This window comes from Microbacterium yannicii PS01 (assembly GCF_000304335.1).
GTDB classification, from domain to species: Bacteria; Actinomycetota; Actinomycetes; order Actinomycetales; family Microbacteriaceae; genus Microbacterium; species Microbacterium yannicii_A.
This window is the reverse complement of sequence record NZ_CAJF01000006.1, coordinates 114,807-155,529: the sequence shown is the minus strand read 5'-3', so window position 1 is coordinate 155,529 and position 40,723 is coordinate 114,807. Positions and strand designations below refer to the sequence as shown.

Annotated in this window: 38 protein-coding genes (1 of these 38 running past the window's edge); 21 read left to right on the top strand and 17 right to left on the bottom strand. The window is 70.6% G+C overall.

Annotated features, from left to right (window positions below; all coding sequences use genetic code 11):
* The 10 genes from WYM_RS05250 to WYM_RS05205 form a co-directional block, all read left to right on the top strand.
* Positions 1–709 (top strand): Lhr family helicase (locus WYM_RS05250; RefSeq protein WP_019179785.1); only part of this gene is annotated, 709 nt, incomplete at its 5' end.
* The gene (locus tag WYM_RS05245) at positions 702–1,490 is read left to right on the top strand and encodes a DNA-formamidopyrimidine glycosylase family protein (RefSeq protein ID WP_019179784.1); all 789 of its coding nucleotides are present in this window, start codon (positions 702–704) and stop codon (positions 1,488–1,490) included. The genes WYM_RS05250 and WYM_RS05245, both read left to right, overlap by 8 nt.
* A 279-nt stretch (positions 1,491–1,769) precedes the next feature.
* Complete coding sequence (locus WYM_RS05240; RefSeq protein WP_019179783.1) at positions 1,770–3,074, top strand: ABC transporter ATP-binding protein; 1,305 nt, start codon at positions 1,770–1,772, stop codon at positions 3,072–3,074.
* Positions 3,075–3,156: 82 nt separating this feature from the next.
* The gene (locus WYM_RS05235; RefSeq protein WP_019179782.1) at positions 3,157–4,341 is read left to right on the top strand and encodes an ABC transporter substrate-binding protein; all 1,185 of its coding nucleotides are present in this window, start codon (positions 3,157–3,159) and stop codon (positions 4,339–4,341) included.
* A complete protein-coding gene (locus tag WYM_RS05230) occupies positions 4,334–5,275 on the top strand; it encodes an ABC transporter permease (RefSeq protein WP_019179781.1) in 942 nt (313 codons plus the stop codon). Before WYM_RS05235 ends, WYM_RS05230 begins: the two co-directional genes overlap by 8 nt.
* Positions 5,272–6,225 (top strand): ABC transporter permease, encoded by a 954-nt coding sequence (locus tag WYM_RS05225; RefSeq protein WP_019179780.1) that lies wholly within the window; start codon positions 5,272–5,274, stop codon positions 6,223–6,225. The genes WYM_RS05230 and WYM_RS05225 overlap by 4 nt, the downstream gene beginning before the upstream one ends.
* 19 nt (positions 6,226–6,244) lie before the next feature.
* The gene (locus WYM_RS05220) at positions 6,245–7,921 is read left to right on the top strand and encodes an amidohydrolase (protein ID WP_019179779.1); all 1,677 of its coding nucleotides are present in this window, start codon (positions 6,245–6,247) and stop codon (positions 7,919–7,921) included.
* 42 nt (positions 7,922–7,963) lie between these two features.
* Positions 7,964–8,518, top strand: a complete 555-nt coding sequence (locus WYM_RS05215) for a cysteine hydrolase family protein (RefSeq protein ID WP_019179778.1) — start codon at positions 7,964–7,966, stop codon at positions 8,516–8,518.
* 267 nt (positions 8,519–8,785) lie between these two features.
* Positions 8,786–10,216, top strand: a complete 1,431-nt coding sequence (locus tag WYM_RS05210; protein WP_019179777.1) for an NAD(P)/FAD-dependent oxidoreductase — start codon at positions 8,786–8,788, stop codon at positions 10,214–10,216.
* On the top strand, positions 10,213–10,548 hold the full coding sequence (locus WYM_RS05205; RefSeq protein ID WP_026059567.1) for a cupin domain-containing protein: 336 nt from the start codon (positions 10,213–10,215) through the stop codon (positions 10,546–10,548). The genes WYM_RS05210 and WYM_RS05205 overlap by 4 nt, the downstream gene beginning before the upstream one ends.
* A gap of 24 nt (positions 10,549–10,572) precedes the next feature.
* Here the strand turns inward: WYM_RS05205 and WYM_RS05200 are convergent, their stop codons facing one another.
* Together WYM_RS05200 and WYM_RS05195 are read right to left on the bottom strand one after the other, a co-directional pair.
* Complete coding sequence (locus WYM_RS05200; RefSeq protein WP_019179775.1) at positions 10,573–11,352, bottom strand: alpha/beta fold hydrolase; 780 nt, start codon at positions 11,350–11,352, stop codon at positions 10,573–10,575.
* A gap of 108 nt (positions 11,353–11,460) precedes the next feature.
* Positions 11,461–13,041, bottom strand: coding sequence for a PucR family transcriptional regulator (locus tag WYM_RS05195; RefSeq protein WP_019179774.1), 1,581 nt, complete (start codon positions 13,039–13,041; stop codon positions 11,461–11,463).
* Positions 13,042–13,206: 165 nt separating this feature from the next.
* Between WYM_RS05195 and WYM_RS05190 the strand changes: the two genes are divergently transcribed.
* The 4 genes from WYM_RS05190 to WYM_RS19325 all read left to right on the top strand — a co-directional run bounded on the left by WYM_RS05190 (position 13,207) and on the right by WYM_RS19325 (position 17,532).
* Complete coding sequence (locus WYM_RS05190; RefSeq protein WP_019179773.1) at positions 13,207–14,769, top strand: CoA-acylating methylmalonate-semialdehyde dehydrogenase; 1,563 nt, start codon at positions 13,207–13,209, stop codon at positions 14,767–14,769.
* A 24-nt stretch (positions 14,770–14,793) separates the two neighbouring features.
* Positions 14,794–16,200, top strand: coding sequence for an aspartate aminotransferase family protein (locus WYM_RS05185; RefSeq protein WP_019179772.1), 1,407 nt, complete (start codon positions 14,794–14,796; stop codon positions 16,198–16,200).
* 162 nt (positions 16,201–16,362) lie between these two features.
* Positions 16,363–16,770: a UDP-3-O-(3-hydroxymyristoyl)glucosamine N-acyltransferase gene (locus WYM_RS05180; protein WP_019179771.1), complete on the top strand. Its 408-nt coding sequence runs from the start codon at positions 16,363–16,365 to the stop codon at positions 16,768–16,770.
* 75 nt (positions 16,771–16,845) lie between these two features.
* Complete coding sequence (locus tag WYM_RS19325; protein WP_019179770.1) at positions 16,846–17,532, top strand: thermonuclease family protein; 687 nt, start codon at positions 16,846–16,848, stop codon at positions 17,530–17,532.
* An 18-nt stretch (positions 17,533–17,550) separates the two neighbouring features.
* Here WYM_RS19325 and WYM_RS05170 read toward each other — a convergent pair whose 3' ends face one another.
* Positions 17,551–17,949, bottom strand: a complete 399-nt coding sequence (locus tag WYM_RS05170; protein ID WP_019179769.1) for a DUF1304 domain-containing protein — start codon at positions 17,947–17,949, stop codon at positions 17,551–17,553.
* 33 nt (positions 17,950–17,982) lie between these two features.
* Here WYM_RS05170 and WYM_RS05165 point away from each other — a divergent pair, with 33 nt between their 5' ends.
* The gene (locus tag WYM_RS05165; protein WP_083866144.1) at positions 17,983–18,768 is read left to right on the top strand and encodes a LysR family substrate-binding domain-containing protein; all 786 of its coding nucleotides are present in this window, start codon (positions 17,983–17,985) and stop codon (positions 18,766–18,768) included.
* Between the two features lie 203 nt (positions 18,769–18,971).
* Here the strand turns inward: WYM_RS05165 and WYM_RS05160 are convergent, their stop codons facing one another.
* From WYM_RS05160 to WYM_RS05145, 4 genes are all read right to left on the bottom strand, one after another.
* Positions 18,972–21,440, bottom strand: a complete 2,469-nt coding sequence (locus tag WYM_RS05160) for a CHAT domain-containing protein (protein ID WP_019179767.1) — start codon at positions 21,438–21,440, stop codon at positions 18,972–18,974.
* Between the two features lie 90 nt (positions 21,441–21,530).
* Positions 21,531–23,159, bottom strand: a complete 1,629-nt coding sequence (locus WYM_RS19320) for a S8 family peptidase (protein ID WP_019179766.1) — start codon at positions 23,157–23,159, stop codon at positions 21,531–21,533.
* A 54-nt stretch (positions 23,160–23,213) separates the two neighbouring features.
* Positions 23,214–23,690, bottom strand: coding sequence for a hypothetical protein (locus tag WYM_RS05150; RefSeq protein WP_019179765.1), 477 nt, complete (start codon positions 23,688–23,690; stop codon positions 23,214–23,216).
* Positions 23,680–24,297 (bottom strand): RNA polymerase sigma factor, encoded by a 618-nt coding sequence (locus tag WYM_RS05145; protein ID WP_040569090.1) that lies wholly within the window; start codon positions 24,295–24,297, stop codon positions 23,680–23,682. The genes WYM_RS05150 and WYM_RS05145 overlap by 11 nt, the downstream gene beginning before the upstream one ends.
* 124 nt (positions 24,298–24,421) lie before the next feature.
* Between WYM_RS05145 and WYM_RS05140 the strand changes: the two genes are divergently transcribed.
* Entirely contained in the window at positions 24,422–25,171 is a 750-nt protein-coding gene (locus WYM_RS05140) for a glutamine amidotransferase-related protein (RefSeq protein WP_019179763.1), read from the top strand.
* A gap of 1 nt (position 25,172) precedes the next feature.
* On the opposite strand, the gene WYM_RS05135 is transcribed toward WYM_RS05140, so the two are convergent.
* From WYM_RS05135 to WYM_RS19315, 5 genes are all read right to left on the bottom strand, one after another.
* Positions 25,173–25,976: a tryptophan-rich sensory protein gene (locus WYM_RS05135; protein WP_019179762.1), complete on the bottom strand. Its 804-nt coding sequence runs from the start codon at positions 25,974–25,976 to the stop codon at positions 25,173–25,175.
* 106 nt (positions 25,977–26,082) lie between these two features.
* Positions 26,083–26,577 (bottom strand): hypothetical protein, encoded by a 495-nt coding sequence (locus WYM_RS05130; protein ID WP_019179761.1) that lies wholly within the window; start codon positions 26,575–26,577, stop codon positions 26,083–26,085.
* Complete coding sequence (locus tag WYM_RS05125) at positions 26,574–27,770, bottom strand: cation:proton antiporter (protein ID WP_019179760.1); 1,197 nt, start codon at positions 27,768–27,770, stop codon at positions 26,574–26,576. The genes WYM_RS05130 and WYM_RS05125 overlap by 4 nt, the downstream gene beginning before the upstream one ends.
* Before the next feature lie 23 nt (positions 27,771–27,793).
* Positions 27,794–28,999, bottom strand: a complete 1,206-nt coding sequence (locus WYM_RS05120; protein ID WP_157524896.1) for a lipase family protein — start codon at positions 28,997–28,999, stop codon at positions 27,794–27,796.
* 109 nt (positions 29,000–29,108) lie between these two features.
* Entirely contained in the window at positions 29,109–30,245 is a 1,137-nt protein-coding gene (locus tag WYM_RS19315) for a hypothetical protein (protein ID WP_019179758.1), read from the bottom strand.
* A 66-nt stretch (positions 30,246–30,311) separates the two neighbouring features.
* Between WYM_RS19315 and WYM_RS05110 the strand changes: the two genes are divergently transcribed.
* The gene (locus tag WYM_RS05110) at positions 30,312–30,920 is read left to right on the top strand and encodes a TetR/AcrR family transcriptional regulator (RefSeq protein ID WP_019179757.1); all 609 of its coding nucleotides are present in this window, start codon (positions 30,312–30,314) and stop codon (positions 30,918–30,920) included.
* 7 nt (positions 30,921–30,927) lie between these two features.
* Here WYM_RS05110 and WYM_RS19310 read toward each other — a convergent pair whose 3' ends face one another.
* From WYM_RS19310 to xylA, 4 genes are all read right to left on the bottom strand, one after another.
* Positions 30,928–31,650, bottom strand: coding sequence for a GTP pyrophosphokinase (locus WYM_RS19310; RefSeq protein ID WP_051008066.1), 723 nt, complete (start codon positions 31,648–31,650; stop codon positions 30,928–30,930).
* Between the two features lie 72 nt (positions 31,651–31,722).
* On the bottom strand, positions 31,723–32,568 hold the full coding sequence (locus tag WYM_RS05100) for a hypothetical protein (RefSeq protein ID WP_019179755.1): 846 nt from the start codon (positions 32,566–32,568) through the stop codon (positions 31,723–31,725).
* 177 nt (positions 32,569–32,745) lie between these two features.
* A complete protein-coding gene (xylB, locus tag WYM_RS05095) occupies positions 32,746–34,071 on the bottom strand; it encodes a xylulokinase (protein ID WP_019179754.1) in 1,326 nt (441 codons plus the stop codon).
* Positions 34,072–34,167: 96 nt separating this feature from the next.
* Positions 34,168–35,355, bottom strand: coding sequence for a xylose isomerase (xylA, locus tag WYM_RS05090; protein WP_019179753.1), 1,188 nt, complete (start codon positions 35,353–35,355; stop codon positions 34,168–34,170).
* Between the two features lie 96 nt (positions 35,356–35,451).
* Between xylA and WYM_RS05085 the strand changes: the two genes are divergently transcribed.
* Positions 35,452–36,630 (top strand): ROK family transcriptional regulator, encoded by a 1,179-nt coding sequence (locus WYM_RS05085; protein ID WP_019179752.1) that lies wholly within the window; start codon positions 35,452–35,454, stop codon positions 36,628–36,630.
* Positions 36,631–36,669: 39 nt separating this feature from the next.
* On the opposite strand, the gene WYM_RS05080 is transcribed toward WYM_RS05085, so the two are convergent.
* Positions 36,670–37,671: a LacI family DNA-binding transcriptional regulator gene (locus tag WYM_RS05080; RefSeq protein ID WP_019179751.1), complete on the bottom strand. Its 1,002-nt coding sequence runs from the start codon at positions 37,669–37,671 to the stop codon at positions 36,670–36,672.
* 158 nt (positions 37,672–37,829) lie between these two features.
* Here WYM_RS05080 and WYM_RS05075 point away from each other — a divergent pair, with 158 nt between their 5' ends.
* The 3 genes in view from WYM_RS05075 to WYM_RS05065 are tightly spaced (at most 8 nt apart) and all read left to right on the top strand, a layout consistent with a single transcriptional unit that may run on beyond the window.
* Complete coding sequence (locus WYM_RS05075) at positions 37,830–39,116, top strand: ABC transporter substrate-binding protein (RefSeq protein WP_026059564.1); 1,287 nt, start codon at positions 37,830–37,832, stop codon at positions 39,114–39,116.
* Positions 39,117–39,124: 8 nt separating this feature from the next.
* On the top strand, positions 39,125–40,165 hold the full coding sequence (locus tag WYM_RS05070) for a carbohydrate ABC transporter permease (RefSeq protein ID WP_019179749.1): 1,041 nt from the start codon (positions 39,125–39,127) through the stop codon (positions 40,163–40,165).
* Positions 40,162–40,723, top strand: partial view of a carbohydrate ABC transporter permease gene (locus tag WYM_RS05065; protein ID WP_019179748.1) — the 5' portion only. The gene runs 350 nt beyond the window's last position; the window shows 562 of its 912 coding nt (coding positions 1–562); it begins with the start codon at positions 40,162–40,164; its stop codon lies off the right edge, out of view. The genes WYM_RS05070 and WYM_RS05065 overlap by 4 nt, the downstream gene beginning before the upstream one ends.

Genomic DNA, 40,723 nt, shown 5'->3' with positions numbered 1-40,723 from the left:
GGTGGTCACGCGCGGCGCCGTGCAGGCCGAAGGCGTGCCTGGCGGCTTCGCACAGACGTACCGCGTGCTCGCCGGCTTCGAAGAGGCTGGGCACTGCCGCCGCGGCTACGTCATCGAGAAGCTCGGCGCCGCCCAGTTCGCGGCATCCGCCACCGTCGACCGCCTGCGCGAGTTCGCCGCCCTCCCCGACCCGGCGCCGCTGCGCGCCGTGACGCTCGCCGCGACCGATCCCGCCAATGCATATGGCGCCGCCCTCGCGTGGCCCGCTCTCGAAGGCGTCGGGCATCGCCCGGGCCGCAAGGCGGGCGCGCTCGTTGTGCTCGTCGACGGCATGCTGGCGCTGTACCTCGAGCGCGGTGGCAAGTCGGCGCTCGCGTTCACCGAGTCGGAGGACGTGCTCACCGCCGCGACGCGCGACCTCGTCGCGACGGCGCGCGCACGACGGCTCGACACCCTCACGATCGAACAGGTCAACGGCGCTTTCGTGTACGGCACGGCCGCAGGACGCGCCCTGCGCGAGGCGGGCTTCGTCGAGTCCCCCCGAGGCCTCACGCTCCGCCGCCTCACCGCGGGCGACGCCCTTCGACAGGCTCAGGGACCGGGGTCGGCTCAGGGACCGGGGTCGGGACAGGGACCGGGGTCGGGACAGGGACCGGGGTCGGGCAAGGGACCGGGGCAGGCGTCGGGCCGCGAGGGCGCGCGTGCCTGAGGGCGATACCGTCTACCGCACCGCGCGCCGGCTCGACACCGCCCTTCACGGCGCCACCGTGACGCGGTTCGAGCTGCGCGTGCCGCAGCTCGCGACCGCCGACCTGACGGGGCAGACGATCCACGAGGTGGTGCCCCGCGGCAAGCACCTGCTCCATCGCATCGGCGAGCACACCCTGCACTCGCATCTGAAGATGGAGGGCGAGTGGCACGTCTACCGGCGCGCTGATCGCTGGCGGGCAGCGGCGTTCAAAGCCCGCGCGGTCATCGCAGCGACCGCTCCCGATGGCACCGAGTGGGAGACGGTGGGCTTCGACCTCGCCGACCTCGCCCTGGTCCTCACACGTGACGAGGATTCGCTCGTGGGCTATCTCGGTCCCGACCCGTTGTCGGACTCCTGGGATCCCGGCGAGGCCGCGCGGCGGCTCGGCGACGACACCCGAGCGGTCCACGTCGCCCTGCAGGACCAGCGCAACGTCGCCGGGTTCGGCAACGAGTACGTCAACGAGATCCTGTTCGTCCGGGGCATCCTGCCCACTACACCGGCGCACGAGACGGATGCCGCGGCCATCGTCGATCTCGGATCCCGCATGATCCGCGCCAACCGCGACCGCAGCGGGCGCACGTTCACCGGCGACGCGCGCCCGGGTCGCAGCACGTGGGTCTACCGCCGTGAAGGCCGCCCCTGCCGCCGGTGCGGTACGGCGATCCGCGGGGGCAGCCTCGGAGCCGACCCCACCCGCGAGCGCATCGTCTTCTGGTGCCCGGTCTGCCAGACCTGACCTACCGCCGCGCCTCGAGCATCGCCGGAACGGACGATCTGTCGGCGTGAGTCGAGGCATCTGCCGGCCAGCCTGGGCGCCTCCGCGAAACGCCGCGGTTTCCTGACCGTTACACAACTCCGGACGAAGTGTCGTCGCGGGCCTTCGGGCGCCGCGGATCGTCCGGTTCAACCGAGCGTCCGTTGCGGGGAACCGACGCGGACCTATTGAATACGACTCACATTCGACAAGGCCTCGCACCGTCGCGCGGCCCGTCTCGGGAGGACCTCACGAGTGACCATGTCCACAGGCACGGCGACGCACCCGGAGTCCGCTCCGTCCACCCCCACCTCTCCCGACGGCGAGGCCGAACGCGGGGCCGTCGTGCTGTCGGGGGTCTCGAAGTTCTACGGTGAGCAGCCGGCCGTCGACGACCTCTCACTGACCGTCCAGCCGGGCGAGTTCATCTCGCTGCTCGGCCCGTCGGGCTGCGGCAAGACGACGACGCTGCGCATGATCGCCGGTTTCGAGCAGCCGGATGCCGGAGACATCCGCATCTCGGGGCGCTCGGTGCGCGGCGTGCCACCGTACCGGCGTGACGTCAACACCGTGTTCCAGGCGTATGCGCTCTTCCCCCATCTGTCGGTCGCCGAGAACGTGGCGTACGGGCTGCAGCAGCGCCGGACGCCGAAGTCCGAGGTGCGCGCGCGGGTGACCGAAGCGCTCGATCTGGTGCAGATGCGTCGGTTCGGCGATCGCCGCCCCGCACAGCTCTCGGGCGGGCAGCAGCAGCGCATCGCCCTGGCCCGCGCCCTCGTCAACCGGCCCGCCGTGCTGCTCCTCGACGAACCGCTCGGCGCGCTGGACCGGCAGCTGCGCGAAGAGATGCAGCTCGAGCTGAAGCTGCTGCAGTCACGCCTGGGCATCACGTTCATCTTCGTCACGCACGACCAGGGCGAGGCGCTGTCGATGAGCGACCGCATCGCGATCATGCGCGCGGGACGCATCGAGCAGCTCGCCGACGCCGACACCGTCTACGCACGGCCGGCCACCGCCTACGTCGCCGCGTTCGTCGGCCAGCAGAACTTCTTCGGCGGCACCGTGACCGAGGCCGGGGCGGCGATCGCCTCGCCGCATGCACTCGTGCGTGCCGCTGCGCCGGTGCTCGCCTCGACGCACCTCGGCGAGGCAGCCGTGCGGCCGGAGTACATCCGGATCGAGGAGGACCCTTCGACAAGCTCAGGGACCGGGAGCGGCTCAGGGACCGGGAGCGGCTCAGGGACCGGGAGCGGCTCAGGGACCGGGAGCGGCTCAGGGACCGGGAGCGGCTCAGGGGCCGGGAGCGGCTCTGGGACCGTGACCGGAAACGACGCGAACGCCGCTCGCGGGAAGCTGATCGGGGTCTCGCACCTCGGCGACACGATGCAGTACCTCGTCCGCCTCGGCGAAGACCAGAGCCTCATCGTGCGCCGGCCCACGCCCGATGCTCCCGCTCTGGAGGTCGGCGACGCCGTGCTGTGCACGTGGGCAGCCCACCACGTGCTCCTCTTTCCCGCCGACGATGCCGCCCAGGAGGGCGGCTACGTCCCGCCGCCGACCGTGTGAGCGCCTCCAGCCGACCGTTTCCCTCTGCCCCTCGCCGAAGCACCCGCTTCACCGGCTCCCCGACCCGAACCTGGAGACACCAGTGAACGAATCCAGCAACCCGCTCCGCATCCTCGCGCCCGAGGCCTCCGCACCGGTCATCCTGCGCGAGCTCTCACGCCGCCGCTTCCTGAGTCTTGCGGCCCTCGCCGGCGGTGCCACCGTGCTCGCCGCCTGCGCTCCCGGGGGCAGCGGATCGCCCGCACCGCAGGCGACCGGCGGCGACCTCGAGGGCAGCCTCTCGGTCTACACATGGGGCGACTACGACTCGCCCGACGTCGTGTCGGCGTTCACCGCCGACCTCGGTCCGAAGGTCACACTCGACTCGTACTCGTCGAACGAGGAGCTCATCGCCAAGCTCGTCGCCGCGAAGGGCACGTCCGGCTACGACATCGTCGTGCCCACCGGCGTCTTCATCCCGCAGATGATCGAGAACGGCCTGCTGACGAAGTTCAACAAGGAGCTGCTCCCCAACCTGTCGAACATGGACCCGGCCTACCTCGGGCGCGCATGGGATCCCGAGAACGACTACTCCGTCTGCAAGGCGTGGGGAACGACCGGCTTCGTGTACGACAAGAACGTCATCACGCGCGAGCTCGCCACCTGGGGCGACTTCTTCGACGCCGCTCAGAACGAGGCCAGCGGCAAGACGTCGATGTCGGACGATCCGGCCGGCATCATCGGCGCGTACTTCTGGGCGAACGATCTCGACTGGAACACCGAGGACCCCGAGGAGCTCGAGGCCTGCCGGCAGTTCCTCGTCGAGACGATCGCGCCGCACGTGTCGGCCTTCGACTCGTACCCCGGCACCAACGCCATCCCTCAGGGCACGCAGGTGCTCATGCAGGCGTGGAACGGCGACGCCCGCCTCGGCCTGCTCGAGAGCAGCGAGCCCGACCGCTGGCAGTGGGTGCTGCCAGGACCGCAGACGGAGCTCTGGATGGACAACTGGGCCATCGCCGAGGGCGCACCGCACCCCGAGGCCGCGCACGCGTTCATCAACTTCTCGATGACCCCCGAGAACCTGTTCCTCAACCTCGACTACATCGGGTATCACGTCGGCGGCAAGGACATGGAGACCGAGTCGGTCGACGCCGGGCTCGAGTACACCGATCTGATCTTCTTCACGCCCGAGCAGCTCGAGAGCATGCACGAGCAGACCCTCAACGACTCGCAGACCGTGCGCGTGGAGATCTGGAACGAGATGAAGGCCGCCGCTGGTGCGTAGCCGAGCGACGGGAGCCGCGCTCGCCGTCCCGGCGTGGGCGTGGCTCACGCTGTTCTTCGTCGCCCCGGTGGCGATGGTGGTGTGGTTCAGCTTCGGCTACAAGCCGGGGGTCTTCGGCACCCACGCCAACGACATCCTGTCGTTCGACCGGTACGTCGAGGCGTTCTCGCCGACGTTCTTCACGACCTTCCAGAACACCCTGTGGGTCGGGATCATCGGCACGGTGCTGTGCTTCGCGATCGGCGCGCCGGTGGCGTACTGGATGGCCTTCAAGGTCAAGCCGCAGCGCCGGGGGCTGCTCATCGCCCTGGTGCTCGTGCCCTTCTGGACGAACTTCCTCGTGCGCACGATCGGATGGCAGGTCATCATGGCGCCCGAGGGCTGGCTGTCCTCGCTGCTGCAGGGCATCGGCGTGCTCGACGGCCCGCTCGACCTGCTCTACACCCGCACCGCGGTCATCGTCGGCGTCGTCTACAACTACCTGCCGCTGATGATCCTGCCGCTCTTCGTCGCCTTCGACCGGGTCGGTCCGGCACTGCGCGAAGCATCGAAGGACCTCGGCGCAGGCAAGGTCGCGACCTTCCTCCGCGTGACGCTCCCGCTCTCACGGCCGGGGATCATCGCCGGCGTGCTGCTGGTGTTCATCCCGCTGATGGGGGACTACATCACCGCCACCGTCCTGGGCGGGGCGAAGGGCAACATGGTCGGCCAGCTCGTGGCGAGCCAGTTCCAGACCGCGCAGAACTGGGCGCTCGGCTCGGCGATGGCGGTGCTGCTGATGCTCGTGATCATGGTGACCATCGGCGTCGCCGCTGCCGTGATCTGGCTCGTCGCTCTGCCGTTCCGGTCCCGGAACACGCTCGTGCTCGGGCCGCCGCAGCCGACGACGAAGACGGATGCCGCGGCCTCGGCTCCCGTGGAGGTGACGACATGACGCTCCCGAAGGCGCGGCCCGACACGGTGACGCAGACCGAGACGATCCTGCGGGCGCGGGAAGGTGACGCCCGCCCCGCCGGAGCCTCCACCGCCGCGCCACGTCGTCGTCCGCACCGCTCGTGGTCCGACATCGCGTTCGGGGTGTGGGGGGTGCTGGTGATGCTCTTCCTGTTCCTGCCGATCATCGTGATCGTCATCTACTCGTTCAACACCGGGCGCCTGCTGGTGTCGTGGGACGGCTTCGGCTTCGATGCGTTCCGCACGATCATCGACAAGCCGGCGATCCAGAACGCGGTCCGCGTCTCGCTGATCACGGCGCTCATCTCGGCGATCATCGCGACGGCGCTCGGCACGCTGGCCGGCATCGCGATGGCCCGCCACCCGGGCAAGTGGGTCTGGTGGTTCCTCGGGCTCCTTCTCCTGGTCTCGGTCACGCCCGAGATCGTCGACGCCGTCGCGCTTCTGCCGTTCCTGGTGTTCCTCGGGCAGGACCTCGGCATCACGATGTTCAACGACGGCATCGTGCGCCTGTCCGTGGGCTCTTCCCTCTTCGCGACGGCGGTGGTGTCGTACATCGTGCGCGCACGATTGGTGGGGCAGGACGCCAACCTCGAAGAGGCGTCCGCCGATCTCTACGCCAAGCCGATCACGACGTTCCGCCGGATCACGCTGGCCCTCGCGATGCCCGCGGTCCTCGCCGGCTTCCTGCTGGCGTTCACGCTCAGCCTCGACAACACCGTCGTCGCCGCGTTCGTGCAGGTCTCGGGCACGACGCCGTGGCCGGTCTACGTCCTCTCGGCCGTGCGGTCGGGGCTGCGGCCCGAGATCGCCGCGGTGTCGACGATCATGCTGCTGCTCACGCTCGTCGCGCTGGCACTCGTGGCCCTCGTGCTCAAGCGCGCGGGCGACTCGGCGACCCAGATCGCTCGCACGATGACCGGCGGCTGACCCGACTCGAAGGAAGCTCATGCCCCACGCCGACCTCGTCTTCACCGGAGGACCCGTCTTCACCGCCGACACCGTGCGCTCGCGCGCGAGGTCGGTCGCTGTGACAGCGGGACGGATCGTGGCGGTCGGCGGTGACGAGATCGGCGAACTCGTCGGCTCGTCGACCGAGCTGGTCGACCTGCGAGGGCGGATGCTGATGCCGGGCTTCCAGGACGCCCACGTGCATCCGGTGTGGGGCGGACTCGACATGCTGCGCTGCGACCTCTCGCAGTATGCGACCGCGGCGGAGTACCTCGATGCCATCGGACGGTTCGTCTCGGCACACCCGGATGACGAGTGGATCCTCGGCGGTGGCTGGCAGATGTCGGCGTTCCCCGGCGGCACGCCCACCGCCGCCGCATTGGATGCCGTCACCGGCGACCGCCCCGCCTTCTTCCCCAACCGCGATGGTCACGGCGCGTGGGTGAACTCCGCCGCGCTGCGGCTCGCGGGCATCGAGCGCGACACCGTCGACCCGGCGGACGGCCGCATCGAACGCGACGTCGACGGCCATCCGTCGGGCACGCTGCACGAGGGCGCCATGGGGCTGGTCAATCGCCTGCTCCCGGAGGAGCCGCTCGAACGGCTCACGGAGGCCCTGCTCGTCGGCCAGCGCTACCTGCACTCGTTCGGCGTCACGGCCTGGCAGGACGCGATCGTCGGCCCGTACGGAGATGCCGGGGACCCGGCCCCGGCCTACCTCGCCGCTGCGGCGGCCGGAACCCTCACCGGCCGCGTCGTCGGGGCGATCTGGTGGGACCGCACGCAGGGCCTCGAGCAGATCCCGTCGATCCTCGAGCGTCGGGTGGTTCGACAGGCTGACCGACCAGGGGACAGACGTGGGCGGTTCGCCGCGACATCCGTCAAGATCATGCAGGACGGCGTTGCCGAGAATTTCACCGCGTCGATGCTCGAGCCCTACTGCGACGGCCACGGGCATTTCACCGACAACTCGGGGATCTCGTTCATGCCTCCCGAGGTCCTGAACGAGGCGGTTCCTCTCCTCGACGCCGAGGGCTTCCAGGTGCATTTCCACGCGATCGGCGACCGCGCCGTGCGCGAATGCCTCGATGCCGTTCAGCATGCGATCGCCCGCAACGGCCGCGGCGACAACCGGCACCACATCGCGCACATCCAGGTGGTGCATCCCGAAGACATCCCGCGCTTCCGCGAGCTCGGCGTCGCCGCGAACATGCAGTCGCTGTGGGCGACGTTCGAGCCGCAGATGGTCGACCTCACCCTTCCCTTCCTCGGCTCGCCGCGCGACGCGTGGCAGTACCCGTTCGGCGATCTGCTGCGTTCGGGCGCCGTTCTCGCCGCCGGAAGCGACTGGTCGGTCTCGACGCCCGATCCGCTGGCCGCGATCCACACAGCCGTGAATCGCAAGGCCGCGCCCGGCCACGAAGAGGGCGACTACGACGCGTTCCTGCCCGAGCAGGCGATCGATCTCGCCACCTCGCTGACCGCCTATACGGCGGGCTCGGCATGGGTGAACCACCTCGACGAGACCACCGGCACGATCGAGGTCGGCAAGCTCGCCGACCTGACGGTGCTCGACCGCGACCCGTTCGCGGGACCCGCCGACGAGATCGGCGCAACCCGCGTGCTGCAGACCTTCGTCGAAGGCGAGCGTGTCTACGCCGCCGCGAACGCCTGAGCCCGCGCCGCCGACAGCGCAGCGCGCGCCTAGGCTGACGGGATGACCCGCGTCCTTCTCCTCATCGACATCCAGCGCGACTACTTCCCGGGCGGGCGGCAGCCGCTGGTGGGGACGGATGCCGCGGCCGACGCCGCTGCGGGCCTGCTGGCCGGGTTCCGCTCAGCGGAGGAGCCGGTCCTGCACGTTCAGCACGTGTGGGACGCACCGGACGCCGCCTTCTTCGCCCCCGGCACGCCCGGTGTCGAGATCGATGCCCGGGTCGCGCCCGAGGCCGACGAGCCCGTCATCGTCAAGGACCGGCCCAACGCCTTCCTCGGCACGGATCTGGAGAGGCGACTGCGCGAGATCGCGCCCGACGAGCTCGTCGTGGCCGGGATGATGTCGAGCATGTGCGTCGATGCGACGGTGCGCGCGGCATCCGATCTGGGCTTCTCGGTCGTGGTCGCGCACGACGCGTGCGCGGCGCCAGATCTGAAGTTCTCGGGTACGACCGTGCCGGGCGCCCAGGTGCACACGGCCTTCATGGCCGCCCTCGGCAGCTACGCCCGCGTGACCGACGCCGCAGCGCTGGTCGCCGAGGTCACTGCCCGCTGATCGCTCCGCGACAGCGTCTGCCGCGGCAGGCCGTCCGCAGCCCCGTACCGTTCTCAGGACCGCGGCCCCCGTCCGTCGCCTCATCCCTTGCGTCCCCCGGGATGACGTGCCTGGACGCGCGGCCGATCCTGAGAACGGTACGCAGTCCGGTGCCGCCCCGCCCCGACAGGGTGTCCGGACGCGCCGGAAGTCGCGACACCGACCCGATGCCGCGCCCGCGCCCCAGGCGCGAGGATGGAAGAAACCTTTGCATCGGAGTTGATACCCGTGGGCACGACCGTCTTCGAACGACAGCGGCCGGCATCATCCGTCGTCCAGCACTCCCTCGCCGCGACGCGGCACTCGGTGTTCTGGCGTGACGACCTTCCCGAGAGCCTCACGCCCGACCGGCCCGCGCTGGCCGGAACCGTGCGCGCCGACCTCGTCGTCGTCGGTGGCGGCTACACCGGACTGTGGTCCGCGCTGCTGGCGACCGAGCGCGACCCGGCCGCCAAGGTCGTGATCGTCGAGGCGCAGCGTGTCGGCTGGGCCGCGTCGGGGCGCAACGGCGGCTTCTGCGAGGCGAGCCTCACGCACGGCAGCGAGAACGGCCAGACCCGCTGGCCCGACGAGATGCCGACGCTCGAGCGCCTGGGTCTCGAGAACCTCGACGCGATCGAGGCGGCCGAGGCCCGCTACGGCATGGACTTCCAGTTCGAGCGGACCGGCATGCTGGCCCCGGCGGTCGAGCCCCACCAGGTGGAATGGCTCAAGGACTGGGCCGCCGAGGGCGAGGAGGGCGTGGTCTACCTCGACAGGGACGAGGTGCAGGCGGCCGTCGCGTCCCCCACGTACCTCGCCGGCGTGTGGGAGCAGCGCACGTGCGGCATGCTGCACCCGGGTCGCATGGCGGCCGAGCTCGCGCGCGTGTGCGAAGAGCGCGGCGTCGAGATCTTCGAGCGCTCCCACGTGACCGGGCTCGACTCGGCGGGCACGGGCGTCATCGTCTCGACCGCGGGAGGCCGGGTCGAGGCCTCGCGCGCCGTGCTGGCCACCAATGCCTTCCCGTCGCTGCTCAAGCGCAACCGGCTGATGACCGTGCCGGTGTACGACTACGTGCTCATGACCGAGCCGCTCACCGCCGACCAGCTGGCGAGCGTCGGCTGGAGCGGGCGCCAGGGCATCGGCGACCTCGCCAACCAGTTCCACTACTACCGGCTCACCGCCGACAACCGCATCCTCTTCGGCGGCTACGACGCGATCTACCACTACGGGCGCAGCGTGCGTCCGGAGTACGAGAACCGTCCCGAGACGTGGGAGAAGCTGGCGAGCCACTTCTTCACGACCTTCCCGCAGCTGGACGGGCTGAGCTTCACCCACAAATGGGCGGGCGCGATCGACACCTCGACGCAGTTCACGGCCTTCTTCGGCACCGCCCGCGAGCGCCGCGTCGCGTACGCGGCGGGGTTCACGGGCCTCGGCGTCGCCTCGACGCGGTTCGCCGGCGAGGTCATGCTCGATCTCCTGGACGGCGTGCAGAACGAGCGCACCGAGCTCGAGATGGTGCGCAAGCGCCCCCTGCCGTTCCCACCCGAGCCCGCCGCCGCGATCGGGATCAACGCCACCCGGTGGTCGCTCGACCGTGCCGACCACAACCGGGGCAAGCGCAATCTGCTGCTCAAGACGCTCGACGCCCTCGGGCTGGGATTCGACTCGTGACTCTGTCAGCCGGAGCGGTGACGGATGCCTCGGCTCTCCCGGTGACGCACGTCCCGGTGCCGGGCGCCCAGGTGCTCGCCGGCGCTCCGACGACCGGCCTTGTCGAGCTCACGGAGTCGATCGGCGTCTGGGAGCACACGCCCGGGACCTCGACGGATGTCGAGGCGGATGAGGTGTTCGTCGTCCTCTCGGGAGCGGCGACGGTGAGATTCGTCGAGCCCTCGCTTCCGGCGATCGAACTGCGGCCGGGCTCGATCGTGCGTCTCGACGCGGGCATGCGGACGCAGTGGTCGGTCCACGCGACCCTCCGCAAGGTCTATATCGCCGGCTGACGATCTCGGGTCGCCTCGACGACCTCACTTCTCTGCGCGAGGGCCGTCCACGTGGGCGATGATCGCGGCGGCCACGGCACGCGGTGCGGACTGCTGTGCGACATGGTTCTGGCCCGGGATGAGAACGAGCGTCCCCCGGGGAGCCCTGCTGCACAGCAGTCGACACCATTCGAGACCTGCGATCGGGTCGCGCGAGCCCCGGATCACGAGAAGGGGAGACCGAAGCGACGGCACGCGGTCCTCGATCCGGTACGCCAGCATGTGTCGCAGCTGCGTGAGGTACCAGGGGACCCCGCATCGGAGATAGTCCGAGAAGACGACGGCGTTGACCGCCGGCGTCTCACCGAGCGTGTCTGTCGCGAGGGCGAGGGTCTGCGCCGCGATCGATCGATGACGCGTATCGGTCACCGGCCCCATCGCAACGACATCGGTGACGAGCTCGGGCTTGTGAACGCCGAGCTCCACGACCCACTGAGATCCCATGGAATGACCGACCAGCACGACGGGCCCCACACCGAGTGATTCGATGACCGTCGCCAGTGCCGCCGCCATCTCCGGCACGTCGACGTCTCGCCCGGGCTTCGGGAGGCCGCCGAACCCGGGCAGGTCGATCGAGTAGACGGAACGGGTCTGCGCGAGCTCATCGTGCAGACGCGACAGGTATCGGTGGGACACCCCGATCCCGTGCACGAGCACGACCGGTCGTCGGTCCGGGTACGGCTCGCGGACGGAGGCCAGAATCCGGAACGCGAGATCCCCGACGTCGATCCGTCCGTCGGCGCGCGCCACTCGAGCGTTCGCCATGAGTTCCCTCCCCGCACGGCTCACCACGCCACCGTAGCCCGAGGTGCGGTCCGGCGGCCGGGGTTGCGCCGCGTCACTCGGCGTGCCAGACGCGACGCCGGGCGCGCATCATCGTCCGGCGGACCGCCGGACGAGCAGGGCGAGGTGCAGCGCCGTCTGGGTCTCACCGTCGTCGAGGTCGGTGCCGAGCAGCTCCTCGATGAGCGCGATGCGCTGGTAGAAGACCGAGCGGGACAGGTGGGATGCCGAGGCCGCCGCCGTGCGGTTGCCGGGGTGGCCCAGCATGGCCTCGAGCACGTCCAGCAGGTCGCCGGAACGGGTCAGGTCGTGCGCGATGAGCGGCGCGAGCATGCGCTCCCCGTGCTCGAGCACCCGGTGGTCGTCGCGCAGCGCCGTGACGAGCTGCACGAGCGGCCGGTTCTCGGCGCGCCGCAGCTGGGACCCCCGCCCCGGCCGCCGGCGGGCGCGCGCCAGATCCACCGCCTCGTGCAGCGACGCCAGCGCTGCGTCCAGTCCGCTGGCGCCGCGCCCGGCCGACACGGTGATCCGGTCGGCGTCCGCCGGATCGACCAGTCCGCGCGCGAAACGCAGCACCGCATCGTCGTCGAACGCGCGCTCGGCCGGGAGCGACAGCAGGATCGCCGCCGCGGGTGCCACGACGCCTTCCGGCGCCGAGCCGGCCAGCGCGCGCCCGCGCAGGCCGCGGGCCGCGGCATCCGCTCGCTCCATCGCCACGGGCGCACCCGACACGACCAATCCGTACAGACGCGCTCCCTGGATGGGCAGGCCCGCCGCTTCGAGGCGGGCTCCGGCTCCCCCGGCGCCCGCGAAGCGCCCGGCGAGCAGTCCGTCGACGAGCCGGCGGCGACCGATGCGCGCCCACTCGTCGGTCTCGCCGTCGGCCAGCCGTCCCACCGCCAGCGCGATGGCGCCCTGCTCGAGCACGGCGGTGCGTCCAGCGGCGTGCTCGGGTCCGGGCAGCGCGATGAGATTGCCCCAGCGGATGCCACGCGCCTCGACGGGAACGATGAGCCAGTCCTCGGGGCCGGGTCCGGCGCCCCGTTCGCGCCGCTGCTCGAGGCGACGGTGCGCCGATCGAGAGCGCAGCTCCCACTCGGTGAACAGCTCCTCTTCGATCGCCAGGGGAACCTCGGCCGAGACGACCTCGTGCGCGAGATTCTCGAGCACGACCGGCGCACCCAGCGTCTGGGCGAGCTGGTGGACGATGAAGTCGGCGGGCGACCCGCGCAGCACGAGCGCCGTGAACCGCTCGCGCACCTCGTCGCGGGCGCGGAGAGCGTCGGTCTGACCCCGGATGATGCGGTTGTGGACGGCCTCGGTCAGCGTCACGAACTTCACCTCGCGGTGCAGCACCACCAGCGCCAGCCGACGGCTCGTCGCGGCCTCGACCACGACCGCCGGCACGTAGCGGTAGTGGGTGCCCAGCTCGAGCACGAGCCCCGAGAGCCCCGCGTCGGCCAGCTCATCGATGAACCGGCGGAGATCGGCGGGCTCGACGGGCCACGACGATCCCGTGGACAGCAGCAGCTCACCACCGTCGAGAAGCCTCGCGACGCCCGCGCTGTCGGAAACGTGCAGCCATCGCACGCGGGCTTCCAGCGCCTCGTCACCCACGAGCACCTCGGGGACGCCGTTCGCGACCGCCTCGAGCGCGATCACCTCGCGCACAGTGGGCAGGGTCTCATCGGCTGATCGATCTACCGGACGATCCGTTTGGATCGTCCGATCTTCGCGACGGTCGGGCACCGTAGCCGCCTTTGCTGCTCTGACAAACTGGGACGCACTCAGCCTAGATCATCCCCGTACGATCTGTCCGGGGCGAAGGGAAAACGAATGAGCATCGCCGACACCGCTGCCGTTTCCGACGAGACGGACGCCGCCGCGGCACGGGAGGTCCGCACGATCTCCCACTGGATCGATGGCGCGGAGCGCACGTCCGGGAGCGGTCGCACCGCACCGGTGTTCAATCCCGCGACGGGTGCCGAGACGGCACGCGTCGCTCTGGCCGATGAGGCCGAGGTCGCTGCGGCGATCGCGTCGGCCAAGTCAGGTTTCGCGGTGTGGAGCGGGTTCTCGATCGCGAAGCGGCAGGCGGTGCTGTTCACGTTCCGTGAGCTGCTCAACGCCCGCAAGGGAGAGCTGGCCGAGATCATCACGGCCGAGCACGGCAAGGTCGTCTCGGACGCGATGGGCGAGATCCTGCGCGGTCAGGAGGTCGTCGAGCTGGCCACCGGGTTCCCGCACCTGATCAAGGGCGCGTTCAGCGAGAACGTCTCGACCGGGGTCGACGTGTACTCGATCAAGCAGCCCCTCGGTGTGGTGGGGATCATCAGCCCGTTCAACTTCCCCGCGATGGTGCCGATGTGGTTCTTCCCCATCGCCATCGCCGCCGGGAACGCGGTGGTCCTCAAGCCCAGCGAGAAGGATCCGTCGGCAGCGCTGTGGCTCGCGCAGCTGTGGAAGGAAGCCGGACTCCCGGACGGCGTGTTCACCGTGCTGCAAGGCGACAAGCTCGCCGTCGACGGGCTGCTGACATCGCCCGACGTGCAGTCGATCTCGTTCGTCGGCTCCACGCCGATCGCCCAGTACATCTACGAGACCGCGTCGCGCCACGGAAAGCGGGTGCAGGCCCTCGGCGGCGCGAAGAACCACATGCTCGTCCTTCCCGACGCCGACCTCGACCTCGTCGCCGACCAGGCGGTCAACGCCGGCTACGGCGCCGCCGGAGAACGGTGCATGGCGATCTCGGTCGTCCTCGCCGTGGAGCCGGTCGCCGACGACCTGATCGGCAAGATCCAGGACCGCATCGCGAAGCTGCGGATCGGCAACGGTGCGGCTGTGGACGGCGTGGAGCCGGACATGGGGCCGCTCATCACGGACGTGCACCGCGACAAGGTCGCCTCGTACGTCGACATCGCCGAGCAGGACGGCGCGCGCATCGTCGTGGACGGCCGCGGCTACTCCGTCGACGGGCACGAGGACGGCTTCTTCTTCGGCCCCACCCTCATCGACGCGCTGCCCACCACCTCCCGCGCCTACCAGGAGGAGATCTTCGGTCCCGTCCTCTCCGTCGTGCGCGTCGCCTCGTACGACGACGGACTGCAGCTGATCAACTCCGGTCAGTTCGGCAACGGCACCGCCATCTTCACCAACGACGGCGGCGCGGCCCGCCGATTCCAGAACGAGGTGCAGGTCGGCATGATCGGCATCAACGTGCCCATCCCGGTTCCCGTCGCCTACCACTCCTTCGGCGGCTGGAAGGCCTCCCTGTTCGGCGACGCGAAGGCCTACGGCGTGCACGGCTTCGACTTCTTCACCCGCGAGAAGGCCGTCACCAGCCGCTGGCTCGATCCCAGCCACGGCGGACTCAACCTCGGCTTCCCGCAGAACCACTGACCGGCACCGAGTCAGGAGACACCCATGACCGACACGCTCGCAGCCACCGCCGTCTACACCGACCCGACCGGCGCCGCCCGCGCTCTTCCCGATCCCGAGGCCGACGCGCGCGTGCGCGCCGATGACCGCGGCCACGTCTTCCACTCGTGGAGCGCGCAGGCCCTCATCGACCCGCTGCCGGTCGCCGCGGGCGAGGGCGCGACGTTCTGGGATTACGCCGGCAACGCGTACCTCGACTTCAGCTCTCAGCTGGTCAACCTGAACCTGGGGCACCAGCATCCGGATCTGGTGACGGCGATCCAGCGTCAGGCCGGTCGCATGGCGACGATCCAGCCCGCGATGGCCAACGATGTGCGAGGCGAGCTCGCCCGCCGCATCGCCGAGGTCGCGGGCGACGGCTTCGAGAAGGTGTTCTTCACCAACGGCGGTGCCGATGCGAACGAGAACGCGGTCCGCATGGCTCGCCTGGTCACCGGGCGCCGCAAGGTGCTGTCGATGTACCGCAGCTACCACGGCAACACCTCGACGGCGATCGCGCTGACAGGCGACCCCCGCCGTTGGCCGAACGAGCCCGCCGACGGCTCGGTCGCGAAGTTCTTCGGCCCTTACGCCTATCGTTCGCCGTTCCACTCCACGAGCCCCGAAGAGGAGTCGCGGCGCGCGCTGGCACACCTCGAGCAGACCATCGTGCTCGAGGGCGCGTCGACGATCGCGGCGATCGTGATCGAGACGATCGTCGGAACGAACGGCGTGCTCGTCCCGCCGCCCGGCTATCTCGCCGGCGTCCGCGAGCTGTGCGACCGGTTCGGCATCGTGTACATCGCCGACGAGGTCATGGTCGGGTTCGGCCGGGTGGGCGAGTGGTTCGCCTTCCAGGCCTTCGACGTCGCGCCCGACCTCATCACCTTCGCCAAGGGCGTCAACTCGGGATACGTGCCGCTCGGCGGCGTCGTCATCTCGGAGCGCATCGCCGGCCACTTCGACACGGTCTCGTTCCCCGGTGGGCTGACGTACAGCGGGCACCCGCTGGCGTGCGCGGCCGGTGTCGCGACCTTCGAGGTGTTCGAGCGCGACGGCATCCTCGAGCGGGTGCGCGACCTCGGCTCGCGCGTCGTCGAGCCCCGCCTCCGCGAGATCGCGTCGCGGCATCCCTCCGTCGGCGATGTGCGAGGGATGGGCCTGTTCTGGGCGATCGAGCTCGTCGAGGACCGCGAGACACGCACGCCGCTCGTGCCGTTCAACGCGAGCGGGGCGGATGCCGCTCCCGTCGCCGCTGTCGCCGCAGCGTGCAAGCGGGACGGTGTGTGGCCCTTCACCCACTTCAATCGCGTGCACGTCGCGCCGCCGCTGGTCATCGGCGAAGACGACCTGCTGCGCGGTCTCGACGTCATCGATCGCGCCCTGTCCGCGGCCGACGAGCACACCCGCTGAGCGTGCGCTGAACTTCGCCCGACAAGCCCCAATCCGCGGAATACACCGTCTCCGAATAAGAAGCAACCCCGTAGCTCGAATCGTTCCGATGCACGGGAATGAATCGACCAGCACGGTGGTTGTTTCTTTACTCGGCACAATCCGGTGCTGCAGGAGGGGACAGTGGGCAAGAACTACGTCGACATCGAGAACGACCGCGGCGAGACGCTGCGCTACCGCAAGCACGTCAACGGTCGGGGCATGATCGCGCACGGCGCGAAGGTGCACCCGAGCGCCATCGTCGAGGTAGGCGCATACGTCGAACCCGGCGTGCAGATCGCCGCGGGAGCACACGTCGGGCGCGGCGTGTGGGTCGAGTCCGATGCCGTCATCGGCCCGGACGTCCAGATCGCTCCGCACGCCCACATCGGCCCGCGCGCCGCCATCGGGCCGCGTGCCAAGATCGGCGTCCGCACCCAGGTCGGCACCGACGCCCGCGTCGCGGGCGGATCGCTCATCGGCGACGACGAGACGATCGGCAACGGCGAGCGCGTCGCGACCGACCGCAGGGGTCTTCGACTGGCAGCCTGACGCGTCCTTCCGACCGTGCCGGCGCCCTGTGGACAGCCGGCGGGGCGCGGCGGCCGATCTGGCTAGCCTGGCGCCGTGAAGGACGACGCCGGAACGCCGCGCAGGCCTGAGCGTCGGCGGCGCGATCTGCAGACGCTCCTCGCGGTGGTCGCCGGTGCGGCCGTCATCGTGGTCGCTGCCACCTGGCACGGGACCGCCGGCCTCGAGGACGGCCGCTGGGACTTCGAACGCACTCGACGAGGGGTCGGCGTCGAGCTCGAGCGGCCGATCCACGAGATGCTGCCGACACCTGCACCGACGGCGTCATCGGCCACCGGCATCCGTCGCCCGCGCGACGCGTTCGCACTCACCGTGACGCACGTCTTCGACGGCGACACGATCGAGGCGCGTGTCCAGATCCCGAATGACGTCGTCACGGCGACGGGCCTTCTGCGCATTCGCCTCATCGGCATCGACACGCCAGAGGGAACGCCGTCGCCCCAGTGCTGGGCGGACGAGGCCCGTGCGCACCTGGAGCAGCTGGCGCCCGAGGGCGCGACGGTGTGGGCGGCTCCCGACGCCGACAGCTGGGACGATTACGACCGCCGGCTCTTCTACCTGTGGACGGACGACGGCCGATTCGTCAATCACGAGCTCGTCACCGCGGGAGACGCCCAGGCGATGCGGGTGTGGCCGAACGTGGCGCACGCGGAGGTGCTGGCCGAAGCGCAGGCGCGGGCCGAGGCATCCGGAGCCGGTCAGTGGAGCGCATGCGGCCGCTGACGGCTCACTCGGGCGGGTTCACGCGAAGAGGAACAGGACGAAGCCGATGAGCGGCAGGGTGCCCTGGATGAGGGCGGCGCGCAGGTACTTCATGCCGGTCGTCAGCAGCACCAGCGCGGCGGCCACCATGGAGCCCAGGCTGAACAGCACGAGGGCCAGGCCGGCAGCGCGCAGCGGGGTGTCCTCGCCGCCCACCAGGAACAGCACGAGCCCGAGCCCGGCGCCGATCGCGAGGAACAGGTTGTAGAAGCCCTGGTTGTACGCCATCGGCTTCGTCGTCTCGGCCGCCTGCTGGTCGCGCACGCCGAAGCGGCGCCAGACTCTGGGCTGCGTCCACTGCACGCTCTCCATCACGAAGATGTACACGTGCAGCAGCGCCGCCAGCGCCGCGAAGACCGTCGCGAGGATCGTGACCATGAGCGAACCATAGCGCCCGGCTACGCTGATCCAATGGCGAAAGGCAGGGCGGGCGGCGGGCGTGGCGGACGGCCACGACGGGATGCCGCACCCCAGCGCGGCGGCGGCGGCGGTCCTCGCAAGCCCGGAGCGAAGTCTTCGGGCGGCACACGCGCGGCCGGTCGGCCGCAGCGCACCCCGCGCCCCTCGCCAGGTCCATCGCCGGCGCCGGCGCCCGAGGTCACCGGCCCGCTCCGCCTCGGGGTCATCCCGGGAGCCACACCGGGGAAGTGGATCGACACCTGGAACGAGCGGATGCCGCATGCCGACCTCGAGCTCGTTCCCCTCGCCTTCGCCGACCAGCGGCGCCCGCTCGTGGAGGGCGTGGTCGACGCCGCACTGGTGCGCCAGCCGCTCGACGGCGACAGCCTCAGCGTCATCCCCCTCTACGAGGAGCGGTCCGTCGTCGTCTGCGCGAAGGACTCGCACCTCACCGCCGGCGACGAACTCGAGATCGTCGACCTCGAGGGCGAGGTGCTGATCGTGCCGCATGACGACGTGCTCGGCATCCGCTCGCTTCCTGGCACGGTGCCCCCGACCTTCGCTCCCCCGGCCGACACCGCCGAGGCGATCGCGACGGTCGCTGCAGGAGTCGGCATCGTCATCGTGCCCATGTCGCTCGCTCGCCTGCACCAGCGCAAGGACGCCGACTACCGTCCGCTGCGCGACGGCCCGGTGTCGCCGGTGTCGCTGGCATGGCTGACAGACCGCACGACTCCCGCGGTCGAGGCGTTCGTCGGGATCGTGCGCGGACGCACGCCCAACTCGTCCCGCGGCTGAGTTCGGGGACGGCTGCGGGGGATGCCGGGCCTTGGGTTCCGACGGCATCCCCCGAGGAGCAGGCTCACGAGACGACGATCTCCATGTCCCCCGTCGTGTCTCTGCCCCACAGTCCGGCGCCCCCCGGTGCCGGGCCGCTGTGAGCCTCTCCGTACATGTGGAGTCAGCTGCTGCCGCCCTGATACATCGCGTCCCGAAGCGATTCAGAACCCCGCCCCGTGCACCTGGAACGGCGCCACGATGCCGGTGCGCTCGGATGCCGCAGCCAGCGCCTCTGACGGGGAGACACCGGCCGCGAGACCCTCGTGCATCGCCCCGAGCAGTTCGCACGCGTCGTCGTCGGCGACCACCACCGGTGCTGCCACGACGCTCCGAGTGCCGGCATGGAGCCACACACGGGTCATGCCGACCGCCTCCTCACCCCACCGTACGGACGAGCGTCCCACCTCGCAGGCCGACAGGACCACGGTGTCGGGCACCTTCTCGATGAGGTCGATGTCGTAGCCGAACAGCGTTCCGTCTGCCAGCTCGAGTCCCGAGAACATCGGGTTCTCTGCCGAGTGACGGCCGTGTGCGGCGACATGCAGGACGTCGGCACCGGCCGCCGCGTGAGCGACATCGGCGATCGACGCCGGATCGATGACGATCGGCTCACGCCAGGCTGCGGCGGCGGTCCGCACCTCCTCCGAGGCCCGGGGAACGCGCGGGCCGACGGCGAACGCGGGCGCGCGCGGGACGAAACCGGCCCGGGGGCGACTGTGCACCCAGTGCGAGACGGACGCCGCGAGGGTGATGACCCGGCCGCGAAGCGCGGGCAGCATCGCCCATGGGATCCCGTTGAGCACGCCTGGCGCGGTCAGCACCAGTCGTCGATCGCCGACGAGCTCGAGCGCGGGAGCGAGCAGCGCCTCCGACAGCGCACCCAGCCGCTGCGCGAGCGAGCGACGCACGGTGGACGCGAGGGGTCCGTGCTGCATCGCGGCCGCCATGTCGAGGTCAGCGCGCAATCCGCGCAGGTGGTCCTGCATCCGGCTGAACGCGCCGAGCTCGATGCGCCGCGCCGCGGCCGACGTGATGCCGAGCAGTTCGACGGTGCGGCCGGTGTAGACGTACGCGAGGATCGCGGTCGCGTCGTCGAGCGCGCCCTGTGCCTCGCTCAGCGTGACACGCGGGCGAATCGCGGCCGACGGAGTTCCGGACCACTGCCGCTGACGCACGCGGTTCTGCACTTCGACCGCCCGCGGATCCGACCCCCCTGCGCCGTCCTCCGCCCTCAGCAGGCGAAGCTCCGAGAGATCGGCGGCCAGCCCGGCGTCGGGAGGCGGCCGCAACGGCACGACCTGCAGATTCAGATGACGAGCCCGCTCGGACCATTCGAACACCACCTCCGGGCGTCCCGAGCGAACCGCTGACCGGATTCCGGCACCGATCAACCCGTTGCCATGCCACACGACGGATGTCTGCAGGTCGAGGCTCCCGAACTGGCGCTGCCATTCGAAGAGTTCGTCGAGCCCGGCGCGCGCATGACGCCGGGCCTCGGAGTGCCGGTCTCGGCTCTGCGCCCGGATCGCGCGCACCTCGTGTGCAAGCAGGCGCACGTCCAGCGATGCCGCTGCAGTCACGCGGACCGCCGCGGAGCGCGCCGGCGCGTGGCCGTGCCGTGCGAGCCAGATCTCGTACGACAGCCGCAGGGCGGACGCGTCGTCGCGCAGGCCGCGCGCCTCGAGTGCGGCCACGGTCGCCTCGACCTCTGCCGCACGAGGCGGGCGTGGCAGGTTCGATACCCGCCCCTGGCGGGACACGGGCCCAGAGGCCGAACGCGCCCGAAGGTTGACGGCATCGGCTCTCAGCGCCCATGACGTGTTGTCGAGCGCGCGGAACCGGCGGGCAGCAGTCGCCGCGATCGCCGCCGCACGCGGAGGGTCATGACTGAGCAGCGAGCGAGCGAGGGCGAACTCGGACTGTCCCCGTTCGAGCTTCATCCGCACGGATCCGAAGATTCCGGCCGCCTCGGTGAGAAGCCCCTCCGCCTCGCGGATCAGCCCCGCTTCGCGAAGGACCTCGGCTCGATCCGCGTCGGCGACAGCTGCCGAGGCGCGGGAAGCCTCGGCCAGAGTGGCGCGAGCGCTGGTCATCCGGCTGAGCGCGCCCACGAGGTCCCCGCGGAGAAGATCGACGTATCCCAGGTTGTGGCGTGCCTCCGCGGCGTCCACCCGCCGGCCGCTGGCGAGGTAGATGTCGGCCGCCAGTGCGGCATCGGCGGCCGACCGGTCGAGGTCGCGCCTCTCCATGCCGAGCACGCTGCGATTCATCAGCAGATTGGCTTTGGCTTCGGGTGCCGAGATCCGGGCGATCGCCCGGCTCAGCCAGTGATCCGAATCGTCGAGGCGCCCCGCGATCCCCGCGATCACCCCCATCTGCCCCTCGAGAACGGCGACCGTCTCGGGGGTCAGGCCAGGCGTTCGGAGAGCCTCGGCACAGAGGGATTCGGCGGGTCCCACCGATCCCATCCGGGCCTGGACGACGGCCATGGTGCCGGTGATGCGGGCTTTCAGGTCGTCATCGGCTGCCAGCGAGCCGGCACGGCGCAGCATCCGCTGCGCCGCGATCAGCTCGCCACGATTGGTCTCCTCGATCGCGTCGCGGTGCAGCGACTGCGCGGTGGGCCCCATTTCGTCAATGATGCCGGGGCGCGGGCGCGTGCGCACCTGCTCGGGTGAGCACGTCTCCGGTGTGCCCGCGATCTCGGCGATCCGGACGCCTCAGCTGCGGTACACGCGCTGCTCCTCCAGCCACGCCATCACCCGTTTGCCTGCCTTGCGAAGCGCGGCCACGCGCTCGGACGGCGTGGTCAGCTTCCCTGACATCAGGGCTCCGCCGATCTCTCGTGCAAGCATCGCAGACACGTAGGGGGCGGCGAACGACGTGCCGCTCCACAGCGCGAAGCCGCCCGTGAAGTCATCGACGTCGATCGTCTCGCGGCACAGCGCGCCGCGGTTGTCCCGAACCGCCGGCAGCTGACCTCCGTCGAACGGAGGCATGGTGCTCAGCACGCCGGCGCCCGGCGCGAAGGTGGTGACCCACCGACCGATGTTGCTGAACAGGGCGACCGTCCGATTCGGGTTCAATGCGCCCACGGCCACGTGCGGCGCGGCACCTCTCGGGTCGGGAAACCTGTAGTCGGCACCGGGCCACGCCCACAGTGCCGCCGGAAAGCTGGGTCGGTCGGTGGCGTCGTTGCCGGCCGAGCACACGATCGCGCACCCCCGTCGACGCGCGGCCAGCAGCAGCTCCGCGAGCGTCCGATCGAAGAGGTCGTCATCGGGCGTCTCGTGGTAGTAGCCGAGCGACAGATTGATGACGTCGATCTGCCGGCCGCCCTCCTTCGAGGGCCGGGCCATCCACTTGACGAGCGATCTCAGCGCGAGCATGAAGTCGCCCTCCAGCACGTTGCCTTCGCTGTCGGCCACCCGGATCGAGATGAGGTCGGCATCCGGGCACACCTGCCGGACGATGCCCGCGATGAACGTGCCATGGCCGGCACTCGTGTCGAGCATGCCGTCGAAGGGTCCCGCGAGGTCGCCGGTGACCTCGGGATCACCGTTCGGATCAGCGCCGATCACGCGATCGTCCAGCTCGGGATATCGGGTGACGATGTCGTCCGGCAGCCAGGGATGCCGGCCGCAGCCGGTATCGAGCACCGCGACGACAGGGCGACGTCCCGCCTTGGCCGGCACGCCGTTGCGCACCGGGGGCGGACCGGCGTATGCGACGACCTGACGCCCGCCACTGCCCGGATCACCGTAGCTGTCCACGGGATTCGTCTTGTGCCCGAACGGGTTCGTCTTGTGCCCGAACGGATTGGTCTTGTGCCCGAAGGGGTTCGTCTTGTGCCCGAACGGATCGAGGGACATCACGTGGTCGAGCGACACGCCCTGAAGGCCCTTCCCGCTCCGGGCGCGCGCCCGCTGCAGCAGGCGCCATGCGTCGATCGGCGGGACGGGCTGGTCGTCCTTTTCCGGACTGGGCTGAGGGAAGATCTGGATGCGGTAGATCGTCGGCAGGTCCAGGTCACGACGGCCGCGGCGAGCGCGATCCGTGGCAGTGTCGATATCGAGCGGCGTCCTGTCGAGGTTCTCCAGACGGATCCCCCAGCCGAAGTCGGCGGCCGCGGGGCGCAGGGCCTCGAGAACCGAGACGACATCCTCCGTGCTCGTCACCAGGAGGTGGTCCGGTGCGTACGCCGTGGGGTAGGCGTTGACCCCTTCCACCGGTTCGCTCGTCGGGTCGAGGGGGACTCCCGCGCCGCGAGCCGCGTCGTACCGCTCGCGCCAGCCGCGGCGATCACCAGCGGAGCCCTGCGCGGGATCTCCAGGGGGCAGCGTACTCATGTGCTCTCCTCACACAGCGGACGCCCCGGCCCCCAGGCCTCGGCATCCGGATTCCTACACTTCGAATTGCGGGGTCTGGAAGTCGTGCAGCTCGCCGTCGGCACCGCGGATCACCAGGCGCAGCCGGGCAACGCCCCGCGGCACCTCGTCGAAGGCGAACCGGCCATGCTCGCCCGGGTCAGCCGACCATTCGCGGCCCCCCTGCACCAGCCGGATGGCGAGGACCGCGGCATCCACCCATCCGTCCACGCGCCGGCCGGCGTCCTCGGTGGCGCTGACGTGCAGCAGCACGGTGGTCGTGCCGTCGCTGAACTGCAGCGTCGCGGTGTCGCTCTCGCCGCGCACGGCGGCGAACGAGCCCTCGACGAGTGTCAGCAGCGCGTACTCGCGCGAGAGGTCTTCGACGGCGACAGCGGCGACCATCCTGTCGACCAGATCAGCGGGCACGGGATCGACGTCCTCCCATAGCCGTCGCATGCGCGCGAACAGCGCCGCATCCGCGGCGAAGTCCGCGGTGTGGTCATTCTCCATCTTCCCTGCCCCTCATTCCGTCGCCCTCGAGAAGGGCGCGGAGCTTTGCGAGACAGCGCTGGCGGGTCGGTCCGATCGATCCGACGGGCATCGCGAGATCCTGGGCGATGCGGGCGTAGTCGGGGCGATCGTCGAACGCGACGATCCGCAGCAGGCGCTGGCACCGTTCGTTGAGCACTCCGACCGCGTTCCACAGGCGACGGGATTCGTCGTCCTGCGCGGCGGTCTGCTCTGCAGACTCGTGGACAGGGAGATGAGGCTCGAGCGACTCGGTCTCGGTCGGATCGGCCTTGCGATGCTGCTTGCCGACCCGCCACGCCTCGCGCCGCGCGCACATCGTGAGCCATCCCGACACCGCCTGGGCATCGTGGATGCTCTCGTGCCGGCGCACCAGCGTCAGCCACGTCGTCTGCACGACGTCCTGCGCGAGTGCGTGATCGAGCCCGTACGCGCGCGCGACATGCCACAGCGTGGGAGTCATCAGGCGCACGAGATCGTCCATGGCCCGTCTGTCGCCCTCGCGCCAGCGGACGAACAGCGCCGCGGCGCGCTCCCAGCGCGTCGGCTCGGCCGAGCCGACGTGGCGTTCGGCGTCGGCATGCGTCATGACGCCCATTGTGTCCACACCAGGAGGGAGAGCGATAGAGCGCGCCTGATACATGTCCCCGCGACGAATACCTCTCGTGTCGCGGGCTTTCGCAGGTGACCGAGCGGCGACCTAGACTTCGAGGATGACGACCGCGCCGCTGCTCTATGTGTGCGTGCGGCCGCAGCTGGGGGCCGCGGCGGCTGAATACGAGTCGTTCCGCTCGGCGATGCGCCTCGGTGAAGCTGAGCTGGCCCGCCACGATCTGGTGCGCGAAGCGCTCCCGGCCGACGTGTTCGAGCGGTACGGCGGGTTCCTCATCGGCGGCAGCCCGTTCAACGTCACCGACCCGGAATCGACGAAGACCGACGCGCAGCGGCGTCTCGAGGCCGATCTCGAGCGGATCGCCTCGCGGTGCGCGACCGGCGACGGGCCGGCGGCCCTCTTCACCTGCTACGGCATCGGCGTCGTCACGCGCCTCCTCGGCGGCCGTGTGAGCCGGGCCTTCCCGGAAGACACCGGCCCCGTCCAGATCGAGCTCACCACCGGTGCCGCGGCCGACCCCCTCTTCAGCGGGCTCGCCGACCGGTTCACCGCGCTGACAGCCCACAAGGAGGGGACCGAGTCCGTCCCGCCCGGGGCGACGCAGCTCGCCACCAACGAGGCCTGCCCCGTTCAGGCCTATCTCGTGGGAGACCGCCTCTACGCGACGCAGTTCCACCCGGAGCCGACGACGAAGGCGTTCACCGAGCGCATGGCGGTGTACCGCGACGACGGATACTTCGAGGCGAGCGCGTATGACGAGATCGCGGCGCGCGTGCTCGCGGCATCCGTCACCGAACCGGCACGCCTGCTGCGGGCCTTCGCCCGGCGTTTCGGTCCCGTCGCAGCCTGATTCACCCGCCCGCGTTGCGGACCTCGTCGGCTCCCCGCAGCACCTTCCCGACCAGCGGGGTGCCCACCACCACGACCGCGGCGACGATGGCCGCGATGCCGATGGTCGCCTGAGGCGGCTCGAACGCGAGGCGGCCCACCGCGATCCAGGACAGCCCCCACCCCATCGCGAGGCCGGGAGCGATTCGCCAGCCGCTCGCCCATGCGATCCCGACGCCGATGAGCGTCACCACCGTCAGGACGGCGATGCCCCACGCCGACGCGGCATCCGCCCATTCGCTCGGCACGACGCGCGTGAGCCATGCGGTCGTGTTCGCGACGGTGGCCAGCGCCACCCAGCCCAGGTGCAGTCCCGTGACGCCGTCGATGAGGAGTGCATCCACCACTCCCCGGCCCGGCACGACCACCGCGCGGTGGAAGGTGAAGCCGAGGAGCGCCAGCAGCAGCGCGATCGCGAGGACCGTCAGCGGAAGCGTCAGGAACTGCGCGGTCACCAGCCACAGCCCGTTGAGAAGCATGGTGCCGGCGATCAGCCAGCCGACCGCGCGCTGGCGCTCATTCCCGCGCTGACGGGGCAGCGCCTGCCACACCGTGTACGCGAAGAGACCGACGTAGATGACCGTCCAGATCGAGAACGCCGATCGCGCGGGGGCGAGATACGAGCCGTCGGCGTCGAGCGCCCCGTCCTGGAGATCCTGCACGGGCGTGCCGCCGAACAGGCCGGTGCCCACCATCGCGGCGACGATCATGAAGCAGAAGGCGCTGATCACGACGATCTGCCGGGCGAGGTCTCTCGAGGCTGGCATCTGCCCACCGTAGGCCCGTCCCGGTCGTGGCGCACCCGGTTGACAGCCGCCGATGGGGCCCGTAGCGGCGGGCGGCCCGATGTCAGGCGCTGCGGGCGTCCCGATGTCAGGCGCCGCTGGGCGGGTCGAGCAGCAGCGCGACGCGCTCGTCGAGGTACGCCGCCAGCGGCATCAGGCCCGCGGCCGCGCTCCATCGGACACTCGCGACGCCGTCGACGAGAGCCAGCGGGCCGGTCTGGCTGCCGGCCCGGCCGCGGTCGAGGGCCTCGGGCTCCAGCATCCGCCACCCGATGTGAACGACCTCGCCCTCCGCGAACCCGCCGCGGCTGGCGGCCGCGGCCAGCTCGGCGCGATGGCGCTGCGACTCGGCGGTGTACCCGCGGGGAGCGTCGTGACGAGCACGGACCACCTCGCCGGTCGCGAGGACCGCGTCGTCGGTGAGCAGCAGCACGCCGAGGTGCCACGCCGAGCCGCGGCGCTCGATGCGGGGTGCCCGCACGATGCCGAGCAGCCGGCGCGGCGTGATGAGTTCGCCCAGCGGCTCGCGCGCTGCGCCGGCGACGCGGGCGCGTGCGGCGTCGAGGAGGTCGGTCGTGCTCACGCCATGTCGTCCTGAAGAGTTCCGGAACGCACCCGCTCGCCCCGCAGCGCCATGCCGATGAGCGGGAAGAGCAGCACCGACAGCATGCCGGCGGCGACGAGCACCGCATGCTGCCACGTCGTGAGGATCCCCTCCTCGACGCCGATGGCGGTGACGGCGACGATGATCGGCAGCCCGGTCGCCCCCATGAGCGCCATCGAGAGGCGGTCGCGCCCGCTCGATCCCTCAGGCGCGGCCAGCATCGATGGGAGGCCGCGGATCACGAAGAGCGCGAGCAGGGCGACCGGAAGGAGCGCGAAGAGGATCGGGTCGTCGAGAAGAGCCTGCAGATCGAACGTGACGCCGGTGTAGATGAAGAACACCGGCACCAGGAAGCCGAAGGCGACGCCCTCGATCTTGCTCTCGACCGCCTCACGATCGGGCTCCGACGCGTCGCGCATGAGAAGGCGCCAGATGATGCCGGCGGTGAAGGCGCCCAGCAGCAGGTCGAGGTCCAGCACGATGCTCAGGGCGACGAGAGCCGCAAGGATGAGGAACACGACACGGATCGCGAACTGACCCGATGTGTGCAGCGTCGAGCTGACGAACGCGTGCATCGCCCCGCGCGGGACGCGGAAGGCGAGCCAGATCGCCAGGGCCGCGACGACGGCGAAGAGTCCGAGGATGACCGTCGACAGTCCCGGCTCGCGACCGCCGAGGAAGATCGAGATCGCCACGAGCGGCCCGAACTCGCCGACCGCGCCGACCGCCGCGACGGCCTGACCGAAGGGCGAGCGCATCTCTCCGGCATCGCGCAGCATCGGCAGCAGCGTGCCGAGCGCCGTCGAGCACAGCGCGATGCCGATCACGATCGCAGCCTCGCCGGGTGCAAGCAGGAATCCGGCCGCCACGCCTGCTGCGAGGCTGATCAGCCAGCCGATCCCCGCCCGGCGGCCGAGCCGCCCGCGGAACGAGCCGAACTCGATCTCCGTGCCCGCGACGAAGAACAGCATCGCGAGGCCGAACTCCGACAGGGTGTCGACGAAGGCGCTCGGCACCGCCCAGCCGAGAACGGCAGGACCGACCAGGATGCCGAGCACGAGCTCGAACACCACCACCGGCACGCGCACCCATCGCCCCAGCCCCCGCGCCATCAGGGGCGCGAGCACCGCGAGGATCGGAATCACCAGCAGCGTCGGCTCGAGGTCGTCCACGCGATCAGACTAGCGGCGGAGTTTCATCCCGCCACGGTGCGGTCGAGCCACCGCAGCATGGCCGGAAGCGCCAGGTACGCGATCGTCCCGTGTGTCGCGAAACTCACCTCGTGATAGGTCACGTCCATGCCCAGCGACGCCTCATGTCGTGCGAACTGCTCGGTGTCGCGGGGCACGACCAATTCGTCGTCGAGGCCCTGGGCGAGGAACAGCGGCGCATCGAAGGCGACGGATCCCGCGGAGTTGTCGGCGAACAGCGTCGCCCACGGCTCGGTCGTCGTCGGGTCCGACGTCGTGAAGTCGCCGACGAGCGGCTCGCCGATCGCATGCAGCTCGGAAATGTGCGACAGCAGGCACAGGTCGTTCATGCGCGGGACGAGCGCGAGCGCCTCCGGTGTCAGGATCCCCTCGAGCGGGGCGTCCGGATACACCTCGGCGTACGCCGTGAAGGCGTAGGACCCGATCGTGACGCCCGAGATGTCGTCGAGGTGGGCGCTCATGAGTCCGGTGAGATCGGCTGCGGGCGCCGCGGCGGCAACGGCGCGGATGTCGAGCTCCGGCGCATAGTCGGGGGCGCGCTCGGCGGCGAAGAGCACGGCCTGCCCGCCCTGCGAGTGGCCCCACAGAGCGACCCGATCGCTCGCGCGCGCCTCGGGTACGGCCCGGGCCGCGCGCGCGGCGTCCAGCACCGCGTTTCCGCCGGTGGCGCCGACGAGGTACGAGTCGGCTCCCTCCGTGCCCATCCCGACGTAGTCGGTCGCGACGACCGCGAAACCGCGGTCGAGCAGGAATCGCAGTCCCTCGATGCCCAGGAACGGGTCGAATCCGTAGGAGGGCGCGCAGGAGCGCGCTGCGCCGGTGGTCGGGTGTCCCCAGCTCAGCACGGTCCGCCCCGCCGGCGGAGCCGGAGTCAGCGGCACGACCAGCACACCGGTCGCCACCGCCGGGTCGCCGTCGAGATCGGTCGTGCGGTACATGATGCGCCAGGCGCGGCTGGCGAGCGGAGCCCCGAGAAGCTCGTCGCGCTTCACGATGGTTCCCGGGTCGCCGTCCGCGGCGCCGTCGGGCTGAGCGTAGAACGCGTCGATGCCGGGCCGCTCGAGCGCGTCGCCGACGAGGCGGATCTGCTCCGCCGCGACGATCCCGCCGAGCACCGCGAGCGCTGCGGCGACGAATGCGGCCGCGAACCGCACGTGTCGGGAGCGACGAGCGCTCGGAGGTTTCGGCATCATCGCCGACGTTAGCGCGTGACGCGCTGCCACGAGCGGAGGAGATGTGAGCGGGGGGAGGACGAGATCCGGATGTCGCGTCGTCCCTCCGTCGCATCTCCTCCGTACGTCACACCATCGCGGGCTCGGAGCGCTCGAGCTGCTCCTCGGGCGGCGTCAGCTCGGCGCGCGTGCGGTGGTGCCCGACGAGAGCCAGCACCACACCCCCCAGAAGCCACGCACTGAGCGTGATCCAGGGGACGGCGGTGGCGGCATCCGGGAAGTACGTCACCGACCGGAGCAGCGTCGCCGAGGCTCCCGGCACGAAGAACTGACCGATCGCGCCCCACGGCTCGGGCAGGAACTGGGGAGGTGCTGCGGCACCGGCGATCGGGTTGGCGATGAACATCGTGATGAGCACGCCGACGCCGATGCCGGCGGGGCCCATCAGCGCGGCGAGGCCGATGATGACGGCCGACGTCGCCGAGACGCCGAGCCCGATCACGGCGGCGTTGAGCAGCCAGTCGCCCGGCAGCAGGCCGAACCAGGTCTGCATCACGAGCGTGATGAGGGCGCCTGCGGCCACGCCGAAGACGAGCAGCCCGACCAGGCGCCGAACGACGCCCTGCACGCGCAGCGTGAGCAGGATCCCGCCGAGCATGCCCGCCAGAACCAGCGGGAAGACGGATGCCGCGAGCCCCGCCCCCGTCGGATCCCCCTCGGTGAGCGGCACGACGTCGGTGACGGTCACCTTCGGGATCTCTGGTGCGGCTCCGGGGGCCACGCCCTCGGGCAGCGGGGGGCGCTGCCCGGACTGGAGCGCTTGCATGATGGACGACAGCTGCTCGCTCAGCGCCGTCTTCGCCCGCTCGTCGATCTGCGACTGCAGCTGCGTCGCGACGCCGCGCAGCGCTTGAGCCGCCACCGGGCTGGCCGCGGTCGCGATCAGGACCTCGGGCTCGTCGCCGAGGAGGATCGCACCATAGAGCTCACGGGATTCGATACGGGAGACGGCGTCGTCGCGGTCGTCGGCGGTCTGGAGCACGAACGGCGCCGGATCCTGCTCGGCGAGGACGTCTTCGACGGCGGTGACGGCATCCGACGGTCCGGAGATCCCGACGGGAAGGTTCTGCGCCTGCGAAGTGGCGGCGGGCCAGACGAACGCCATCACGATGATGGCGACCACCACGGACCCGATCAGCCCGTAGAGCGCCGCGAATCCCCAGCGAGTCGGAAGATCGGCGGCAGAGCCGGCGTGTGCGGACATGGCGTCCCCCTAAAGAGAATGAAAGTTCTGTTTAAGTCACGATAACAGAATGGCTATTCTCTTTCTATGCCCAGAGTCTCGGACGCCTACCGCGAGGCGCGACGCGATGAGATCGGCCGGGCGGCGCTTCGTTGCCTCGAGCGCAACGGCGTGCGCGACACGTCGATCGCCGACATCGTCGAGGAATCGGGGCTGTCGACCGGCGCGATCTACTCGCACTTCTCGAACAAGGCCGAGCTCGCCCGCTATGTGGTGGGCAGGTTCCTCTTCCCCCGCGTCGACGCGCTCGAGGCCGCCGGCAGCCGAGGCCATGTCATGCCCCCGCGCGAGATCCTGCGCGGCATGCTCTCGGTGTTCAGCGAGGCCGGCCTGTCGACCTCGCTCGTCGTGCAGTTCTGGGGCGAGGCGATGGTCGATCCCGACCTGCACGCCGAGATGCTGCGCACCGCAGGTCATCTGCTGGCGTCGCTCACCGCGGCCGTCACGCCCTGGGCCCGGGATCGGGCGGAAGCGGCGGGCGGGAGGGTCACGAGCGCCGACGTCAACGCCCTCGCGGCGGACACGGCGCGGACCATCGCGACCCTGGCTCAGGGGTATGTCGCGAACACGGCGGTCTTCGGCCCTCGCGATGTGAGTGCATACATCGACTCCGCGACGGCGCTGCTCGCCGAGTGACGGCCGGTCAGACCTCCCGCACGCGGACGGTTCGCCGGCCCCGGATGTCTCTGCTGCCCCGGATCTCGCCGTGCAGGCGCTCCATGCGCTCGTCGAGCTCGGCGGCGGTGTCGGCGGCGTCCTTCAGGCTCGCGAGCAGCTCCTCGGGCACCCGCGTGTCGTACTTGTAGTAGATCTTGTGCTCGAGGCTGGCCCAGAAGTCCATCGCGATGGTGCGGAACTGCACCTCGACGGGCACTTCGATGCGGCCCGTCGACAGGAACACCGGCACCTCGATGATCGCGTGCAGGCTCTTGTACCCGTTGGCCTTGGGCTCGGCGATGTAGTCCTTGACATGGATGAGCCGCACGTCGTCCTGCGCGGTGAGCAGATCGAAGAGCCGGTAGACGTCGGCGACGAAGCTGCACGTGATGCGCACCCCGGCGATGTCGGTGATGCCGCGGCGGATCGAGCCGAAGTCGGCTTCGATGCCCTTGCGCTGCACCTTCTCGACCAGGCTGTCGGGCGATTTCACGCGGCCCGACACGTGCTCGATCGGGTTGTAGTCGTGGGTGAGCAGGAACTCCTCGCGCAGGATGCCGATCTTCGTCTCGACCTCCTGCAGTCCGAACCGGTACTCCATGAGGAATCGCTGAAGACCGTCGCGCATCTCCCTCAGCTCGGCTGCGGAGACGGTGATCTCCATGTCATCGACGCTTGTCACGGGCACCAACGACGCGGGGTTCAGCATGCCCCCACGCTAGGCAGGCCGACTACGAGAGTGCTGTGAAGATCGGATGCCGCGACCTCCGCCGGTGACGGCTCAGATGTCGTCGAGTGCGGCCTGCGCGCGCTCGGACTCCTCGGCGGCAGCGCGGGCCTTGGCCGCGGCATCGCGGCGCTCGTCCTCGATGCCGTCGAGCTTGCCGGTCGCGGCGGCGGCGTCTTCTTCGAGCCGCTGAAGATCTCGGCGCAGGTCGTCTATGCGCTCGCGCAGATGGTCTACGCGCTCCTGGGCCTTGGCGCGTCGCTCGTCGATGCGCGTCAGCTCGCGCTCGGCCTCGTTCGCGAGGCGCTCGGCCTCACGGGCGGCCTTCTCGGCCGTTTTGCGCGCGCGGCGATCGGCCAGATCGTCGCGCGGCGCGGGGCTCGCCACACCGGGAACCGAACCGCCGACGGCGTCGGCCAGGTCGGCCGCTTCGAACGTCCCCGCCTCGAGCGGCTTCACGAGGCGCCCGGTCAGCACCGCCGCGGCGGCCGCGGCATCCATCACCGCCGCGTTGATCGTCTTCTCGACATCTTCGCGCGCCGCCCCGCTGACCACCACCCCGGCGTCCTTCGCGAGGTCGACGGCCTGGGTCGCGAGCGCGGCGACGAGCTGGCGTCGCTGGCGGCCGAGACGAGACATCTCGGCGGCGTCGAGGTCGTCCTGCGCCTCGCGCAGCGCCGCCGACAGCTCGATGGCCTCGGCCAGCTGACCTTCGCGGGCGAGCAGGTTCACTGTCCATGCGGCCACGGTGGGCTTGCGCAGCGCCTTCACCTCACGCGCGATCGCGCGGTCGGCCATGCCGGCCCTGCTGTTGCGCGCCTTGGTGAACTCGTCGGGCGGCAGCACGTACAGCTCGGCGGCGATCGCGTCGAGCTGATCGGTGGCGTCGGCCTGCGGCATCCGCCCATTCTTGCGCGAGTCGTGCTCCGTTCTCAGCAAGATTCGCGCACGTGCGCCGACAGGACCGCAGATTCACGGGCCCTCGGGCAGGTGGCCGCGCGCTGCAGACTGAATTGTGAACTCGACCGGCACGCATGGGCCCGGGCGGGCCGGGTCAGCGACGTCGGCTGATCAGGGTCAGGACGACAGAATCCCAGCCGCCTGGCGAGCGGCGCCGAGGGCGACGTACTCCCCCGGCTGGGGAACCTCGACCGGCAGCCCGACCACGAGGGGCGCGATCGCGCGGACGGCGTCGGACTGTGCGCCGCCTCCGACGAGGAGCGCCCGCTCGAGCGGCACGCCCAGTCCGCGCAGGGCTTCCAGCCCCGCCGCGAGTCCCGAGAGCATCCCCTCGACGGCGGCGCGAGCGAGGTTCTCGCGGGTCGTCGAGGCGAGGGTCATGCCGGTCAGCGACGCCGTGGCATCGGGGAGGTTCGGGGTGCGCTCGCCCTCGAAATAGGGCACGAGGGCGAGGCCGCCGGCACCCGGCTCCGCGGCGAGCGCGAGACGGGAGAGCTCGGCGTGGTCCACACCCAGCACGCGCCCGATGGCGTCGAGCACGCGCGCCGCATTGAGCGTCGCGACCAGGGGAAGGAACCGGCCCGTGCAGTCGGCGAAGCCGGCGACGGTGCCAGTGGGGTCCACCGTCCGCTCCTCGCTCACCGCGAAGACCGTGCCGCTCGTGCCGATCGACACGACCACGTCTCCGGGGCCGGCGCCGAGCCCGAGGGCGGCGCCCGCGTTGTCGCCGGCGCCTCCGCCGACGCGCCGGCCGGCGGCATCCGTGACCCACTCGGCGGGTCCGAGGACGCGCGGCAGCACGGCGTCGTGGCCGAGCGCCGCCACGAGCAGATCGCGGTCGTATCCCCCGGTGGCGGGGTTCCAGTAGCCGGTGCCCGACGCGTCGGAGCGGTCGGTCACGAGTTCGTCGAGCACCGGGCCGCGCGGCGATTCTCCGACCGGACCGAAGCCGCGCAGGCGCCAGGTGAGCCAGTCGTGGGGAAGGGCGACGGCCGCCACGCGGCCGGCGTTGTCGGGCTCGTGATCGCGCAGCCACCGCAGCTTCGTGATGGTGAAGGATGCCACGGGCACAAGTCCGGTGCGACGGGCGAGCTCGTCGGGCCCGAACTCGGCGATCAGGTCCGCGGCCGCCTGTGCCGAGCGAGTGTCGTTCCACAGCAGCGCGTCGCGGATCACCCGCCCGTCGGCGTCGAGTGCGACCATCCCGTGTTGCTGCCCACCGATGGCCCACGCCTCGACGGCGGCCGGCCCGGAGTCGTCGTCGCCGAGGCCGCCGGCGTCGGCGATCGCGGACTGCAGCGCCTGCCACCAGGCTTCCGGAGCGACCGACGTGCCGTCCGGGTGCGACGCACGCCCGGTGCGAACGACCGTGCCCCTCGCGGCATCGACGATCACGACCTTGCAGGACTGCGTCGACGAGTCGACGCCCATCACCAGTGCCATCTCGGCTCCTTCTTGAAGCGATTGCCCGACTCGCCACGACACGCCGGCCCGCAGCGCGCGGACCGGCGTGTCATGGCGACTCGGATGCCGGAGGTGTCAGCGAGCGCCGAGCAGGTGCTCGGTCGCGAGCTGCTGCAGGCGGACGAAGCCGCCGCCCTTGCCACCGAGGTAGGCGTCGGTGTCGAAGTCCTCGTAGGCCGAGCGGTCGGCGAGGAAGTCGTCGTACGTCTCGCCCTCGCCCAGGGTCGGGGTCGAGAGCTCGAAGACCTTCGCGGCCTCGAGCGCCTCCTGCACCTCGGGGTCGGCGCGGAAGGCCGCGGCACGCTCCTTGAGCAGCAGGTAGGTGCGCATGTTCGCCGCTGCCGACTCCCACACGCCCGTCTCGTCCTCGGTGCGCGAGGGCTTGTAGTCGAAGTGGCGCGGACCGTCGTACGCCGGCACACCGCCGGGTCCGCCGTTCTCGAGCAGGTCGACGAGCGCGAAGGCGTTGTGCAGGTCTCCGTGGCCGAAGACGAGGTCCTGGTCGTACTTGATGCCGCGCTGACCGTTGAGGTCGATGTGGAAGAGCTTGCCGTGGTACAGCGCCTGCGCGATGCCGGCGGCGAAGTTCAGGCCCGCCATCTGCTCGTGCCCGACCTCGGGGTTCAGGCCCACGAGCTCGGGGCGCTCGAGCGAGTCGATGAAGGCGATCGCGTGGCCGAGCGTGGGCAGCAGGATGTCGCCGCGGGGCTCGTTGGGCTTGGGCTCGATGGCGAAGCGGATGTCATAGCCCTTGTCGGTGACGTAGTCGCCGAGCAGGTTCACGGCCTCGCGGTAGCGCTCGAGCGCGGCGCGGATGTCCTTGGCAGAGTCGTACTCGGCGCCCTCGCGGCCGCCCCACATGACGAACGTCTTGGCGCCCAGCTCGGCACCGAGGTCGAGCTGACGGAAGACCTTGCGCAGCGCGAAGCGGCGCACCTCGCGGTCGTTCGCGGTGAAGCCGCCGTCCTTGAAGACGGGGGCCGAGAAGAGGTTGGTCGTGACCATCGGCACGATCAGGCCGGTGTCGGCCAGCGCGCCCTTGAGGCGGTCGATCTGGTTCTGGCGCTCGGCCTCGCTCGACCCGAAGGCGAACAGGTCGTCGTCGTGGAAGGTCAGGCCGTAGGCGCCGAGTTCGGCGAGCTTCTCGACGGCGTGGACGACGTCGAGGGCGGGACGGGTGGGGCCGCCGAACGGGTCGGTGCCGTTGTAGCCGACGGTCCAGAGTCCGAACGAGAACTTGTCGTCGCGCGTGGGGGTGGGCATGGTGCTCCTGTTCGGCGGTGAACTAATTGTTGTTGAAGACAACCTATACCACTCCAGGTCCCACGTCCACCGGCCAACGACCCGTACAGTGAAGCGGTGACCGACCAGTTGCCCGCCGAGGGAGTGCGTCAGCGGAACCTCGCACGCCTGCTGCGCCTCGTGCACGTCGACGGACCGCTGTCGCGGGCCTCGCTCACCGAGCTCACCGGCCTCAATCGCTCGACGATCGCCGACCTGGTGGCCACGCTCGCGCAGCGCGGGCTGCTCGAGGAACGGGCTCCCGACCCGTCCCGGCGCGTCGGGCGGCCCTCCCCGATGGTGGTGGCCGACAGTCGGGTCGTCGCCATCGCGGTGAACCCCGAGGTGGACGCCATCGAGATCGGCGCGGTGGGTCTTGACCGCGGCATCCGCCGGCGCGAGCGCATCGAGGTCGACCACCTGCTCACCCCCGACGAGACCGCGCAGATCGTCGCCGAGCGCCTGGAGGCCTGGCGACGAACCGATCTCGACGGCTGCCTGATCGCCGGAGTCGGGCTCGCGATCCCGGGCCTCGTCCGCGCCGCGGACGGACTCGTTCGCGATGCGCCTCACCTGCGCTGGACGGATGCCCCGGTGCGCGATCTCGTGGAGTCCGCGGCGGGGCTGCCGGTCGCGGTGGGCAACGACGCGAGTCTCGCCGCTCTCGCGGAGCACCTCTTCGGAGCGGCGCGCGGCATCGACGATGTCGTCTACCTCAACGGCGGGGCCAGCGGCATCGGCGGCGGCTTGATCGTCGGCGGCGTCGCCGTGCCCGGGGCCCGGGGCTACGCGGGCGAGTTCGGCCAGAACCGTCCGGGCATCGCGTCGGACGCCGACCGGCGAGCGCGAGCCGGAGTGCTCGAGGACGAGGTGAGCCGCGCGCGCCTGCTCGAGGTCGTCGGGCTGCACGCCGCCGACGAGCCCACACTGGCGACCGCCCTCGCCGCCTCACGCGTTCCCGAGGCGGCCGCAGAGGTCGAACGGCAGCGCCGGATCCTCTCCACCGCGCTGGCCAACGCGGTCAACGTCCTCAATCCGTCCGTGGTCGTCGTCGGCGGCTTCCTCGCGACGCTGGCCGGCCATGACCTGCCCGGGCTGATGGACCTCGTGGCGGCGCAGGCGATGCCCGCGAACGTGGAGGATCTCGACATCCGCGTGGCCGTCCTCGCCGAGGATCGCCTGCTCATCGGCGCGGCCGAGATCGCGTTCGCCCCGCTGCTGCGCGACCCGATGTCGGTGCTGAGCAGTCGAGCCTAGCGCCGGGACTCCGCCGTGACCGGTCTCGAGGCGGCAGCGTCAGCGGCCCGGCGGGGCGGTCGTCGCACGCGGCACCAGCCGGGTGGGCAGCTGGACCCGCGGATGCTCGGGCGTCTCGCCGTCGATGATCGCCGTGACCAGCTGCGCGGCCACCATGCCCAGGCGGTGCATCGGCTGACGGATCGTGGTGAGTGCCGGAACGCGGCGGGAGGCCTCGGGCACATCGTCGAAACCGACGACGGAGAGATCGCCCGGCACCGTGAGCCCGAGATCGGCCGCCACGTCGAGCACGGCCAGGGCGGAGATGTCGTTCGCCGCGAAGACCGCGGTCGGCGGGGTGGGGCAGGCGAGCAGCCGGTGCGCCGCCTCGGCGGCGGCGTCCGGGTCGTAGCGGCCGACCTCCATGAGCCGGGGATGGAACGGGATGCCGGCATCGGCCAGCGCCTGCCGGTAGCCGGCTTCGCGCAGCTGGGCCGAGCGCAGGTCGGGCCGGCCGGCGAGGAACCCGATCCGCCGGTGCCCGAGCTCGATCAGGTACCGCGTCGCCTGCAGCGCGCCGCCGAAGCTGTCGGATTCGACGGTCGGCATGTCGCCGTGTCCGGTGTGTGGGTCCACCGCGACGACGGGGATCTCCACCGCCGCCGTCAGCACCGTGGGAGTCACCAGGATCGCGGCATCGATGAGGGTTCCCGACAGCCGCTGCAGCGACCGCCGCTCCCATCCCGCGGAGGCGTGATGGCGAACACCCGCGTAGGCGACCACGTCGTACAGCGAATCGTTCAGACCCGCACCGACGCCCTTGAGCACCTCGGCGCTGAAGGGCTCGAAGTCGGGAACCAGCACGCCGATCACGCCCGTTCGGCGCGAGCGCATGCTGCTCGCCACCAGGCTCGACGCGTAGCCGAGGCGCTCGACTTCGGCGAGCACGCGCTGCACCGTCTCGTCGGCCACGCCGTAGCGCCCGTTGACCGCCTTCGACACGGTCGCGACCGAGACGCCGGCGGCTTTCGCCACGTCGTGGATCGTCGGCCTGCGCGTCATGGAAGAGAAATCTACGTCATGGAAAATGATTTCGAAAACGTTTGACACTTTCCGCGAGGATTGCCACCATCGTGAATCCCGGCCACCGAAGCACCCAGGCCGGGAGTGTCCTGCGCTGGAGAATCAGCGTCACTCAACGAGGAGAACAGGTGGATCACATGTACGGCAGACGAATCCTCGTCGGCTCTGCGGCACTCATCGTCGGCGCGCTCGCGCTGAGCGGCTGCGCGGGCGGCGACAGCGGAGGGGCCGACGGCGACGTCTCGATGTCGCTCTGGCACAACTCGACCACCGGACCGGGCAAGGCGTTCTGGGAGGAGACGGTCGCGGACTTCGAGTCCGAGAACCCCGGCGTCACGATCGACATCCAGTCGGTGCAGAACGAGGACCTCGACGGCAAGCTCCAGACCGCGCTCAACGCGGGCGACGCGCCCGACGTCTTCCTCCAGCGCGGCGGCGGCAAGATGGCGGCGATGGTCGAGGCCGGTCAGCTGAAAGACCTGACCGACGGCATCGAGGGGGCGGCGAAGTCCGAGATCCCCGAGGCGGCCTACTCGGCCAACAGCCTCGACGGCAAGATCTACGCACTGCCGGTCGCGGTGCTCCCGGGCGGCATGTTCTACAGCCAGGACCTGTTCGCCGAAGCGGGCATCACCGAGAACCCGACCACGATCGAGGACTTCGCGGGCACGGTCGACCAGCTCAAGAGCGCGGGCATCGCCCCGATCGCCCTCGGCGCGAAGGACGCCTGGCCCGCCGCGCACTGGTACTACTGGTTCGCTCTGCGCGAGTGCAGCCCGGAGACGCTGGCCAAGGCCGCCGACGAGATGGTCTTCGACGACGAGTGCTGGATCGCCGCCGGTGAGGACCTGCAGGAGCTCGCCGCACTGGAGCCGTTCAACGACGGCTACCTGACGACGTCCGCTCAGCAGGGCGCCGGCAGCTCGGCAGGCCTCATCGCCAACCACCAGGCCGGCATGGAGCTCATGGGCGCCTGGAACCCCGGCGTCATCGCGGGGCTCACGCCCGACCAGCAGCCCCTGCCCGACCTCGGCTGGTTCCCCTTCCCCGAGGTGTCGGGTGGCGAGGGCGAGCCCGGATCGATGATGGGCGGCGTCGACGGGTACTCCTGCTCGGTCGATGCCCCGGACGCATGCGTCGACTTCCTCAACTACCTCGGCACGGCCGAGGTGCAGACGGCGTACTACGAGGCGTTCAACGCGCCGCCGGTCAACACCGTCGCACAGGAGGCCGTCACCGAGCCGTACCTGCAGGACATCCTCGCCGCCTACAACGCCGCGCCGTTCGCGACGCAGTGGCTCGACACCGTCTACGGCCAGAACGTGGGCAACGCGCTGAACGTGGCCGTCGTCGACATGCTGGCGGGCGGCGGTTCACCGGAGGGCATCGTCGAGGCCGTCCAGGACGCGGCCGCGAAGGCGTAAGGAACGACATGCATACGCGCGCGAGCTCTGCGGAGCATGAGGTGACGCCGCGGAAGTTCGCGCCGGCCGGTGCAGGCGACGCCTCGTCGCCTGCACCGGTCGCCCCCGCCCGCCGACGCCCCCGCGGCGTCGGCTGGCGGGTCCGAGCCGAGATCGCACTGCTGGTGGGCCCCGCCCTGGTGATGTTCCTCGGCTTCGTGATCTTCCCGGTCGTGATGGCCACCTACTACGGCTTCTTCAGCTGGCAGGGGTACGGGCCGCCGACCGATTTCATCGGACTGCGCAACTACCTCACGATCCTCCAGGATCCGGCCTTCCTCGAGGCACTCGGACACAACGGCTTCATCGTCGTGTTCTCGCTCGTCCTCCAGGGGCCGGTGGCGATTCTGCTGGCCCTTCTGCTGAACCGCCGGATGAGGGGCCAGTCCCTGATCCGAGTCCTCATCTTCGTGCCATACGTGATCTCCGAGGTCGTCGTCGGCACGGGGTGGAGCCTCATGCTCCAGACCAGCGGCGCCTTCAACGCGTTCCTCGAGCAGATCGGCCTGGGCTTCCTCGCCAACGACTGGCTCTCGAACCCCGACATCGCGATCTGGACGCTGATGGGCATCATCACGTGGAAGTACGTCGGCTTCGCGGTGATCCTCTTCCTCGCAGGGCTGCAGGGCATCCCCGAGGAGCTCTCCGAGGCCGCCGCGATCGACGGCGCCTCCTTCTGGCAGATCCAGTGGCGCATCACGCTGCCGCTGCTCGGGCCGACGCTGCGGATCTGGGCGTTCCTGTCGATCATCGGCTCGCTGCAGCTGTTCGACCTCGTGTACATCATCTGGGGCCAGTACATCGCCGCCACGGCGGGCACCTCGACGATGGCGACCTACATGGTCTCGGAGGGCCGCAACGCGGGCAACTTCGGCTACGGCAACGCCGTCGCCGTCGTGATCTTCGTGATCTCGCTGGTCGTCGCCCTCATCTACCAGCGCTTCGTCCTGCGTCGCGACACCGAGGGAGCCCTCACCGACGGCAAGAAAGACAAGAGGAACCGCCGATGACCGCCTTCCCCACCACGGCGATCCCCGAGGGCCTCGCCGTCCGTCCCCGACGCTCCCGACGGGGCGGCCGCCGCCGCGACGACCGCGGGGCGCTGCCCTGGGCGAGCCCGATCGTCTACTTCGTCGCCCTCATCACCGTCGGACTGATGCTCGTCCCGATCGGGTACATCATCCTCGGCGGCTTCCGGACGAACGCCCAGATCACGACCGACCCGGCAGGGCTTCCCAGCCCCTGGGTGGCGGCGAACTACATCGACGTCCTCACCGGCGGGATCTTCTGGCGGCAGGTGCTCAACTCCACCATCGTGGCGCTCGCGACCACGATCGGGGTGGTCGTGCTGGGCCTCATGGCCAGCTATGTGCTCGCGCGCTACCGGTTCGCCGGGCGCGGGGTGCTGTACGCCGTCTTCGCCGCAGGACTCATGTTCCCCCTGACGGTCGCCATCACGCCGCTGTACATCGTGGTGCGCGACCTGGGGCTGATGAACTCGCTCGGCGGCGTCATCCTCCCCCAGATCGCCTTCGCGCTGCCGACCACGATCATCATCCTGGTGCCGT

Bases quoted from the DNA above. Each gene is read 5' to 3' on its own strand.
- WYM_RS05145 (WP_040569090.1), bottom strand. From the start codon at position 24,297: ATGACGCATGCCGACGCCGAACGCCACGTCGGCTCGGCCGAGCCGACG.
- WYM_RS05110 (WP_019179757.1), top strand. From the start codon at position 30,312: ATGCCCAGAGTCTCGGACGCCTACCGCGAGGCGCGACGCGATGAGATC.
- WYM_RS19315 (WP_019179758.1), bottom strand. From the start codon at position 30,245: ATGTCCGCACACGCCGGCTCTGCCGCCGATCTTCCGACTCGCTGGGGA.
- WYM_RS05225 (WP_019179780.1), top strand. From the start codon at position 5,272: ATGACGCTCCCGAAGGCGCGGCCCGACACGGTGACGCAGACCGAGACG.
- WYM_RS05170 (WP_019179769.1), bottom strand. From the start codon at position 17,949: ATGGTCACGATCCTCGCGACGGTCTTCGCGGCGCTGGCGGCGCTGCTG.
- WYM_RS05200 (WP_019179775.1), bottom strand. From the start codon at position 11,352: ATGGCGAACGCTCGAGTGGCGCGCGCCGACGGACGGATCGACGTCGGG.
- xylA (WP_019179753.1), bottom strand. From the start codon at position 35,355: ATGCCCACCCCCACGCGCGACGACAAGTTCTCGTTCGGACTCTGGACC.
- WYM_RS05220 (WP_019179779.1), top strand. From the start codon at position 6,245: ATGCCCCACGCCGACCTCGTCTTCACCGGAGGACCCGTCTTCACCGCC.
- WYM_RS05185 (WP_019179772.1), top strand. From the start codon at position 14,794: ATGACCGACACGCTCGCAGCCACCGCCGTCTACACCGACCCGACCGGC.
- WYM_RS05120 (WP_157524896.1), bottom strand. From the start codon at position 28,999: ATGCCGAAACCTCCGAGCGCTCGTCGCTCCCGACACGTGCGGTTCGCG.
- xylB (WP_019179754.1), bottom strand. From the start codon at position 34,071: ATGGCACTGGTGATGGGCGTCGACTCGTCGACGCAGTCCTGCAAGGTC.
- WYM_RS05075 (WP_026059564.1), top strand. From the start codon at position 37,830: ATGTACGGCAGACGAATCCTCGTCGGCTCTGCGGCACTCATCGTCGGC.
- WYM_RS05080 (WP_019179751.1), bottom strand. From the start codon at position 37,671: ATGACGCGCAGGCCGACGATCCACGACGTGGCGAAAGCCGCCGGCGTC.
- WYM_RS05070 (WP_019179749.1), top strand. From the start codon at position 39,125: ATGCATACGCGCGCGAGCTCTGCGGAGCATGAGGTGACGCCGCGGAAG.
- WYM_RS05135 (WP_019179762.1), bottom strand. From the start codon at position 25,976: ATGCCAGCCTCGAGAGACCTCGCCCGGCAGATCGTCGTGATCAGCGCC.
- WYM_RS05215 (WP_019179778.1), top strand. From the start codon at position 7,964: ATGACCCGCGTCCTTCTCCTCATCGACATCCAGCGCGACTACTTCCCG.
- WYM_RS05190 (WP_019179773.1), top strand. From the start codon at position 13,207: ATGAGCATCGCCGACACCGCTGCCGTTTCCGACGAGACGGACGCCGCC.
- WYM_RS19320 (WP_019179766.1), bottom strand. From the start codon at position 23,159: ATGAGTACGCTGCCCCCTGGAGATCCCGCGCAGGGCTCCGCTGGTGAT.
- WYM_RS05165 (WP_083866144.1), top strand. From the start codon at position 17,983: ATGGCGAAAGGCAGGGCGGGCGGCGGGCGTGGCGGACGGCCACGACGG.
- WYM_RS05240 (WP_019179783.1), top strand. From the start codon at position 1,770: ATGTCCACAGGCACGGCGACGCACCCGGAGTCCGCTCCGTCCACCCCC.
- WYM_RS19310 (WP_051008066.1), bottom strand. From the start codon at position 31,650: ATGCTGAACCCCGCGTCGTTGGTGCCCGTGACAAGCGTCGATGACATG.
- WYM_RS05140 (WP_019179763.1), top strand. From the start codon at position 24,422: ATGACGACCGCGCCGCTGCTCTATGTGTGCGTGCGGCCGCAGCTGGGG.
- WYM_RS05100 (WP_019179755.1), bottom strand. From the start codon at position 32,568: ATGCCGCAGGCCGACGCCACCGATCAGCTCGACGCGATCGCCGCCGAG.
- WYM_RS05160 (WP_019179767.1), bottom strand. From the start codon at position 21,440: ATGGGGCCCACCGCGCAGTCGCTGCACCGCGACGCGATCGAGGAGACC.
- WYM_RS05150 (WP_019179765.1), bottom strand. From the start codon at position 23,690: ATGGAGAATGACCACACCGCGGACTTCGCCGCGGATGCGGCGCTGTTC.